The organism is Halolactibacillus miurensis, from assembly GCF_900116255.1.
GTDB classification, from domain to species: domain Bacteria; phylum Bacillota; class Bacilli; order Bacillales; family Amphibacillaceae; genus Halolactibacillus; species Halolactibacillus miurensis.
In genome coordinates this window covers 1-56,272 of record NZ_FPAI01000020.1, presented here as the reverse complement: position 1 = coordinate 56,272, position 56,272 = coordinate 1, and the positions used below count along the sequence as shown (strand labels likewise).

Below are 56,272 nucleotides of genomic sequence, written 5' to 3'. Positions count from 1 at the left end.
AGACGACACTTATTCATATTTTTGAATAAATGTGTCGTCTTTTTTGATTCTAATTAAACTTACATTAAGAAAATCGTAAGATTTTCAGTGGCCTCGCATTTAACTGAACATCTCTGTTGTCTATTTTTTGGACTTTATTTTTTAATTAAAATACTTCCAAGCTTGATTTGTCGCTTCTTCTACAATGGTGTTAAATGCCTCTGGAGTAAGATTCGGGTCCTCTTGGTTATGTTCTTCTGAATACATGGCTTGTTTTACATCCGTTAACATCTCTTTTACCCGCCTAACATACGCTACTTCCCCGTAATCTTCTACACTTGTATAAGAGGCTATCGCAGCAAAATCACCATTTGGAAAGTTTGTATCATCAACAGCAAATTCAACAAAATCTAATAGTGTCGTCATATTATTTAAACTGACTTCTAAATTAATGAATAGGCGTTCAATATACTCATCATCCGCCGTATCATTTTCTATAATGAGTGAAGTGATATGTAGACTCTTATCTACTTCCACATAGAAACGATTTAATAAACTTCGAAATGCTTGTGTCTCTTGTTGTTTCTCTTGATACAACAACACACTTGTCCCGATCAGACACATAACCAACACAACAATAACCCAAATAACACCCTTATTCTTCATCTGTTTTCGCATAAGCCTCTCCTTTTTTATCAGTATGTACAGTGTTAATACAGATTCTCTATCTCTACCCTAACATATTTACAAAAAAGTATAAGGTCATTGTTATATTTCCGATAACTATCCAGCTAAGGCATCACTTCATATGTCTTTAAGGACATTTAATCGTCCACAACCCATGACAGGAGTAACGATAGTTCTCAACGACTCCCTAAAAAACCCCCTTAAAGTGTATAAATCTTTCACTCTAAGGGGGTTACTTCTTCTAAGATATGACTGTGCTTCTTTCCTTTTTAAATCAAATTATCTCATTTGTTGACGCAAGTATCCATCAATAAATGGATCGATATCTCCATCCATCACACCTTGGACATTACCAACTTCAATGTTCGTCCGGTGATCTTTAATCATCGTGTACGGCTGGAAGATATAAGACCTGATTTGACTACCCCAACCGATTTCTTTTTGTTCTCCGCGAAGGGCATCGACTTCTGCTTGTTGCTTTTCAATTTCTAATTGATAGAGCTTAGCCTTTAACATTTTCATCGCTTGTTCACGATTTTTAATTTGCGACCGCTCTGATTGACACGTCACAATTGAATTTGTCGGTAAGTGCGTAATTCGGACCGCTGAATCCGTCGTATTGACGTGCTGCCCACCAGCACCTGAGGCACGGTACGTATCAATTTTTAAATCTTCAGTCTTAATATCAATATCGACATCATCTGATAGTTCAGGCATCACATCACAAGATACAAACGACGTGTGACGTCTGTTTTGTGAATCAAAGGGTGAGATTCTCACCAAACGGTGGACACCTTTCTCTGCTTTTAAATAACCGTACGCATTGTGTCCTTTAATCAGTAAGGTCACACTTTTAATGCCAGCCTCATCACCCGGTAAATAATCAAGCGTCTCGACTTTGAAGCCTTTTTTCTCGGCCCAACGGGTGTACATCCTAAGAAGCATACTGCCCCAGTCTTGTGATTCTGTTCCACCAGCACCCGGATGCAGTTCTAATATCGCATTATTTTTATCATATGGCTCACTTAACAACATCAGTAATTCAAAGGCATTTAAGTCCTCTTGTAGCTGAGCTAACTCTTCCTCGAGCTCACTCTGCAGATCTTCATCCGCCTCTTCTTTTACGAGTTCATAGCTAACGTCTAAGTTTTCTAACGTTTCTACGTGCGCATCAAAGCGATTGACAACATCTTTATAACTATTCACTTCATCGATCACTTTTTGCGCATTTTTTTGATCATCCCAAAAATCAGGTGCCGTCATTTCATGTTCTAACTCTGCAATTTTGGTCCGCTTTTCATCTAAGTCAAAGAGACCCCCTAAAATCCGCTAAGCGGTTTGTCATCTTTTCTAACTCTTGTTTAATTTCTACTAGTTCCATTACCTTTCACCTCATCTATTCTTTACAATCGAATGGACATCCCCTTAGTACAAGGATGTCCATTCCTTTTATTTACCATGACAATGTTTGTATTTCTTTCCGCTACCGCATGGACATGGGTCATTACGACCGATGCTATCAGATTTCACGAATGGTTGTTTTTTCTTCTGTTTTTTCCCGTCATCACCTGAGACAGCTGTGGCATTTTTCGCCACTTCTTGACGTTGTAAGTTCTCACGTACTTGTGCCTTCATCACATAGCGTGACACGTCTTCATTGATAGACTGAACCATGGCTTCAAACATATTAAAACCTTCCATCCGGTATTCATTCAGTGGATTGTTTTGTGCATAAGCACGTAAGTGAATCCCTTGACGAAGTTGATCCATTTGGTCAATGTGGTCCATCCATTTCGTATCGACAACACGTAAGAGAATAACTTTCTCAAACTCACGCATCCGTTCTTCACCCATGTCTTGTTCCTTCACCTCATACTTCTCTTTTACTTTATCCATAATCAGTGAGACAAGTGCTTCTGGGGACTTATCTGATAGATCCTGACGGGTGAGATACTCTGACTCCACTAGATTCGCATGAATATATTCGGTTAGTCCGTCAAGTTCCCATTTCGCATTATCTTCATCTTGGGTATGGAGTTCTACTTGATTTTGGACAACTGTGTCAATCATATTCAACACAATCTCTTTTAAGTTTTCTGAATCAATGACATCATAGCGTTGTTGATAAATAATTTCACGTTGTTCACGTAACACATCGTCATAACTTAAGACATTCTTACGCGCATCAAAGTTATTACCTTCCACGCGTTTTTGTGCCGATTCAACGGCTTTTGAGACCATTTTACTTTCAATTGGTTGGGCATCGTCCATCTTAAAACGATCCATCACAGCTTTCATATTATCAGAACCAAAACGACGCATTAAATCGTCTTCCATCGATAAATAAAACTGGGTCACACCTGGGTCACCTTGACGTCCAGAACGACCACGCAACTGATTATCAATCCGACGTGATTCGTGACGTTCGGTACCAATAACCGCTAAACCTCCAAGGTCTTTCACACCTTCACCAAGTTTGATATCAGTCCCACGTCCCGCCATGTTTGTCGCAATGGTGACGGCTTTTTGTTGTCCGGCATTTTCAATGATTTCAGCTTCTCGGTAGTGATTTTTCGCATTTAACACGTTATGTGGCACCCCGCGTTTTTTAAGTAACGCTGAAATCACTTCTGATGTTTCAACCGCAACTGTACCGACAAGGACTGGCTGTCCTTCTTCATGACGCGCTTTAATGTCGTCAATCACTGCCTTGAATTTCCCATCCATTGTTTTAAAGATAAGGTCTGGACGGTCATCACGAATGATTGGTTTGTTTGTCGGAATAGCCACAACATCCATATTATAAATGTTACGGAACTCTTCCTCTTCTGTTTTTGCGGTACCCGTCATCCCTGATAATTTATTATACATTCTAAAGAAGTTTTGGAACGTGATAGAAGCTAGCGTCATCGATTCATTCTGAATCTGCAAGCCTTCTTTTGCCTCAATCGCTTGGTGTAAACCATCACTGTAGCGACGTCCTTTCATGAGACGTCCTGTAAATTGGTCAACAATCACAACTTGTCCTTCTTCAATCACATAATCCGTATCACGATGCATCGACGCATGTGCTTTAAGTGCTTGATTAATATGATGCGTTAAAGTGACATGTTTTAAATCAAATAAGTTATCAATATTAAAGAAGCTTTCTGCCTTTGTGATTCCTTCTTCTGTTAACTGAACACCTTTTGTTTTTTCATCATAGCTAAAGTCGTGTTCCCTCTTTAACCCTCTGACAAAGCTATTCGCTTGTTGATAAAGTGACGCTGACTTACGGGCGCTTCCAGAAATGATTAATGGCGTTCTCGCCTCATCAATTAAAATGGAATCGACCTCATCAATAATCGCAAAGTTTAATGGTCGTTGAACCATCTGTTCTTTATAAAGCACCATATTATCACGTAAATAGTCAAAACCAAATTCATTATTTGTACCATACGTAATATCCGCTTCATAAGCTTTTCGTTTTTCTTCTTTTGATAGCCCACTCACATTTAAGCCAACGGATAAGCCAAGGAATTCAAACAACTGCCCCATCTCTTTCGCATCACGATCAGCTAAGTATTCGTTTACGGTAATGATATGGACACCATCACCAGAAAGCGCGTTTAAATACGCCGGTAATGTTGAAGCCAGGGTTTTACCCTCACCTGTTTTCATTTCGGCAATATTACCGCCATGGAGGACAATCGCTCCCATTAACTGTACGGGGAATGGACGCATATTTAACACACGTTTCGAAGCTTCTCTTACAACCGCATAAGCTTCAACCATAACGTCGTCTAACGTTTCACCGTTTTCCACACGTTGTTTTAATTCCATTGTTTTATTTTTAAAATCACTATCTGATAAACTTTCAAAGTCTTTCTCTAACGCCTCAATTTGTTCCACTGTTGGTCGCAGTTCTTTTAATTGGCGTTCATTACCATCAAAAATCTTTTTTAGTATTCCACGCATAAATGTACGCTCCTCTAATAGATACTGACGCATTGTTTCGTAAACGTCTACATTTTATAATAACACTTGGGGTTTTTAATGACAAGAAACAACCTTATGAAACGATGAAAACACGATATATCCGAAGATACATCGTGTTGTCATTTTAGTTCGTTAACATACTTTCTCTGTCTTTATAAATAACTGTCCCCGTTTTACCTTCCACAGCTTCTTTTGCGCGTTCGAGCGATGAAATAATCGCTTTTCTTTCTTTTTTAGATTCGACAAATTTAATCGCCGCTTCTACCTTAGGTAGCATGCTTCCTTTAGGGAATTGACCTTGTTCAATATATTCTTTTGCTTCTTTCACTGACATCGAATCAAGAGCCGTCTGGTTTGGCTTACCAAAGTTGATCGCCACTTGATCAACACCTGTTAGGATAAAGAAGAAATCAACATCTAGAACTTCCGCTAAACATTCACTTGCTAAGTCTTTATCAATAACAGCTTCAACACCGGTGAGCTTATGTTTCCCCTCTTGAATAACAGGAATACCGCCACCACCTGCGCCGATCACAATATGACCGTTATCAATGAGATCTTTCATGATGTCTTTTTCAACGATATCAATGGGCGCAGGAGATGGAATCACTTTACGATAGCCACGACCAGAATCCTCGATGTAAGTGTCACCTGTTTCCTTCATCAATTGGTCCGCTTCTTCTTTTGAATAAAAAGGCCCAATCGGTTTGGTTGGTGATGTAAAGGCTGGATCATTTTTATCAACGAGTACTTGGCTCACAATGGAGGCAACAGAACGTTCAATGCCTCGTGTTGCTAGTTCTTCTCGGAGGGCGTTTTGTAAGTGGTATCCAATATACCCTTGACTCATCGCGCCCGATTCGGCGAACGGCATTAATTTATCTAACCCTTTTTCTTCAGCGTATTTACCAAAAGCTAAGTGAATCGCACCGACTTGAGGACCATTTCCATGTGAGAGAATCACCTGATGTCCTTGTTCAATCATATCGACGATGGGTTTGGCTGCTTGATGTGTCAGTTTTCGTTGTTCTTCTGGATTTTCCCCTAAAGCATTACCGCCAAGCGCAATTAAAATTTTGCTCATGATGCTCCCTCCTCGTATGTTTCTTTAAATCGTAGTAAGGCTTGTTCAAAACAAGCTTTTGGTGGATGCACAATACCTGCACCTACTTGACCAACACCGGCTTCTTTATGAGCCATACCTGTATTGATGACTGGTAAGATGTTTGTTTCAATCACTTTTCTAATATCAATACCATACGCACCACCTCTAAAGTTAAGCGTTGGAATGGAATAATTGGTGTTCTCACCAACGGTGATTTCATACATTTGTTCACTATACGCAATGGCATCTTCAACGTCACCACCAACAAATTGAACAATCGCTGGTGAACCACCCATCGCAAAACCGCCGATACCCATCGTTTCAGTGATGGTACTGTCGCCTAAATCTGGTGCCGCATCGTCTTCTGTGTAACCAGGGAAGAAGAGTCCTTTCACGAAGTTCGCTGGTGCCGTGAACCATTCTTTTTCTCCTAATCCACTTACCCGAATACCAAACTCTACACCATTACGTGCCATTGTCGTAACGACAGTCGAGTAAGGGATACCATGTGCCGCATCCAAGGCTGATTTACTTGCTGGCATCGACAAGTTCAAGAAATAATGTTCATTATTTTTAATGAATCCAACGACATCACGTAACTCAGCTTGAGTAAGGTCAGTCTGTAAGAAATAATCAATGATCTCACGATAGAAGAGACTTGTTGACGCTTTATTACGGTTGTGACACTCATCACCCATGTGCAACGCTTGTGAAGTAATTGATTTTAAATCAATACCATCTGATAAAGCGATGGCTTTTTTAAGCGCCGGTGCGAACGTTGTTTCAATCCACTTTAAGCGGTCAAGTACTTCTTTAGAGTTTGCTCCAAATCTGAGCACTTTACCTAAACCTTCGTTCACCGTACAATAAGCGCGGTTACCATGGGTACGGTTTTCAATGACGTGAACAGGCATTGATGGCGAAATAATACCCGCCATTGGACCAACGGCTTGATGTTCATTCGCTGGACCAAACTCAATCTCACCACGTTCGATGAGCGCTGTTGCTTCGGACTCATCTTTAGCTAATCCTTCATACATCAGCGCACCGATAATAGCACCTTTTACAGGTCCACACATCTTATCCCAAGTAATAGGCGGTCCAGAATGAAGAATCTTTTTCTCATGCATACCTGGAATGACATTTTTCGCTTGATCAATATCAATTAAGAACGGATGTGCATCTTTGATTCGCTTAATCGCTTCTTCGTTTGCTGCTTGTACTAAATCGCTATCGATGAACTGATCAAGCGCCTCAATCAATTGAATGTTTCCACCTGCTGGAGGTCGCCAATCATATTGAACAGCTTCCGTTTGTTGTAAATCTAAATCTTTTTTAAATGTCGATGTTCCAATGTTAATTACTTTTAATGGTTGTGAAAATAATCCTTGAATGTTACCCATTTATTTAACCTCCTTCTTCGTAATCATCGCCGCTAATTGACTCATTTCTTCGTTTGAAGATGCCACATACACACCGAGTGCGCTTAAGCGATCGACTTGATTGTCGTAACCTTGCTTATCATTCTTTGTCGCACACATGTAACTAATAACCGTGACGTGACGGCCTTCTTGCTTTAATTCAGTTAATGTTTCTTTTAATACGTCAATCGATTCACCCACTGGGTCTTCATGCGCGCCGTAACCTAGTTCAAAATCAAGGAGTAAGACAGCTGTCTCTTTATTTAATAATTCTTCTCTTATCCGTTCATTTCTTAATGACGGTTCAATCATTGGGTGTGGTTTACCCTTCGTGAAATCATCATCACCCATATCAAGTAGTGTATGACCCGCGCTCACATGAATATCTTCCAGTTTTTCTTCTGGTTTTTTCGCGACGTTACTTTTCACTTCTAAGCCTTCACTTCGAAGAATTGAGAGTGCTTCTGAAGTCAGTGTCCCGCCACAGAATAATCCGCGGATATATTGTTGAGATGAGCTAAGTTGAGCTTGCTCATTTTCTGTGAATAATGTTAAGGCATTACTCATTTCCTTATCGATCGTGACAGATGAATCAAGAGCTAATACAGCTTGTCTTGCCGTCTCAATTAACGTACTTGCAAACGCTGCACCTGAAGCTTCAACGGCATCCTTGTCACCATCTAAAAATCCAACAATAACCGGTTTGTTTACTTTTTTAACTTCAGCTAATATTTTATCTTGTACTTCTTTTGCTGGTGGTTTTGATATGAGGGCAATGACTTTCGTTTGTTCATCTTCATTTAAAGCACGCAAGCCCTCAAGCATCATAATCCCACCGATATCTTTGTGTAAGTCACGTCCACCTGTTCCAATCGCTTGACTCACGCCGTAACCAAGACGGTCAATTTGTACAGCTACTTCTTGTAATCCTGTACCAGAAGCCGCGACTAAACCAATGCTTCCTTCGCGAACGTTATTCGCAAAACATAAACCCGTTTGATTCAACATCGCTGTTCCACAGTCTGGCCCCATCACAAGTAAACCTTTGTCTCGACCGAGTTCTTTTAATGCGCGTTCATCTTCAATCGTGACATTATCACTAAACATCATGACATGAAGACCTTTATTTAAAGCTAATCGTGCCTCTCTGGCAGCATATTCACCCGGCACAGAAATAATCGCTAAATTGGCATCTGGTAAATGATCAAGTGCCTGAGACAGTGTTTCAGCTGTTTTTTCTTGACCGGATTTTTTACCCGCTTTTTTCTTATTCAATGCGTCATCAATAAATTGAATCGTATCCGTTAAAGCCTCTTCACTCTCTGCCTTAACAGCAATAATTAAATCATTCTCCGTTGCTTCTTTTGCTTCATCAGTTAACAACCCAATATTATCTAATAACTCTATATTCATTGCCGTTGCCATTGAGACAACCGCTTCGTTTACGCCTTCTTTACTTAAAACTTTTCCAGATAACGACATAAGCGTTACTGAATCATGATAAGCATTCTTCTCTATGATCACTTTCGATACCATCACTAATTCCTCCTTGAATATATTTTCTATGAATGTGCTCCAACCCAACAAGAACACCGACAAGCATGTCTGTCCCTGAGGTTGAACCAATGTGTAAAAATGTTTCTAAATCTTTTAACGTCATGTCAGGGCCTTTTTCAATCACTGTTTTTAATGCCTCGTTTGTCTGACCGTAAATCATTTGCTTTAACATGTGATAACTCACCGACGTTGTTCGTTCTTTGATGTACTGAAGTAAGTCATCTTTGTATTCTAAAACGAGTCGCCACTCGGAGGTATGATAGTAGTGAAAGACACTAAACAACCCAAGTAAAAAGTCGTCTCCTGACGGGGTAAGACCAATACCTAAACCAACAAATTGTTTCATCACTTCAAGAGTTGGCCACTGTTTAAACATCATTAACCGGTCTTTCAACGCATCTTGATGTAGTGATAAAGTATCGGATGGCTGATTGTTTATAGCTACTTGATAACTACCTAATATACCTTGATCGTGACCTTTTCGAATTAAAAACTTTTTCAATTGTTTGATCATTTGTTCTGTGACCTGGACACTGTCTGGATAACGAATAAAGCGACCGCTCCATAGTTCAGCGTGGTGAAAATCAATCACGACATCTTCAATCATCAACGTATTATAACCGATTAAATAGACATTTCCACTCGGATTGATGTGTTTAACGCATGCGTTAAACACATCATCCTCAGAGATTTTTATCATATCGGGCGTTTGCACAACCTGTGACTTCGCTATTGTGACTAAACGGTCGGCTTGTATTAATTGAATATTAATCACTTGTTGATACACACCAACAACTTGACCAATCACTTGGCCCATATTCTGTCCGAGCAAATAACGCTTAAGTCCCCAATCTATTTGTTTTCCGGTTAATTTCACAAAGCACCCCTTCTCTCAGTCATTGTGTTATTATTCGTGTTTTTCATCTGGATGTTTATAGTAATTTAAGAACAGTAAACCAGCGGCCATTGCAACATAACCTAGAGCGGCTTCACTACCCGTACCGAAACCAAAAGCACCTGCGTGAATAAATCCAAAGAATGATAAGACAGCTGTAATTAAACTATATATTGCGGCCACTTTGAATTTCTTTTCAATCAAGAAAATAACAATAGTAATCAACATCATGGAAACTAAGATATCTGAAGCACCGAGTGTTGACCAACCTTCATAATAAACACCATTATCTCTTAATACATCAAAACCAATCTCACTCGCGCTTAAACCGGCAGCTGTTAAGGTGTTATTAACTTGTAAGATCACGTAACTTGCAATGAAAGGCATTAAACCTAAAATCATGGCTGGTACGTGTTTAGGATCAGCTGTTGTATAAGCTTGTGTACCGATAGTCATGGCGATATACACTAAAATAGGTAAGAGAGCAACCAGTGGAATGATGGACATCACAAGTGGCATCAATCCTACAAATGCCATTAACATAATACCGACACCTGTTGCCATTGAGTAACCTACACGTGCACCGGCTTTCTTCCAACCAGGGTGCCCGATGTAAATAATCGTTGGATAAGGACTACCTAAAAACGAACCTAAAATAGATAATAAACCTGGTACAAGCAGTGACTGAGTGGTTGGGTATTTATCCCCTTCAACTTCTGCACTTTCAATATTATCTAAACTCTCTAAGAAGTCATAAATTGCCAGCGGAATAGCTGCTGCAAGGAATGGTGAAAGGTAAGCAAATCCTTCAATCAAGTTACCAATCGCGATTGATGGGAAGGCAATTCTAAAACCGCTTGCTGCTTCTTGTACAGCAGATAACTCCATGTAACCTGTTGCCCAAGCCAGTACCATCCCAATAATAATGGCTAGTAAACCAGCTGGAATATTACCAGGAAGTTTTTTATGGGCAATCCAACCACCAAGTACGATCACTAATGTGAGCAATCCAATGTAAGGTGTTGAGAAAATCTCTCCCATTGGGTTCATTGCAATAAACGTTAAGGCAATACCAGCAAGTGAACCAAGTAACGCAGAACGTGGGATATATTTTTGAATGAACGGTCCAACAAAGGCACCGAGTGTCATGATAATCCCTTGTACTAAGTTCCAAGCAATCCCTGTTGACCAAGCAATCACCCAATCATTTGTTGCCGCATAGACCGGTAAAATAACACCAAAGGCGACAATGAAATAATGGGGAACACTAAGACCATACGGCATCGCCGTCATATCTTCTTTTCCAGTCTCAAGCGATTTTCTTCTTGCTTGAATCGCAAAGATAATACCACCAAGACCAATCGCTACAGCTGTACCTGGTACGATTTTTCCGTAAAGGATATCACTTGGCATATTAATCGCCGCTAGTAAACCAATCGCCGCTAAAAAGTTTGTTAATACGTTACTAAATAAACCGAAAAATCCGTTTGTATCGCCTTTGACAAACCAAGGCGTTCCTTTTGTTTGTTTACTCATTTTTCTCCACTCCTATCCTAATACGCGTAAGACATTTTCAGTTGGTGCTGTCCAACCAAAAATACCACCTTGTTGATTGATCATACGAATAGAATCTTCATGATCTTTTGGATCAAAAGCGGCACACGCATCTTCTAACATTAAACACTCAAAGCCACGGTCATTTGCTTCACGAATCGTTGTTTGAACACAAACATGTGTTGTGACACCTGCGACAATAAGTGATTCAATCCCTTTATTCTTTAAAATACTATCTAAATCTGTTTGATAAAAGGCACCCTTACCTGGTTTGTCTAGCACGACTTCGCCTGACTTCGGTTGTAATTCATCCACAATATCATGACCATATTCGCCACGGACAAGGATGCGTCCCATTGGACCAACTTCACCAATGTTACCGCCACGTCGTTGTTTACTTGGTGGAACATCTGATAAATCTGGACGATGACCTTCGCGAGTATGAATGATAAACATGTCTTTTTCGCGCGCTTTTTCTAACATTTTTTGTACGGTAGGAATAATCACATTTGTTTTTGATACGTCGTTACCCAATTGCTCACCAAATCCACCTGGATAAAGGAAATCACGCTGCATATCAATGATTACGAGTGCTGTCTTGTCTGGATCAAAAGTAAATTCATACGGTTTTGCTTCTACTGCTAATTTGTTTGTCATAATAAAACCCTCCATTAAATATATTGTGTCATTTTTAGTGAGAACAGATGACTATCGTTTGTTCATTAATGCTTTTTTTCGTTGTTATTTAGTTATTTAAATTGCTAATGGATGACTTTTCGCTTCTAACTCCCATCACCAATAACAAGGCAGCAACAGCTAAATAACTGAGAAACATAGGGAAACCTACATGGATCCCAACTGTGTCATAGTGGATGACTCCGAAATAGGACAACACACCTGATAGAACGCTTACAACACTTGCCTTTTTAAACTGTTGGTCAATAATAAAGACGAGAATGGTTGACCAGACCATGCCAATAATAATGGCGCCACTTCCTAAAGTGACTAAGCCACTATAATGAAGTCCTGTTTGTTCAATGACTTCATAACCAATTTCTTCAGCACTTGTCCCAATACTTGCGAGTGTATCCCCAATTAAGTTTTTAGCCCAATCCGCTAACCACGGGATCAGTGCTAAAATAATCGCAGGGGCATATTTTCTATCCACTTGTTGAAAAGCTTGCGCACCGATAATTAAACCGATGTAAATAAGAATAGGTAAGATGGCTTCTAATGGGATAATAGTAAGTAATAATGAGATAAGTCCTAACCATGAAATAACTAAAATAGTGATACCAGTAGCAAGGGTGTAACCAATTCTTGCCCCAGCTTCTTTCCAACCCGGATGTCCAATGAACACCGCTGTTGGGAAAGGACTACCAAACAAACTTGCTAATATACTCGTGGACCCATCAGCAATCATCGTCGTCATTGTGTCATAACGGTCACCTGCTACCTCTGCACTTTCAATATTATCGATGGTTTCAAACATATTATAGATACCTAAAGGAATGGCAGCGACAATAAATGGTGCCGCTTCATTAAATCCACTAATAATACGACTGATTGAAAAAGTAGGTAAACCAATATCAATGGTGTTTAGCGCTTCAATAAAAGATGAAACATCCATGACACCTGTCATCCAACCGATAGCCGTTCCAATGACAATCGCCACAAGACCGACAGGCACATGTTTTGGAAAGGACACTTTACCAAACCATCCTAGTAGAATAATAGTGAATGAAACGAGACCAATGTATGGTAAATCAAAAGATTGCATGGCGGGCGACATCGCAATAAACGTAATGGAAGCACCGGCAAGTGAACCAAGCATCGCTGCACGAGGGACAGCTGCTTTAATTTTCGGACCAATTAATGATCCTACCAGTTCAATCGCTCCTTCAATAAATCCCCAACTCAATCCAGCAAACCAAGCAATATAAGGATCATTTGTTGTGCGGTAGACAGGACCCATAATCAGGAACACGATCAGGAACATATGAGGGACACTCGTACCTGATGGTAAAGCCGTCACCGTATTACGTTGTTCTTTTTTGGCTAAGCGATAAGCCATCACACTATAGATGACACTGCTCGCAAAAATAGATAACCCAACAGCTGGTAAGATTGCTCCAAAAATCATGGATGTTGGAAAACCGACACCGATCAGCAAACCTGCCATGACAAGCATATTCGTTAAGTTATTCGTAAATAAACCAAAAAAGCCATCGATGTCTGAGCGTTGCCATAACTTAACTTTTAACTCAGACATGTTCTTCCCCCCTTCTGTTATGTAGCACGAATTCGTCTTACAAATTGATTATAGCAACCACGTTTCAATAAAACATTGTAGAAAAACGCTAAATGTAATCGCTTTATTTCGTCACTCTTTGATAGTTTTATTCGTAAAACTCTTGGAATGGATTAAAATAAGCCATAAATAAACAACGTTCATTCTTATAAAAAATGAACGTTGTTTATCTGCAACTCTTATTAAATATTCCTGCCTACACTGCAGCTCTTGTCATCCAGTAATGAGAGAATATGGTACCACTATCTACCTTCCGCTTAACATCACCCAGGATAAAGTCGAAGAAGTCTTCACCTGTAAAACGATACAAAAACCATTAAAAACGTCTGATTATAGATGTAAATAACGATACATTTGACAAGCGACAGCCACTTCAATCATCTTATCCCCATCATTTAAATCTACCCCTAAGTCCTTTAACTTCTGGATTCGGTAGCGTAATGAATTATAATGAATAAACATCTCATCTGATGTTTTTTGTACGTTACCATTATTTTTAATTAAGGCAGACAACGTATGCATTAAATCCATATCCTTTTTATTATCATATTGAATGATATCACCAATATACTCTTCAATAAATGCTTGCATCTTCTCTTCATCTTTCATTAATGGGAATAATTTAAATAAGCCCAGTGATTGATAAAACTTGATATAGGGCGCTTTATTTTGATGTTTATAAATATCATGAACAAGACGTGCATGTTGATAACCCGACTTAATGTCTTGCAGTCGCTCGATCGGTTCAGAAATACTCACTGAAAAAGCCCCTAGAGGGGTTAAGTTTTTTACAATTAACTCCGCCAGCGTTCTTAGTTTTTCCTGTAACCGCGTCTCAAAAGCTAAACTAATAAACACAACCAGCTCCTCTTCAAAATAAGCAACCTTGCCATTCGACAAAGGAATATCAAACACATGACTGACCGCTTGTTCGATTTTTTCAGAGTCCAATACTTTCGTATACGACGAGATTCTCTTTTCCGTGTTCTGTTCCATTGAACGAATGACTAAAATAACATTAGGAAAATGCAAGTGCCATTTAAACACTTTAGCCTTATCAATAATCTCTGATTGAGATTGATAACGGGCATTTAAAATATCACGTAAGAAACTGTCTAGATAATTACGTTCTTTTTGTTGAATCGCGGCCTTTGTTTGCATCAAGTAGGCAAGCAGAATAATGGCTTGTTCCACAATAATGCTTAACGTCTCTTGGCTACTCGTCTCATTCTTTAACACCATTAAGTAACCAAACAGTTTTTTACCTGCCATAATCGGTTCAAATAACACATCATCTTTTGTATATGTTTGATTTAAACATTCCACGATGACCTGCTGTCTCATATCTTCTTCATTCATTAAATAATAAAGACCTTTTTCACTCATGACTACTGACTCAAGCTCTATACTTGTGGCTTCGATTTGTAAGTGTGCGTCTAAAATAATAATCGGAGCTTCTGAGAGTTCGGATAACGCCTCAACAAACTGTGTCATATCGGAACCTTCTAATAAAAAGTGATGCAGACGGCTAGCGATCGTTTCGCGAAACTCTAATAAGGTTGTCTTTTTATCTAGTAGTTCAGTGAGAATATAATTCGTTAAGGTCGATAAATTAGCATCACTCGGTAAGATGAGAATCGGGAATTGATGTTTTTCTGCTTGTTCAATCATATAATCAGGCACTTCGGGTAAATAGCGCCCTAGCTTAATGGCCACGCCAGCCAGGTTTTGTTCACTCAACCGCACAATAAATTCATGCAACGCGTCTTCATCATCATAAATCGGAAATAATGTCGTAAAAAGCAATCCTTGCTCATCCACATAAGGATATATATCAGGCACTTCCATAACATTGACGCTTTTAATTTCATGAGACAAGCCCCCGCGTCCTGCGATGACCGTCACATCTTTAAATGGTGTCATCTCTAATAGTCGTTCAATTGATAACATATTTATCATCCTTTGCCTAATTTTTATTAAATTATTGTCTAGTTTTGACCTTGTTTTGCGAATAGACCTTCTGTAACATAAACACCCGAATACACAAGGAGGTTATTATTTATGGAAAAACATGTCCATGTCTTTCATCATCCACTTATTCAACATAAGCTCGGCATTATTCGTGAAGAAAGTACAGGTCCTAAAGAATTTAGAGAACTTGTTAATGAAATAGCTAAATTGATGGCTTACGAAATTACCCTTGATTTACCATTAACGGATGTCACCGTTCAAACGCCTGTCGCAAAGACAACTGTCAAGCGATTGAGCGGTAAAAAATTAGGTATTGTGCCTATTATGCGCGCCGGCTTAGGCATGGTTGATGGGATTTTATCATTAATTCCTGTCGCAAAAGTAGGACATATTGGTCTTTACCGTGACCCAGAGACATTAGAAGCCATCGAGTACTATGCCAAGCTTCCAGAAGATGCTGGCGAACGAGAACTGATTGTAGTAGATCCTATGCTAGCAACAGGTGGCTCTGCTTCTGCAGCCTTAACCGCTATTAAAAAACGCGGAGCTAAAAACATTAAATTCCTCTGTTTAATTTCTGTTAAAGAAGGCATCGATCGCATTCATCAAGACCATCCTGACGTTCCGATTTATACCGGTGCGATTGACCCAGGTCTAAATGAAAAGAGCTATATCGATCCTGGCTTTGGCGATGCAGGCGATCGACTATTCGGTACGAAGTAATTTTGTGATTCATTCAAATGTCCAACCATTATAACGCTTCCACAAAGAAATAACCAGAGAAAAAACACCTGTATACCATCAGTAAAATTGATGTTTTACAGGTGTTTTTCCTATATGATCCTTATTTTAGTAATTGTTCGATTTTCTTAACATGTCTTGCCGTCGCTGGGATAAAGACGTACAGCTGATCACTCTTCTCTAACGATTGAAGTTCTGATAACGTACTGGCCCGGATGCCATACCAATCATTTTCTAGTATCAGTTGGTCTTGTTGATCTATCTGAATAGTTGTCGTATCAATCATATCGTCAATCGGCGCTAACACCTCTTCTAACATCATTAATTCCGCCATCGTTTGATCAATCACAAATAAATCAATTTGTCCGACCGCAAGACTAGTAGATAATCTTTCAATAGATTGCATCCCATTTTCCGGAATCTTACCATTTTCATGATAAATATGATCCACATACACATCAAATGTTTCATGGGAAAAAGCTTCCTCTATCTCTTCAATTCCTGCTAGAGAAGTACGGCTTAATATCGTGACCACGACAGGTTCTTCGTCCTTACTCATGAAGCCATCAACCATTAACCAGATAAATAGTAAAAAACAAAGACTGCCGATGATGATGCCTTTATAATATTCCCACACATAATCTACTTTTTCTTTTGTCGTCATCCCTTGAAATGCTTCTTTAAGCTTCACCTGCATCCCCTCCGCACAAACAGATGTAACCAGGCCGCTTGGCCTGGTACTCATCTATATATTCTTCCTTTTACTTTTCATCATTGACGACTTCGACGTGATAATTTACTTCTTGGTCTACATGAGTCTCAATCTTATCTTTGTGACTAACCGTAAAAGTGGCACCTAAGTGACCCTCTGTTGTGTAAACAGGTAAGACAACGTCTGTTCCTTTATCTAAATGATAGACTTTTAGCGTTAAGTCTTCAAGATAATCATAAACAGGTTTTACATCATAGTGTCCGATTGGTAACACCGTATTTTCTCTCACGAATAGTGGGAGACTCATAAAGTCGTAAGTCTCTTTCACCCACGTGCCACCGTCCTTTACTTCACCTGATAACAGGTGCGTCCATTTACCTTTTGGTAAGTAGTAAGACGCTTGTCCCACTTTATTAAAGATTGGCGCCACTAGGATACTCTCACCTAACATATATTGTCGATCAAGTGTATCACAAATCGGATCTTCTGGAAATTCAACATGCATTGAACGCATAACCGGAATACCTGTTTGACTATTTTCAACCGCTAAGCGATACAGATAAGGCATTAGTGTGTTTTTAAGCTTGGTAAACTCGCGAGCGACATCCACTGCCTCGTCATCAAAGTTCCAAGGCACACGATAAGAAGCACTGCCATGGAACCGGCTATGACTCGATAATAACCCAAATTGCGTCCATCGTTTAAATACATCTGGCGAGGCAGTACTTTCAAATCCACCAATGTCATGACTCCAATAACCAAAGCCAGATGTAGTAAGTGATAAGCCACCTCTGAGACTTTCAGCCATTGCTTCATACGTTGAATCACAGTCTCCACCCCAGTGAACCGGGAATTGTTGACCTCCCGCAGTTGCTGACCGGGCAAAGACAACAGCATCCTGTTCACCTTTTGTTTCTTTTAATAAATCAAAAACGACTTGATTATATAGATAACTATAGTAATTATGCATCTTCATCGGATCTGAGCCATCAAAGTAGACGACATCCGTTGGAATTCGCTCACCAAAATCGGTCTTGAATGAGTCAACCCCCATATCCACTAACTGTCGTAAATGGTCTTGATACCATTTCACCGCCTTTGGATTGGTAAAGTCCACAATCCCCATGCCCGCTTGCCAGCGGTCCCATTGCCACGTATCACCGTTTGACTTTTTAATCAAGTATCCTTGTTCATGTGCTTCTTTAAATAAGGGAGATTTTTGAGCAATATACGGATTAATCCAGACACAAATTTCTAAGCCTTTATCTTTTAAACGCTTCAGCATCGCTTCAGGGTCAGGGAAGTTTTTCTTATCCCAAATAAAGTTCGTCCATTCAAAGCCTTCCATCCAGAAACAATCAAAATGGAAAACACTTAAAGGGATCCCTCGCTCGGCCATCCCATCAACGAAGTGGGTGACCGTCTCTTCATTATAATCAGTCGTAAATGATGTCGATAACCATAAACCAAACGACCATGCTGGTGGTAAAGCAGGACGGCCTGTTAGTGCGGTGTAACGATTAATCACTTGTTTAGGGGTTGGGCCATAAATAAAGTAATAATCTAATTTCTCACCTGGAACACTCCACTGTGTGCGTGAGACGAGCTCTGATCCCAATTCAAAACTTACTTTTTCAGGATGATTCACAAACACACCATAGCCTTTATTGGATAAGAAGAAGGGGATGTTTTTATAAGATTGCTCAGAACTTGTCCCACCATCTTCATTCCAGATATCAACTGACTGACCATTCTTAACAAACGGTGTGAAGCGTTCACCTAATCCATATAAATACTCACCAACACCTAAAGTCAATTGGCCACGCATATATGTGTGATCATCTGGACCAGTAATCCATGCGAGTGATTTTTGATCTGCTTCAGCAATCTTTCCAACGGCATCAGCAAAAATCATCCGAAAATCTTCCTTATCAATCGATAAGTTCAACTCACCAGAAGACAACGTAATGGTTTTTTCTTGGTCATCAATCTCTATTTTTTTTAATTCTTCATGAAGATGAAAGTTTGGATATTTCGGTTTTTCCCCTTGATAATGCCACGTTTCTACATGAATCACATTTTCCATCGGTGACGATAAGGTAATAGTTAACAGTGGACCATCGAGTGTGTCTCCACGATGATTAATATATTTACACGGTGCATACAATGTCACCGCTTCTTCTTCTACTTTTGTATCATATACGATCCTTGGAAAATGTATCTCATAACCTTCTTTTACTAACCAGTTTCCATCAGTAAATTTCATTTTTTGTTCTCTCCTTCACTTGATGCTTAATTCCCTTTGCCTTTTTTTGCGAAAGGTATGTATGTCAATGATTCTTCAATATAATGCGCTCCATATGTATAGAATAAGATGAGCCTAATCCGATTGGGACTAGGCCATCTTAAATTATTTGTTCATTTTATATACGCTTAGAAGCTAATCCAAAAACGACTTAATTCGTTCCCCATAACTCACGGACACTTTGAGTCAATTCTGTCATTTCTTGATTTAACTGTTCAACACCCGCATCTTCTAATTCTTGTAGCATATTATCCCAAAGGCCATCAAATTCAGCTGGGTCAGCTAATATGGCTTCGGTAATCCGTTGTTCTGTAATATCATCCGCACGTTGTTGGATGATTTGTAAATCAGAACCTGACGGAATAGAGAAGTTTGCGGCGGCACCGTGATTAGAAATCTCTAATTCATCTTGAGCTGGGAACCAGTCAATCCACAATTCCATACCATACGCGGCTAACGCGTCTTTTTCTGGTGCGAGTTGGCCTTCAATGACCTGTTCTTTATTGTCACGAGTAATGGATTGGCCATTTGAATCTACTGCCGCAGTTCCCCATTGTGGGAATGGATAGATATAATAGCCAACACCTGATTCTTTAGAGTAATTAGCATCTGTTTCAAGTTTTTCTCGAACCTCATCAAACATGACGCGTTCGCCGTCAACAACTTCATAGTGTTCACCTTCAACACCCCAGTTGACAAGGATTTGTGCTTCTTCTGATGCCATCCAATCTAAGAAATCAAAAGCTTCCTCTTGATGTTCTGAAGTCGAAGAAATCGCAATACCCCATCCACCAGCAAAACCATAATCTTTTAATGCTTGATGTGTTTTTGATTCATCTAATACAACTGGAAGTGGTGCGAAAGTACGGTTTTCCATGCCATCTTGAATAAGGGCACTACGCGCATCACCAATATTCCAATCTTGGTCAGCCACTGACAGCACGCGACCGGTAGATAATTTTGAAATATACGTCTCTTGTGTTTGGGTAAATGATTCTGGGTCAAGTAATCCTTTAGCATTCATACCATTTAACCATTTGAAATACGTTCTAAATTCATCTAACACGAACTTATATGTTGCTTCCCCTGTATCATTATCAATGACCCATTGGCCATCATCTGGGAATCCACCCGCAAATCCAGCTGGATTTCCGACAGTAATTAACCAGCGCCAATCAGATCCTTGAAGTGATAAAGGTATCGTTGACTGACCATTAATTTCTGGATACATGTCATGGTATTCCGAAAGTGCTGCTTCAAAGTCTTCTAATGTATCAATTTCAGGATAGCCTAATTCACGTAATACTTCTAATTGAATTTGGAATGTTCCTGATGTTTCTAATGGTTGATTTTCAACACCGTACGTTCCTACTTGATAAATACTTGGGTCATCAACGGAGTTACGTAAACGGTCAATTTGATCACCATAAAGGGCTTTTAAATTGTCACCACGCTCTTCAATCATGTCATCTAACTTAATAACACCACCAGCATCGATTAACTTACCTAAATCACCTTTAGCAAAGATTAAGTCAGGATATTCTCCACCGGCAATCATTAAAGGAATGGCTTCATCATTACCACCAACCGGATAATCCATCTCTAAATAGACACCTGTTGCCTCAGTGATTTTTTTAGCCACTGGATCGTCAAATGTCTTTTCAGCGCCATCTGAACTGAAAAATGTCAAGGTGACCGGTTCATCTGAACCATTATCTTCGGAACTATTATCGGTATTATCGTTATCACTACCGCCATCTGATGAGTCATCACCACAGGCAGCAAGTGTTAACAATCCTACCAACATCAACATAAATAAAACGGATAAATGCTTTTTCATTTCTTTAACCCTCCATTTGTTTAAATATTTATATTAATTTTCATTAATACCAACATCATTCACACATTTTAATAACGATTAAGATTTAACTGCCCCTAAAGTCAAACCGGTAACGAAGTATCGTTGTAAAAATGGATATACCATCAAAATTGGAACAGTGGCAATAATCGTAATCGCCATTTGAATTGATTGGGGATTCGTTCTACCTGCAACGTATTCAGCATTACCTGAGGTAATATCGCCACCTGACATTTGGGTGTTGTCAAGTATTTTCATTAATTCAAATTGCAGTGTTGTAAGATTCTCATTTGCTCGAGCATACAAATACGTATCAAACCAGTTGTTCCATTGACCAACGGCTAAAAATAACGACACGGTCGCGATGACCGGTAACGATAAAGGAATAATAATCTTCCAAAAAATCGTAAAGTCATGAGCCCCGTCCATTTTTGCCGATTCTGTTAACGCTATTGGAATCCCGTCCATAAAGGACCTGATGACGATGACGTTAAAGGCATTGAGTAACATCGGTAAAATATACACTAAGAAATTGTTCATTAAACCGAGTTCTCTTATCAGTAAGAATTCAGGAATTAATCCACCACTAACAAACATCGTAATGACTAAGATAAAACTAACCGGACCATTAAAAACAAAATCGCGTCGACTCAATGTGTAGGCAAGCATCGTACTTGCAAGTATGCCGGTTGCCGTACCGACAACCGTACGTAAAACAGACATACCAAATGCTCCTAGCAACCGATCATTACCATTAAAAATATATTCATAATTCGCCCACGTGAATTGTCGCGGGAAAATGTGCAAGCCACCTCGAGCTGTATCAGTCGCATCATTAAATGAAATAGCTAAGATATTAAGAAACGGATATAGCGTCACGACAACGACAACCAGCATAAAAATAAGCAATACCATGTCGAATGCGGTAAATTTTTTCTTTTTCATTTTTGCTCCTCCTCACATGTATACGGTCTCATTAGAAGACACGTCCTTCACCGATTTTCTTGGCAAATCCGTTCGCAATTAAGATTAAAATCACACTAACAACAGATTTGAAAATACCAATCGCTGTACCGAAGGAGTAGCGGAACATACCGATACCATAATTTAATGCATACAAATCGATCACAATAGCTTTATCCATCACGATATTATTCCCCAGTAGCATCTGTTTCTCAAAGCCAATATTGATCAAGTTTCCAATACTTAAAATAAGTAAGACAATGATAACAGAACGAATACTTGGTAACGTGATATGCCACATCTGACGCAAGCGAGAAGCCCCGTCCACTTTGGCTGCTTCATAAAGTTGTGGATCAATACCCGCCATAGCCGCAAAGTAAATAATCGCATTCCAACCGGTCGATTTCCACACTTCAGCTGAAGTGACAATGCCCCAGAACATCCCCGGTTTAGCCATGAAATTTATCGGATCATCTAAAATTCCAATTGAGGTTAGTAAACCATTGATTGGTCCTTCAATCGATAACATCGTCGTGACAATATTAGCAACGATGACCCATGACACAAAGTGAGGTAAATAGGAAATCGTTTGTGTTAATTTCTTGAATTTCAAGAAACGCATTTCATTTAATAATAAAGCAAAGGTAATCGCAGCTAGTGTGGTAAAAACCAGTCCTAACACACCCATCCCGATCGTATTTTCTAATGCCCTGAAGAATGTCGGTTCATTGAATAAATCTCTAAAATGTTTAAGCCCTACCCACTCATTTCCGAAAAATCCGTTTTGTGGTTTATAGTCTTGAAAGGCCATTAGCCAACCAACAACTGGAATATAACGAAAAATTATTAACCAAAGAACAAAAGGTAATGACATCGCAATCAACATTTTCTGCGACATCATTCGTTTAAAAAATGATTGTCTGTTTGATGCGACCGTTAATTTTCTTGCGTTTTTTGAAGCTGTCCCTCCTACGGTAACCGTTGTCGTATGTTTACTCATTTTTCTCTCTCCCTTACATTTAAGGTCTCGATAACTCCCTACGAATTAACTACTTATAGTGTATTAGAAATCGCTTACAACGAAAACCTAATGAATAAGTGTTAAAATCCAGTCAAAAATAGTGATGACTTCAAACGGCCTAACAAACAAGAGATAAAAACAAGTAAAAACGAGAGTACGTCGTCTCTCGTTTTCATTCATTGACTATTATTTAACTCTTCATCATGTGAACACTTATCAAGTGTAGCGCCTCATTTCTACCATTATTCATTCGAATGTATGACGCTAACCATAGCGTTGACTACTTCGTTCACTTGACTCTTTTCAATAATAAAATCATTGACACCGTCGACAAATGCCGCATAGTGTGTGGCATCATATTCACTAAAAACGACCACGACTTCTTTTATACCGTCTTCGGTATTGATTTTATATGTTAAACTTATGTCTCTTGTTGGCATCACCTCAACATTGCTTCGCTCTGTCCCTTGTAAGCCGGCAAGTGCGGTGTATTGTTTTCTAACCATGCTTGCGTCTAATGCCGCATCATTTGCGGTAAAGACGGTCGTTTTATCATCACCTTTACCTTCTGTTTCGACATGTAAGGCGTGCACGCTATCTTTTGTTGTGATCATTAATTCATCTAATGTGTCGAGTGCGATGACTTTAATGAAGCCATCATGAAACGCTTCTGACGGGGTACTAAAGACACGAACCACCTCATTTGCTAAGGTAAAGACTTGATCATCATTCTTAAACGTAGCATAATACGTGTTTTGCGAGGCTGGCTTACCGATTATCATCACCTTTTCACTGTCAGCAGATGTAAAAGCGATCGTGAAAGCACTCTCTGTTAAACCCGTTATCTCATCCGCTTTGTCTACCATGACAAGTTCTTCAAACGATAAGCTACTTAACGTTTGAACGAAAGTTTCCGTGACAGAATAAGAGGTGAATTGCGGATAATTGAAAGGCTGCTTGAGGAACCATCCTGTAATGTTTGCGAGTGACTCCGCTTCTGTAAAAGGATTTTCTCTCGTCAACTCAATCACTTCTGTTTCATTGTCAATGGTGACAGTGTCAATGGTTGATAATTCACTTAACAACGATCGATCTAAAAATGCTTCCGCATAGAACGGGAACTGCTCCACAAGGTCTCGATTCACTAAATAAATATCGCCTGTTTGATCATCGCTAACATAATAAGCGGTCTGTGCCATATTTAGTTCACCAATCGCTAACTTTTTCTCTTTTTCATCTTGTTTGATTTTCAAAGTAATCAGTGGAAAATCTAATCCGACATCTTTACGGTTAACGTTGGCTCGTTCACCTTCCCATAAACTTAAACGTTGGAGACTTTCCGTTACAATTGCTTGATCTGTCTCTTCCGCACGTCCAGCCACCGTCCAACTTCCCTCTGTTTTTTCTAGCACAAAACCTTGCTCTGTAAGAAAATTAATCGCGGTTATAGTCGTTGGTTCTTTAATAAAGCTATAGCTTTCCGTTTCTTCTGGCGTTTTTTCTGCCGGTTGATCTTGAATCGCTAAGTCTTTTTCTTTAGTCAGTTGAATAAAGAAGAGTATTGCAATAGCAATGATGATGACTACGATAAGTATAAGTCCTTTCTTTTTCATGCTTTATTTCTCCTTTCCCTGATCCTTTTGAAAACTATCTTGTAAGATTATAAACGGCTGTTTTAAATTATACATCATAAAGAAGGCAATGAAGCTCATTAAAAACAAACTTAAAATACCTGGCATGTAGTAAAAGATAATCCCAAAAGATATCAATGTTGTCGCATTAAGAACGGTCACTTTAAAAAATCGAAACACCGCATAAGTAGAGACAACAAACAAACTTTTCAGCCCTGATTCAAATCGAGTTAAAATAGGAAAACCATACATCGCTATCACGATCACACCAACCATTAAGATGAGAAAGACCATCGATAAAAATGGCGCAAACAGATTAGCATAATAGAGATCGACAATTAAAATAAGTAACAGTGTTGATATAATCAGCCAGTAACTCATAGCCGTTTTAAAATTCACCCTAAAGTAGTGCCAAAAGGTTTTTGTTGGGGCGATAATTTTATCTTCAATCAACTTATCCATTGTTTTCAATAACCCCGCAAAAGCTGGACCGAATAGTAAAAGCGACACATAATATAAGAAAATATTTTTTATAGTAAATTCTGAAAAATAATAGACGAAGATAAATGGACTAATAAGCACCATAAAATAGACATTGGTGATAAAGAAACAATAGACATAGTTTGCTATCTGATAAATAAGCCGGTCCATGATATTTTGATTCATGATGTCAATCCCTTTCTAAAGATAACTGATATTCTTTCGGACTTTTGCCAACATGCTTTTTAAACTTTTTATAAAAATAATCCATATTGTTAAAGCCGACAGCTTCTGATACTTGATAGATTTTAATGGTTCGATTTGTTAGGAGTTGTTTAGCTTTTTCTATACGGAATCGTTCCAAATAGACATGAAAGTAGTCTCCTGTATATTTTTTAAATTTCTTACCGAGGTAAGAACTATTGTAACTAAACATTTCAGCCAGCACTTTTAAACTCAAATCCTTGGCGTAATAGTGATGGACATACGCGACCACTTTCTCCATATCATCATCAGCATTAAATTGAAAGCCGGTCATCTGGTTAGACATCGCCCATATTTCTTCTATCAACTCATCTAACAAATCAAATAAATGATCCGCATCGACGATAATTTCATACCATTCATTTTTTGATGTCATGGTTACTTCAGGATACTGTTCTTTAACTTTATCAGTGAGGTGTAAAACAAACTCAAACATCCGCTGTTCTACACGATCTTTCGTCACGCTGTTTGTTTGAAAGTAGTGAATAAAATCTTCTTTGACACTTGAAAGAATCACTTTATCTTTAAATTCTAACGCATGAATAACCCGTTGAATAAAGGCGTGTATATTCAGTGGTTGCTCTTGTTCATGATTACTTTTAAGAACGTGCTTGGTCGTGTATACAACTTGTGATGGAAGGACATAAATGACTTGCTCTGCGTCTTGAATCGTTTGAACTTCGGAAGACAGTTTGTGGATATCATCAACCGGTTCAGATAAAATCGCGTAAGCCTGTTCATCAATTAGTTTTTTAATTAAGACGACCGCTTGTTTAAAATCATCTTTCGTATCGTCTGTGGCACTTGGAAAAACTAAGTAACTGAGATAATCCTTAAATATCACAAAAGACTTCGTAATTTTATGTTCTTCAAATAAAGTTTTCAAGCGCCGCCGACTTAATGCTTTACGAAAGAAAATAGCGCCGATTAAAAATGGTCCTGGTATCGTCTTTAATTCACTATGACCTAACCAATCATTCGTTCGGCCATCAATAACGGCTCGCCACGCTTCATGAATGGATTGTTCTTTGAATTGAGAAATTTGTGAATGGATTTGTTCCTCTTGTTTAATATTTTCTTTCATCTCTAACAAACAGTCGACTAATTCATCTTCATCAATGGGCTTGAGTAGATACGCATCGACACCTAACTTAATTGATTCTTTGGCATAATCAAAATTCGAATAACCTGATAAAATGATAAATCGACCGTCATATCCTGCTGCTTTTGCTTCCGTTACTAATTCAAGCCCGGTCATTCCAGGCATCTTAATATCGACAAAGACGACATCTGGGCGGTGTTTAATAATGGCCTTTAGGCCTTCTCTCGCATGGCCATAATCCCCTTCAACTGAAAAACCAAGAGCTTCCCAGTCAATCACATGACGCATGCCCTCTCGAATAATCGGTTCGTCGTCGATAAACATGACTTTATACATCTTAACTACCTCCCCAAACCTTACGTTAATCTCTTTTTGGCAACCGTAACGTCATTGTTGTGCCTACGTTTTTAGTGCTCTCAATCGTCAATCCATAATCTTGACCATAATACAGCATCATCCGTTGATGAACATTTCGAATCCCAATTCGTCGACCATTTAAATGGTCTGTCACGGTTAAGCCCTGCCTTACCTCTAATAGCCGTTTCGTTGTCATTCCCACACCGTTATCAGTGACAGCGATGATGATATCGTCTTCTTGTTCTCTAACTGTAAGTGTCAGATGTCCACGTTGTTCTTTTGGTTCAAGTCCATGAACGATCGCATTTTCTACAATGGGTTGGATCAACAATGGGAATACTTTATAATCATCTAACCCCGGGTCGACTGCTATCGTGTAACTAAAATGATCGCCAAAGCGCATCGCTTGAATCTCTAAATAATTTTCTATTAAATTCAGTTCATCCTTCAGCGCTACAGGACGATCGGTTCTTTCCAATGCTTGACGCATCATTTTACTTAACTTTTTGATTAACGTGGCGACATCTGGATCTTTATTTACGAGGGCTTTCATCCGAATCATCTCTAATGTGTTATATAAGAAATGCGGGTTAATCTGACTAGACAACATCTTAAACTCAGATTCTTTCTGTTGACGGTACCAACGTTCTTCTTTTATTTTATGGATATACACTTCATCAATGAGTTTTTGTAGACTTTGCGATGTCTCATAAAGCTCATCATACGCCTCGCCTATTTCATCTGTTCCGACCATCTTTGGTTCAATGTTAAATTGACCACGAGCGACACGTCCCATTGCACTTTTCAATGTGTTAATTCTCGTGTTAAATGTCCGAATGAACACTCTAAAGCCAATCAAGGAGACAATAAGTACACCGATAATAATCAGATAACCTTGCAAGAAAATTTGATTTGGTTGGGCCATTAACATCTCTAACGGGATGATTGAAGCCAGTTGTAAATCGTTTTGGAGTGACTTTTCAGGCTTTAGACGGCGAACATTTATCTTTACATCTTCTCCTTCATACATATCATCAAATAACAACGTTTGATCTAATTCTTCGTCAGTGAAACCGGACAGAAACGTTGGTTTCATAAATTGTTTTTCTGAATCACTCGCATACACAATCGTATCATTATCTAAAATGATATACGTGTCATGAATCTCGCTATTAATCATCCGTCTTAATTTATCCATTGACACATAGATATTGACCACGCCTAAGTATTGATTTTCTGTCCCATACACGGCTCGGGTTAAGGTAAGATATCGCTCTTTTGTCCAGTGTTCTTCTTTAATGAGCCAACTGATCCGTCCTTGTTTTTCTTTGGCTTCTTGATACCAATCGGTTTGTTCAATTGCCTCATCAACGGAAATAAAGTATGAGTTTGAAATCATGGAACGTTCCATAAAGAATTGAATATTCTCAATCTCCTCGTAAAATTCTAAAAAATTATCAAAAACCGGATAGTTTGCATAGGCTTGATATACTTCAAAGTTAGAATCGTACGTCTCTGTTAAAAGCGATTCAATCCCTTTATCCAAATAAACAAGATCTGATGCTTGTGTCACACGATTGATCGCATTTTCGAGTTGTAATTCTACTTTTTCTAAGTTTGCCTCTGCTTCAAAAATGGCATTGTTCACAACAACGTCTCTGACACTAATATTTAAATAAAGGCCAACTAAAATAAGAGGGAAAGCTGTGGCAATTAAATAACCCCCCATGAGTTTTTTACTGATTTTCAGATTGAGTAACAGCTCTTTTAGCCTTCTCATCCGTTGACCTCCTTTCCTTTACAACTCAATTTCGATAATGACTGGTTGGTCTTTGTTTAATTCAGCAACATAACCATTAGCTAAATGGTTATGTATCTTTGCCTTTGGATATAGCGGTAATTTAAATTGTACCGCTTGTCTCACTCGACTTACAAGCGATAATTTGACGCGTTTTTCTATTAAATCCCACTTTAAGTTTAACACTTCCATCATATCTGGTAGCTGTAAGCCTTGGATTTCACCCGCTTCAATATCTGTCGGTAAGGCTTGTAATAGATAGAGCGTGTGATGATGATAATCAGCCAACATTTCATGAATCACTTGCGGGAAAGCACCATTTCCATCAACATTAAATACTTCCCGGTTGTTATAGTGACTCATCATTAATGACGGATAAAAACAATCATGATTAATTAACATCATAAAAATATCCTTAATCATATCTGGCAAATGAAATTGCGTTGCTAGAAGCGCGCTATGCATTCTTCCATGTGTCGATGTCGTATCACCCTCATCACTATCTAACCAGGCTTCTCTTCTTTTATCAAAGGCTATTCGCGCGGCTTTAAAAAGTTCGGGTGCCGTTTCTTCGGTAAACTCACGGCTTTGAAAAATGGGATAAAGATGAGAAAAATGACGATGATTATAGTTTTCTTCCTTTTCATTTGGTAACCATTCTTTTAAAGCACCCGCTTCATTGATCCGATAAGCTGGTAGTTTTTCTTTCATATGTGTGAGAGTTTCTATTTTTTTCTCATCGACATCTAACACGTGATAACTCGCAATTAAATTCGTCAATACTTCTTTTAATACCGCAATATCTTGCGTGGCATTATCCGCACAACCATTTTCAGCAGAGTAAGACGGACTAAAGCGATAGGTGCCGTCTGGGTCCTCTATGAGAAAATCTTGGAAAAATAAGACGACTTCTTCTAAATACGGAACACATCTATGTTTAAGAAACTGGGTATCCTGTGTATACCGGTAGTATTGATAATACCAGTGACCTAACCAACCAGCACCTGCGGTATAAAATAAGAGTGGCCAGTCTTTATTCCAATGAATGTGATGACCATGTGAACTCGCGTGGATGGATGAAAAAATCCCGCGACAACCATAGTATCTTCGAGCATTTTCTCTAAAGTCCGGTAGTAACGAATCAATTAAGTCAAAGAACCCAAACAAACCTTCTTCAAAGTGTCCCGATAATGCTTGAGCAATCGATAGTTGGACATTCGTATCAAACGTATAATCACCACTCCATGCCGGTGAAAATGTTCCGCTCCAAATCCCTTGAAGATTGGGTGTCACTTGACCAGAAGAAGCGATATACATATAGCGACTGGCATCATATATTTTTTCAAGCAGCGTAAGGGGTAATGTTTGTTTATTTTGCGCATCAACCATTAAAGCCGTGAAACTGTCATCTATTTTCTTATCTTTCTTCAATGTTAATTGTACGCGGTCAAATAACTCTTGATGGATGGCACGATGTCGACTCAATAACCAGTGGTAATCGGTAATCTTTTCACATAATGGCGGTGACATTAGTGTTGGTTCAATTCTAAATAGAAACACGATTTCTTTCGTATCGGAGATACGCATATGGTTACCCTTTGTTGCAACTTTTCCACCGTGTGTCTCGAACTGTCCATTCACTGTATAACCACCCTCTTTAAAGGTGTAGTTATAGTGCCATTTAAACTGATTATTTTGGAAGAAGAAGGCACCAGAGAGTTCTTCTTTGTCATAGATTGTTGGTATCATCGTCACATCAAGCAAACCATCTAAATTTCTTACTCTATATACGATAAGATCGTCTCGACGTGAAACAAAGGATTGGGTGACGATTCTTTCTTCTCGATGTTCATAGGTTACGGTTGCTTCACCTGTTTGATAATTTAACTGACGTCGATAGGCCTTTGGTTCTTCCTCGTGATGAAAATCAAAGGAACATTCAAAACTTGGCACGTAAGGGTTTGACATCGTTAACCCTTGATACCCTCGTCTGAGTGCCTCTTTTTCGTAACGTTCAATCGCTTGGTCATAGCCAAATAATTGAATATCCAAACGCAGCTGTCCAAATAAATCAGACAAGTCAGGTACCGGTTGTTGGTTTTTCGTTGGTAAAAACAGTTGACCATGATTGCCAATGACGGTATCTCTTTCCGGGTCACCAAACACAATCATCCCCATCTTACCATTACCTAAGACAAGGCCTTCCTCCCAGTTGTTGGCTGGTTGGTCATGCCAAATACCTTTCGTTGGTTTTTCTATAAAAGTCATAAACGTCTTCCTCCTTCTTCAATTTTCCATTTTATGAGTGTCACTGGTAGATCAGTAGTCATCGTTAAGGTCGCATCGACTATATCCATTGATCCTTGATAGTACAGGATTGTATAGCCTTCTAATCGTTGACTGTCTATAAGTGTTAGAGAATGGCTATTAAGTTGAACATCAAGCTGATGCTCTACATGATTGTGTATCGTTAAGGCTAACGTATCTTTAGGTCCCATTGACACACCACCATAATGAAAGGCACCTGAAGAATCAACCTTCACGACGGTCTGTTCTAACTCGTCACGGTCTAAATGTAACAGATCGCCACTAGCTAATTGGTAGTCATCAAACGTTTCTGCGAAGTACACGTGATTTTTTTGTCTTTCAGCTAACTTTTGACCTGGCAACGTCAATGGGCTCGAGCGGTAAAAAATATCTCTCGAAGAAAATCCCAATGCGACTTGAATCGTATCTGAAATAAGTCGCATCTCTCGACAACGTGGATCAAATTGATGAAAGGCTTCTTCATTTATTTCAAATGAGACAACACGCTGCTCAAATGGTTCAAGCATGATTTTCTCAAAACCAATGAGCTGTTTTTTCGGTCGTTGTTGTTGTGATTTTATTGTACGGGCATAAACTTGGCACACATCCGTCACCGCCAAATCATGAGGATTGCTGAAAGTCACATCAATCTCTAGACCACTTGTTAACAGGCCAGCTGCTTTCACTTTCACATCTTCAACTGTCAATGAGTGATAAGTTAAACCGTGACCAAACGGGTATAAGACGGCATCTTGAAAATATAAATACGTTCGATTATTTCTAATTATGTCATAATTCGTAAGAGATGGTAAGTCTGTTTCGGATTGATACCACGTCATAGATAATTTTCCTGTAGGAGAAACATCCCCTGCGATCACCTTAGCTATGCTCTCACCGAGTACTTCTGAGCCATGTGCAGAATAAAGAATCGCTTGTGGTCGGTGATTTTTAAAAGTAAACGCATAGGGATAACTGGCGATAATCATTAAAATGACCTGTTTATTTTGCCTTAAAACAGCTTCTATTAATTGTTGTTGGTGCTCAGGTAAAGCGAGTGTCCGCCGGTCTTCTGTTTCTCGACCATTAATCATCGGATGATTCCCTACACAAAGCACCACCGTTTCTACTTCTCGGGCCATTTGCTCGACTTCTTTTACACCTGAAATGACAATTTCAAGGTGACAACTCCCTAGATTATCACTTGATTCAATTAGGTGATGTTGTGCGACGTCGAGTGGTTTGTGATGACGTGAAGTTAATACCCTTGAGCCATTCTTTTCGTTTATAACGAGCTTCTCATTCACAAACCAACTAAAAACTTCATCGGCCGTTAGCTCAAAACGTTGAGCCTCGGTGTTAAGGGTTAAGTATTTCTTCATGACTGGTTCATATAATACATGAACATCTTCCCCGAAATTTTCATCAATAAATCTTGTGGCGTCACTTTTATCAACAATGGTCACTTTTCTACTATCTATAAATTTTATATAACCGGTCCCAGACGCTATCACGACTGTATCAAACCCATCAGCCATGTGTACTTGACTTTCTTTAAAGCGGGAGTTTATCCCGTCTAGCGGTGTGACTGGTGAGTCAATCACACCGGTATACCAATCTCTCATCACCTGATTAGCCATTGGGCCGGCGACAAGGAGAGAGGCCGGTTGTTTTCTAAGGGGTAAATAGTCTTGATTTTCTAATAATACGATTGATTCATCCGTGACTTGGCGTAATAATGAACGATGTTTTTCACGCGCTTCCTTAACCGATACGTAAGAATTATAAGGATCAATCTGATTGAGTTGACCAAGCAGCATTCTAATACGTAGCGTGCGACGGACAGCTGAAGATATATCAAATCGATTAATTAAACCTTCCGCTAAGGCTTCTCTTGCGGCCGTTTCAACTAGAGTTTTATCATCTACAAAACAGTCAATGCCCTTTTTCAGACTATCAGCAAGGGCTTCCTTGTACGTGTCATAATAGTGATAGTCTGTCACATTAAGCGTTAATGCCCCACCATCGCTGACAATATAGCCGTCCATTTGATATTGTTGTCTTACTATTTGGTTAATATCAGCGTGTTGCATTGCGGGTATACCGTTGATACCATTATAAGCTGTCATCATGGACGTTGCTTTAGCCCTTGTGAAAGCGGCTTTAAATGGTTGTAGATAATATTCATATTTATTTCGTAAATCAACACTGTTTGACGTTGACTCTCTTTTTTCTTCGTTATTATTTGCATAGAAGTGTTTCGGCGCGGCGGCCATTTGAAGACAAGCGGGATCTTCTCCCTGCATGCCTTCGATGATCGCCACTCCTAATGTTGCCGTTAGTAATGGATCTTCGCCGTATCCTTCTTCCGTTCTTCCCCAACGCGGATCGCGCTCTAAGTCAATCGTTGGTGTCCAAAGCGTTAATCCGGTTGATTTATTTTTAACGTGATAAAAACTACGTGCTTCGATTCCTATCGCATTTCCAACGCGTTTAATGAGCGCTGGATGCCATGTTTGGGACAATCCAATGGGTTGGGGGAAAACAGTAAAAGCTAAGCCCTCACGGTCAACAATGCCATGAGCCGCCTCACCACCAATGTGATATTCAGGGATATTCAAGCGTGTAATGGGACTTTGATGAGTGGAGAGTAGTGAAATTAATTCTTCACATGTCAAAGACGCCATCAAATCATCAAGTCTTTTTTCAATCACTAATGAGCGATTGTTCAAAGTTTCAGGCATAAGAATGCCTCCTTTATCATGATTTGACAACGGTTACATTTTAGGAGGAATATAAAGTTATTCGTAGGTTAATTGTAGGTACTTCAAATTATACCAACCATCTTTTTGTTTGTCTATATGTTGGACAAAGTTAATGCACCAAATAACCTTATATGGTACAGTTAAGAAAGAATAAATTTTTCAAAATAGAGAGTGAGTGTCTAATATGAGTCGAACGTGGAATCAATATATTGTCAAACAAGAAAATAAAGCGTTAGTATTAAAAACGATCATTGAACATACGCCTATTTCACGCGCAAAGGTAGCTCAAGTAACAGGCTTAAATAAGGGGACGGTCTCATCCTTAGTAAGTGAATTAATTGATGAGCATTTTGTCATGGAGTCAGGTCCTGGTGAATCAAGTGGTGGACGGCGTCCAGTCATGTTGTTATTTAATCAGGCAGCTGGATATACAATCGCCTTAGATTTGGGTGTCGGTTATATCGATGCTGCACTTACCGATTTGAATGGTGAGATTATGGTAAAAAAACATGCTAAAATGCATGAACGTCAATTTGATACAGTGTTTGAGCACATTGTATCAACCATTCATACACTGATGAAAGAAATGAAAAAAAGTCCGTACGGACTTGTCGGTATTGGCATGGGTGTACCAGGCGTCGTTAATCATGAGGGCGAGATCCTTTTAGCACCGAATTTAAATTGGAAAAATATTCAGTTAAAACAAGCATTGAATGATGTTTTTGATGTTCCCGTCATTGTTGAGAACGAAGCAAATGCAGCCGCTTACGGTGAGATGCGCTTCGGCTTTAAAACACCACCAAAACATATGCTGTATTTAAGTGTAGGGATGGGGATTGGTATGGGTATGGTGCTTGATCAAAAACTTTATACCGGTTTGAACGGTTTCGCCGGTGAAATGGGGCACATTACTATTGTTAAAGACGGGATAAATTGTCGTTGTGGCAATGCTGGTTGTTTTGAGCGCTACGCCTCAGAACAAGCTCTATTAGAACAAGCGATTAAGCGAGGACTTGTCACCGGAAATGAAGAAGCCTCTGTGGATTTACTGATTCAAAAAGCTACTGAGAATAATGAAGCCGTTATTGCTTTATTTAAAGAGATAGGTGAGTATATCGCGATTGGTATTACGACGATGATTAATTTATTTAATCCTGAACAAATCTTAATTGGTAATCAATTGAGCAAGCTCCAACCATGGATTAAAGAAGATATTCAAGCATACGTCTATTCTCATGCGATTGGGTTTCATTCTAAAAAAGTGACCGTTGACTTTACTTCACCGAATCACTTATCAACAATTAAAGGCATGGCTTCTTTTACCATTGAAAACTTCTTGCTTTCTATCAAACAAACGGAAGAGTAATGATAGGTGGCATATTCTTTGTCAATACCATTTGACAAAGAATCAATATAAGAATCAAAAAAGAGACAGTCAACAATAGACCGTCTCTTTCGTTTATATACGTTTTAATTTAACTGTTTTAATTTGGTTCAATTAAGCCGTAGCGACCATCGTGACGACGATACACAACGTTTGTGTCTCCTGATTCAGCGTTAGTGAATACGTAGAAACTGTGTCCTAACATATCCATTTGTAAAACAGCTTCTTCAGAATCCATTGGTTTAAGATCAAATCGCTTCGTACGAACGATTTCAACGCCTTCTTCATCATCATACTCTTCAAGTTCACTTGCTAACAAATCTTTTTCCATCTCAGCAAAGATATGTTTAGGTGCACCTTTAGCACGCGTTTTTCTGTTGATTTTAGTTTTGTATTTACGGATTTGACGCTCTAACTTATCTACAACTAAATCAATCGCCGCATATAAGTCGGTGTTCTTTTCCTCTGCTCTTAGTAACAGGTTTGGCATTGGAATGGTAACCTCAATCTCTTGTTCGTCATTATAGACACTTAAATTGACATTCACATCTGATGTTGGAGGTGTTTCGAAATAGCGTTCTAATTTACTAATCTTTTTCTCGATGTAAGTTTTTATTGCGCCAGTCACCTCAATATTTTCTCCTCGAATGTTGTATTTCATGTAAGTGTCCTCCTTTCTATATCTATACTTCATAAATACCCCTGTCCAAAATTTTATAAACATGAAATGTAAAAGTTTTTTAAAGTTTTTAAAATACTTTCAGAAACCCTTATATCTCTTCACTTTCATGACATTACATTTTTATCCATAATTAACCGAATAAAAAAACCTTGTCCAATTTATAACTAGACAAGGCTTAAATTATCAAATATTTCCAACTATTTTTTCTTATCCCAATAGGTACCATCAACCGTAGCCACATTTTGATAAGGGTTTAAATATTGTTGATTAGATGTTTTTTGTTTCTTAGCTTGACGCATGTCATTTTTAATCGACTGAAACACATGATTTAGCACCTCTTGCATCTCTTTATCATGATTTAAAATGCGTAATAGCTGCTGTTTTTCTTTATCTAAATAAGGACTTGATAATTGATCTATAAGTAACTGACGCTCATCTAAATGCTTATTTACAAGGTGAATTAAATCTTCTTTATTCTTCTTCTTGGACTGCTCTTCTAACTTTTCTTTAAACGTCTTAGTGAATTGTTCAAGTTCATCTAATCTCGACATTATGCTTTTGCACCTTGTGAGTACTGCATCGTTTTAGCTTGTTTCATAACTTCTTTCCAAGTATTTCTGAACTCTTCCACTAAAGCATAAGCCTCCATTAATATCTCAGGATCATTTTTAATATTCGCATCAATTAAACGACGATTAATAAACTCGTATAGTGGTAAGATATCTTTTGCGATTGGCGCATTATGATCAAGTGTAATAATCAACTCGCTAATAATATCTTGTGCCCGTTGAATATAGTTGTTTTTCGCAGGAATATCTTTTTCTTCCATCGCTTTTTTCGCCTGCTTCATAAACTTTAAACACCCGTTATATAACATGAGCGTTAATTCTTGTGGTGTTGCGGTATTTACCGCGTTTGTTTTGTAGGCTTGATGTTGCTGCATCATATAATTATGACATCCTCTCTATTTAAAACCTTTAACTTACTGTTGTCCACCCGACATTTGTGAGTACAAGAAGTTTGATTGCTCATTCATTTTTTGAATGGCTTTTTCCATCGCGGTAAACTGACTCCAGTAACGATCTTCTACTTGAACAAGACGACGATTGAAGTTATCAATTCGTGTGTTCATATTTTGTAACTCACGACCAAGGGCATATTGTTGAATCTGGCTCGTCGAGCGACCAGCTTTATCATTGATTCGATTCGCTGTTTGGTCAATCGCATCATTTAACTTATTAAAGATTCCACGATCAGCTCCATCACTACTATTTGTAAAGAGTTGATCGACTGACGTTGGATCATCTCTTAGGGCCGCTCGTAATTTATCTTCATCAATCTCTAATTTACCACCGTCCATATAATTACGGGTTGTGCTAATACCAATAGATGATAAGTGTTTAAAGCTACCTTCAGAGTCAACAGACCCTGTCCACGCTTGGCGCATACTTGATAACCCATCCATTAAAATCCGATCACTTTTTAGTAAACCACTACGTGCTTTTTCTTCCCATAACTCAATCTCACGCTCACTCATTGATTCCATTTCTTCAGCAGTCAGTGGGTCGTAATCTTTGTAACGTTCTTCACGTGTCTTACTAGTGATTTCATCCACTAAAGAATTATATTGATCAACAAACTTAACAATATTATCAAACGCCGTATCTGTATCATCACTAATATTCACATAAGCTGGCGTATCATTAGTGACATTGTTAAAGGTAAAGGTAATGCCATTCAATGTCGTTTGGTTCGTTTTAGATGTTAATTCAACACCGTTGTATTTGAAGGTGGCGTCGGTGCCTCCTTGTTCACCAGCGTATGCCGGATCAGTATTACTGGATCGCATATCAAATAATTGTGCCATAAATGAAGTATCTTCAAACTGTATTTCGGCACCTTCTTGATGATTCCCGGCCTCTACACTCTCTAAAATTATCTTATCTTGGCCCACATCATAAAATGCACGTACACCGTTGTCATCATTCGTGATTTTTGTTAATAGACTTTCGAGTGTCGTGTCATCTGTTACTTTGTATTCGAAATTTTCTTCTTGCTTAGCGGTTTTAAAACTAATGACTGGATCTTCACCATTTTCGATAAAAGCTGCTAGAGCTGAATTACCAAATTCCCCATCGGCGATTTGTGATTTAATCGTCGCAAAAGCATCAATCTCTTTACCTTCAGCTGATAAAGTATTTTGACTGACATTAATTGCTGATGTCGCGAGTTCTGTTACTTCCATTTTATAGCTACCATTAGATGCACTCGATGCTGCCGTTGCCGTTACCGCATTATTTGATGTTGATGTTTGTTTTGACATTAACGAACTAGATAAACGCATCTTTAATAATGCATCATCTAATTCTTTAAGTTTTACGTTAAAATCCCGATAAGAATCTCGTGTCCACTCAAGACGTGTTTTATCTGCTTCTACACGGTTAAGTGGTATCCGCTCTGCACTCATTAAATCTTTGACCATTTGGTCTATATCCATACCTGATGCGAATCCTGAAATACGCATAAAATCACCTTCTCTTATATTTTTTCATCGACAAGAAAACCCATAAACTCTGCCATTTGCGCGTACATATCAAGCATTTTTTCTGGTGGAATTTCTCGTACAAGTTCTTTTGTTTCTCTATCAACTAATTTGACGTAATAGCGATCTAATTTATCATGTAATTCAAACTGAATCGTTGTGTTTGAAGGTTCTAAGAACTTATTCATACCTTCAACCATGCTTTCCATTTCAGCTCTTTCTAAAGGTTTCTGTTCTTTATGTTTTGTCTGTTTAGCTGTCTCTTGATGTGTACTTGTCTCAATCACAAATGATTGTTCAACATGACGTGTTTGATGATTTTCGTTAGGTTGAACAGTATGTGGATGATTCGATTGTAATCGACTGACTTCCATTGATATGTCAACTCCTTTTTATTAGCTGTCATACATATGTATGCAGATTTTTCTATACATCCTTAACTCATTTAACTACACGAACGCTTCTCTACCATTATATCGACAATCGTTTGGAAATCTTAAATAACTCATAATAACAAAATGATACGAAAAGAAAAGATGAGAGCATAGCCCTCATCCGTTTGTCTTACTTATCTTCAATTAGGTGATGGTCTTTCATGCGAAAGACCCGGTCACAGTAGGTGAGTAAACTTTCATCGTGTGTCACCATAATCGCTGCTTTACTTTTTGCTTTTACTTCTTGTTTAATAAGTGAAACAATTTCATGACTACGGGATTCATCAAGACTCGCTGTTGGTTCATCCGCAAGGATGAGAGCCGGATCATTCATAAAGGCTCTTGCGACGGCTACCCGCTGTTTTTCTCCACCAGATAATTGATGGGGATAATGTTTGCGCCTTTTTTCTAACCCTACATCCGTAAGGAGTGCTTTTGCGCGCGCTTTTCGTTGTTTTTTATCCATTTTATTTAACTTTGCGACTAAGTCTAATTGATCTTCAGCATGAAGATATGGTAATAGTTCCGCTGTCTGAAAGATAAATCCGATATCATTCAGTCTGACATCACTTCTTTGGCCTTCATCTAAGTTTTTAACGGTTTTACCGTTTATCAATACATCCCCATCATCCGTTGTAAGGAGTGCCCCAATAATCGAAAGGAGTGTACTTTTACCAGAACCTGAAGGACCGACAATCGCTACAAATTCACCTTTCTTAATGGAGAAATCAATATTTTGTAATACATCGATATACGTCTCACCATCTTTAAAGCGTTTATTAATCTGTTTAACTTCTAATGGTAATGTCATTATTCAGCTCCTCCCATCGCTTGTTGCGGATCAACTTTTACAATCCGACGGCTAGATAATAGTGCTCCCAATATTGAAACTAAAAACATTGATAAGCTGTATAAAGAAATAGTCGTGATATTAAAATCAAACGGCATGCCTTCTGGTAGTATAAACGTTACCCCATACGTAAATAACACAGCTAATGCTAAACTAAACAGAGACAGAATAACAACTTGCATCAACGTTGAACCAATCAGGAACTGATTCTTTGCTCCAATCGCTTTTAAGATACCAAACTGTTTTAACTTCTGAATAGTAATGATGTAGAAAAAAGCGGCTAAAACAAAGACAGATATGACAATCAGGAAGAAAATCATCATATTTAATGACATCTGTTCTGAAGAGTGTCCAGGCACCGCATCAATAACCTCTGTCTTATCTACCCAGACACCTTCTGATAATACGTTGTCAATCGAAGCTTTAAGAGCATCGTTATCTTCAAATATAACGACAGTATTGGCCACCCGATTAGGGCTGATTTCTTCCGCGTAAAATGCCGCTTCTGAAACATAGACAACAGGTGTATGACGATACGTCTGATCTTCCGTAAAACCAACAACGGTAAAGGTTAGATCTGTTTCTTCATCATAAAGTGTATCGTTTAATTCCACACCATCTGCTTGCATGGTTTGGTCAACAATGATCGTCAAGTCTTCATCATTCGTTAATGCTTCTCCCTCTATCACCCCTGGGTAAAGTTTTGAGTTTGTATCTACCGGAATCATCGTAGCTCCTAGCTTCTCATCTTCTTTACCATCATGAACGAAACGAACTGGATGTGTAATAAGTGGTTGCCAACCTTCTTCAGTTGGCACCTCTTCCAGTAAGTCTTCAATAAGAAAGCCTGACTGATCTAATTCATTTTCACTGTCTGCACTCACATAAAACTCTGTTCCTTCTGACTCTACTAACATGGCGATGTTTTGGTCAGATAACCCTCTAGCTAATCCACTTACAACTAAAACGAGTGAGGCAATTAAAAATAAGATTAACGCAATTAAACCGTACTTAACTTTAGAAAAGCGCATATCTTTAATGGCTAAATGAAACATGTTGTGTCCCCCTCTAATATTGATATTTGTGCTTTATTGAACAATGATCCAATAAGAGTATTTTAACCTTTCGGTTTAAAAAACGCAATTAATCACTATCGGTTCTCAATCTTAAAAAAATCCCCGCAATAGCAAAAAACAATTATCTACACTATTTAAGATAGATGATTGCTTTTTATCTATAACTGTCTCGATTCTTTTTGACTTCCCTTTTATGTTGATACATTCTCATATCCGCTTCACGTAACATGCGGTCTACCATAACTTTATTTGCTAAATCGTCTTTTATGTCACTTTCAATACGCACCATACCATATGAGAGTGTGACGATATCTGTTTGTTGCTTGAACGCTTGATTGATTTTTTCTAAGTTGTGACGAATGTCAGTCTCACTTTTATCTAGTGACACAACGACAAACTCATCCCCGCCAAAGCGAAATCCCTTATGACAATGCTCTTTTATCATATCCGCAAAACTTATTAAGAGTGTATCCCCAGCCTTATGTCCAAATTCATCATTGATTCGTTTAAAATCATTGAAATCCACCATAATAAGTGTCACAACTTTCCAGGCTACCTCTTGTACTAACTTTTCAAGGTATTCATAAAAATACTGACGATTATACAGTTTCGTTAACGGATCTGTAATACTCGCTATTTTTAATTCGTTCACTTTAATCTTTAATTCCATTTCTAAGCTAAGTTTTTCTTCAAATAAACGTGTCAATTCTGAATTAGCATCTAACATGTTTTCAACCATCTTACCGTATTGATCAGGGTAAGGGACAAAAATCAACCAATATCCTCGTTCTGTCTTTACATATTTCAAAAAATAAGCGACTGCCTCTTCTTGTTTAGCTAACTTCATATAAATATCAGTCGTCCCTATTGATTTATCTTCCATTAAAATGTTAATTAGTCGCTTTTTCGAATAACTGTCTACGCTTTCAAAGATCGTTGTCTGATTAAGCGTAACTTTAATGTCTTTTCCGAATAAGTGTAAAATCTCACCGTTTGTATTCACAAGAACACCCGTCACACCTACATCACTTATGGCTTCTAAAAAGCCATCTTGCACTCGTTCTACCATTAGCTACACCACCTAATATCCGCATATTTATATTTTGAATGTCTATTTATCAACATTTTTCAAATAAGTTACGATGTCTTCTTTTTCACAAAACTTTTCCCTTCTTCTAACCAACCACTTAAATCTTTAATTGTTTTAAAGTAATAATCATAGAAAACATGCCTAAGTAACGTTTCATCTCGATGAAACGCGTATCCCCCGACGATAATCACTGGACGTGTTAACGGATCTAATCTTTTTAACGTCTCACTTAATTCTACTGCTTTATCAATATGTTCTGACATCGTAACTGAATAAGCAACAACGTCAACACCAAGTGTTTCAATTCGTTCAATAATATCGCTATTAGGCACATTCGGGCCAAAATCGAATGTTTGAATTTGATACACATTAAACAGATTTTTTATCATTTGAATGCCTAAATAATGCGTATTCGATTCAATAGAAAATACAACCGCCTTTTTTCCTTCAAGTGTAAAAGTCTTGATTGACTCTGCACTGATTTGTGTTAAAACGAACTGAGTAATCGCTGTTGCTGCATGCTCTTGTGCAATGGAAATATCATTCGTTTCCCACAAGTCACCAATACTGTACATCGCATCCGCAATGACCGTATACACATCAATTAATGAGTATTGATTATTTAACGCTGCTTTGATGACGTCATAAGCTTCTCGTGTATGGCCATTCAGTAGAGCGTCAGTATAATTTTCTTTTACCGCTTGTATTGTGGGCATTTTCTTCACCTTCTTCTCTAAACACTCTTTCTATTATCTCTTATGTACCTAGGGTTTTTAATCATCATAGTAAAAGTGTCGTATTATTTAAAACTATTCCCTTTTAGCTCATCGATAAAACGATAGCACTATGTAAGTATAGAATATACGAATCACAACTATGACTTCAGTCATGGAAAATGTAATTAAAACAGTAAAACACTCCAGAAGATCAATCTTGCATCATCTGGAGTGTTCTAAAAATCATTTAATCATCTCTACCTGCAAAAATCATGACGAATTTAAGTAATTGTAAAACAGCAATGGCGGCTGAAGCGACATAGGTTAATGCTGCCGCATTAAGCACCTTACCAACCCCTACTTTTTCTTGCGGAGAGACGAAGTTTAATTCCTCTAACTCAACTTTCGCACGGTGAGACGCATCATACTCTACGGGTAACGTCACCAGTTGAAACAACACCGCAGCTGAGAATAAGCCGATACCAACACCAATCAGCGGCTCAAAAGTAAAGAAACCAAGTATCAATAACCATGGTGCCATTCTAGATCCGATATTTGCCGCTGGAAATAGGGCTGAACGAAACTTCAACATACTATAGCTTTCCGCATGCTGGATCGCATGACCAACCTCGTGCGCCGCAATGGATAATGAAGAAACGGAAGCACCGCTATAAACAGGACCAGATAATCTGACTGTTTTTGAGCGGGGATCATAATGGTCTGATAAGTCACCACGATTTGACCGTTCAATTGTCACATCGTATAAGCCGTGCTTATCTAAAATGGCTCGCGCCACTTGAACACCTGTTAATTGAGCCGATGCCTGAACACGGCTATATTTATGAAAGTTTCCTTTTACTTTTGACTGTGCCCACATCGCAATACCAAAAGCGATGAAAATTAAAAAGTCCATTGGATGGAAGAAAAACATTAGTTGTCACGTCCCTTTGTTGTTTTATTGTAAGTTACAATGTCAGCTTTTACGCCTAATTTTTTTAATTGATGCATCAACCGCTCTAACTTTGATGGTTGTAATGTAAAGCCTCTTATCAAGTGAGTCTGTTGAATTGTATCGTCACACATTCCTCATTCATCCTCTCTTTGTTTCTAAAGATAGTATACCGATTGAATGTGAACTGAATATGAACTCATTAATATTTTTTTAATCTCACAAAAAAAGTTGTGCCTTGATTTTGATCACTCACGACTTGGACATCACCGCCATGTAAGTGAATGATTTTTTTGACAATGGCTAGACCAAGTCCACTACCCGCATTTTTTTCTGTTCTGGCATCATCAACTTTGTAAAAGCGATCAAAAATATAGGGTAGCTTATCTTTTGGAATGCCGCATCCGGTATCATGGATGCGAATCACGCGACGATCATGTTCTAAATAATAGTTAATATCGATTGAGCCACCAGGATCAGTAAACTTAATCGCATTCGTTATTAAATTAATCCAGACTAACTCCATAAGATCTTCATCTAATTCCAAACTCAACGGTTCTAAATCAACATGGACCGATAAATCTTTTTCTTGCCATAACGGAGCTGTCGTAAGGACAATGGACCGAATCTGTTCATCCAGTCGATACGTTTGTTTGTTTAACGTAAAATGGTCATCATCCAGACGTTGGAGTTTTAACAAATGTGTCGACAAACGTGAGAGACGATCCGCTTCTTGATAAATAATCGCTAAATATTTCGCCTCATCCTCCGGATCAATCACGCCATCTTGAATTGCCTTTGTATAGCCTTTAATCGAGGTGAGTGGTGACTGGATTTCATGAGATACGTTGGAAACAAACACTTTTCTTGATTCATCTGTTGATTTAAGTGTCTGAATCATGTCGTCAAACGAATGCATCAATTGACCAATTTCATCTTCTCTTTCTGTCTTTAAGTCAACATCAAAGTTTCCACGTGTCACTTCTTTTGCAGCGACGGTTAACTTTTTAATACTATTCACAAAGTAGCGTGAGGCAAATAAGATAAAGACACTTCCGATAACTAATACAAACAACAGCGTTCGAATCATCACTTGGCGCCGATTCGCTAAATCATCAGATAAATCAATATCAACCTTCAACACTTCTTTCGCTTCACGATCAAACATTAAATACATCGCTTGCGTTAAATTTTTGGTGTCCTTTATTAAGTAATTATCGTTTTCTTGTTGAGTGAGCAATTGATTCATTTCTCGTTCGGTTAATTCATTTGATAAATCAGTTATTTTTAGCAAGGTGGCATCTATTCCTAAGTCTGTTAAAATCGGCATGATTTTTTCTTTTTCCTCATCACCGGCTAATTTATAGACATGAATAATACCTTGCCTCACTTCAATTAATTCTTCATAGTATTCATCAGCGTCTCCAGCAATTCTTGTTGTAATATAGTATGACAGAATTAAACTACCTAATACACCGATAAGAAAAGTTAAGACGAACTTCCAATAGAGATGTTCTCTCATGGTGCTTCAACCTTTAATTGATAACCAAGCCCTCTAACTGTCACAATCTCAAATGCATGAAGGTTATGCATTTTCTCTCTTAAGCGTTTAATATGAACATCCACGGTTCGTTCATCACCTTCATAATCATATCCCCAGACTTTATCAAGTAATTGTTGTCGCGTTAAAATTCGTCCTTTCTCTTCTGCCAAAGTAAAAAGCAACGCCATTTCTTTTTTCTTTAGCTGAATAACAGCCTGTTCTGTCGTGACGGTCAATTGTTCTAAATCTAGCGTCGTCTTGTTAATCTCTAGCTTTTTATCATGCAGGACATGATGTCTTTTGAGTAAAGCTTTCACCCGTAAGACAAGTTCAATTGGGTCAAACGGTTTCACTAAATAATCATCTGTCCCCGCTTCAAAACCTATCACTTTATCATCTGACTCACCTTTGGCCGTCACTAATAAAATAGGTAGGTCACTGAATATACGTATTGATTCAACGAGTTCTATTCCATTCACTCGAGGCATCATCACATCAATGACCGCAAGGTCAATCCGATTCTTTTCAAGTTGGTCGAGTGCCTCTTCACCATCACACGCTTCAACCACAACAAAATTTTCTTTTTCTAAATATAATCGAATCAATTGTCTAATATGACGATCATCATCGGCCACAAGAATCGTTATCATGCTAAAAATTCCTTCCTTCACTTTCAAAATCGTATCATTGACTTGTTTGTATACTTTTTTAGTGTTGCACATAACCTAGTATAGCGGATACTCTTTCAACCTGTCACTTAAAAACAATCACTCATCTTTCATCGCAAAAATGAATGAATGTCATACAAAGAAAGTATGACTGAGACACTAAACATCCGCACTTGTTTGTGCTACACTAATAACGACTAAAAATTAAGGGGGCATTTCTTTTGGGAACTGACTTGGCACCGAAGGGAAAATCTTGTCGAATAGTAACAACAAAAGTATTGGAAGATGATATTGCGATTGCTTGTCTTGATCATGATAAAGGCTTTATCTATTTTAATCTTTCTGAGATTGACAACCAACCTCAAAACATTAAAAACTATGTCACGCCGCTGATTGACCAAATCAAAGCCGGTGACTTTGAAACACCACTTGTCGATATGAATGATGAAGAAGTTTGTTGCTAGGAAACGTAACTTTCATATAAACAGATAAAAGCATGCGCCTGTAAATGGCACATGCTTTTATCTGTTTATTTTAATGCAAATACATAGCATTTAAACAGCTTTATTAAACGCTTTTTAATGCTTCTTTGATTGGTGTCTTTCCACCAATCACTTGAAACTCTCGTCCGATTAAATGATCGTTTTGAACCGTTTCAACAAGAATGGTCGCGATGTCTTCTCTCGGTACTTCACCGGCATCTACTGTTTCTTTTATATGAACTTCTCCGGTTCCTTGATCATTTGTCAGTCGACCTGGATGAACAATTGTATAATCTAATCCACTTCTTCGTAGCCAATCATCCGCAAAGTGTTTTGCTACCACGTAAGGTTTGAATCCTTCAGGTGCTGACTGAATCGCGTCACGTGTCGTGTCAAAGGAGCTGACCATCACGTAACGCTTGACCCCTGCTTGTTTTGCGGCTTCGATTGTCTTAACTGCCCCGTCTAAATCAATGGTCATCGTTTTATCTGCTCCGGTATTAGGACCAGAACCCGCCGCAAAAATGACCGCATCAATATCTTGATAGACGCGTTTAATACTTGGAATATCGTCTTCTAAATCAACACAAACGGCATCAATACCTCGTTGTAATAATGCTTTTTGTTGGTCTTCTTTTCTCACCATCGCTCTGACAGAGACACCTGGTGCGTCGTGTAAGTGATCAACAACGTGCTGACCAACTTGTCCGTTTGCTCCTACTACTAATACTTTCATCGAATCATCCTTTCTAAAAATATTACATTTTTTTAAATAGTTATAATAGTTTAAGGTGCATTTTTTACTGATAGATAAAAAATTATAAAATATCTTTAATGGAAGAAATATGCCCTTTAGCGATACCGAATTTTTCACCTAATAATAAATGTTGCTTTAAATTTCTTTGGAGTGATGTGTCTTCAGGTAAAGATTCTTTGTTCCCTTTATAACCTGGATATATCCAATCCATATACCAAGTTTCGTCATAACGAATGTCATCAACAGTGAAAAGGTTCTGAAAGAAGACGAGATTACTCTCTTTATTAATTAAATTAGCGATTTCCGGCATTAACATCCACGTATTACAGGTGAGGGGAGTGTTCTTCCACTCAGGGAAATAGTCTTGCTGGAATTCTATGAATTCACGTAATGACGTGATGATAGCGTTAGGATTTAGATTAGCGTCAGAAGGTATATGGATAGCGATTTCTTTTTCTTCACCTTCAATAAACTCATATTCTAAAGAACCTATGCGGAATTCTTTAAGTGCTATTTGTCTTGGAAACCACCACGCCCAAATGAACTTATAAGTATTAAAAGTCTCATAATGTTCATGAAGAAAGCGAGTACAAAACTTCATCGTAGCTATAAATATATCTAGTGGAATGAATCGGTTGATATATTCATAATATGAATAGGCCCTTACGATATACAATAATTCCCACAGAACACCAATGCCATCGTTATCATTTACAAGTAACTTTTCGAGGTCAGAAATCCCCTCATCCCATGTCTTCGGATTTAGAATCTTATTTCTAATCGACAGAGGAATGGTTATATCTCTTCTCTCTTTATAATCTAGCAACAAATTTGCTACCTCATTAGGTAACTCCATAAGTTGATATAACTCATACTCTGTCATTTCTCTCATGTATAATGATTTTAAAAGTCATAATCATACTTCCTTTCTTTTGATATGTAATCGCCATTCATATGCACAAGTATTTTGTTTTTTAAATACAAGACCAGTACATTTTATAAAACTAAAACTTACCATTCTATTTAAAAAAGAAGTAAATTTACACGTCTCAGAGTCATATTATAATTTTATCTTTCTCCCTAAAGTCATCCCCTAATATGTACTATTACCTTTATCGAAAGGATTAAAACATCCTTACCCGAAGCGTTTACGATACCCACACTTACGGCATAGCTCTTCAACGGCTTCGCGCCTTGAGAAACCATCAATAATATTTGTGCTACGCTCATTTGTGATAATGTCCCCAAATGACGTGTCATCTACATTACCTAAGTTAATCACGCCTTCTCCATCTAAACAACAAGGAATCACGGTCCCGTCTGTTAAAATACCGACTTGATTACGTAAACCGTGACAAAAACCAACCCCATCATCTTCCTCTTCGTCAAGTGATGGCCAAGTAAATTGATAGTCTTGATTTAAATAAACCCCTTCTGCGAGTTTAACCCCCTGTGTCGGCGATAACCGGTCAATTAAAGGCTCAGTCACGTTAAATGTCTCTTCAAGGCGACGGAGAATATTGGCGTTAGACTGGCGGATTGCCTCTGTTTCTTCATCTTTTTTTAAGTTCCAAAGCCGAAACGAGACAATGGTCTCACTTGTTTCTTTTAACGTTTTCACAAACGTTAAAATATCCTCTAAATACTTGTCACCATCAATCTTAAATGGTTGACCTTCAAAGCTATGGAGGGAAAAGTTAAGCTGTCTGAGTGCCGGCTGATCAAACAAATGTTGTTGTTTCTTTTTAATCAATGTGCCATTAGTCGTTATATTGACTTTAAAACCGAACTGATGACTGAGTTGTAATAACTCATGTAGTTTGGAATGTAGTAAGGGTTCACCTTTCACATGGAAATTCAAATAGTCCGTGTAGGGTCTTATTTCTTCTAATCGTTGTTTAAATATATCTGGGGTAATAAACGCTTTTGGACGTAATGTTTCAGGACAAAACGTACACGCTAAATTACACACACTGGTAATTTCTAAGTAAAACTTTTTAAACCGTGGCAATGACATCATCCTATTCTTTTATATGTTCGTTATTATCTGTTTTATAATACCTGTCTATCTAACATGTTGGTTCCTATCCATTATAAGCGATTTAGCTTAATGGTACACGTTCATTTTGTGAACAATTGGGCTCTAATCTGTTGATAGACTCTACCATTCATGATGAGTTTCTAGTAGAATGAAACTTATCAACGATAAAGGGGGATGCCGCTTATTTAGGGCGAATAACACAATGACTTATAAAATGATTGTATTAGATTTAGATGACACCTTACTAAGAGATGACCACACGATTTCACCACGAACAAAAGAGATGCTATTTAAATCGCAAGATGCTGGCGTTAAAGTCGTGCTTGCGTCTGGACGACCGACTTATGCGATGCGTGCGTTAGGTGATGAGTTACGTCTGGCTGATTACGGTAGTTACTTATTATCATTTAACGGGGGACGGATCACAAACTGTCAAACGAATGAAGATACCTTCTCTAGTACGTTAACTTTAGACGATGTACGTTTCTTAAAAGACTTAAGTGACAAAGAACACGTCTTTATTCATACGTATGTTGGTGACAACATTATTACGGACAAAAATAATAAATATACAACAATCGAAGCTGACATTACGGGTCTACCGATCACGGAAGTCGATGATTTTGTAAAATCTGTACCAGAACCTCCGGTAAAAGTATTGATGGTGGAAGACCCAGAAATATTAAAACCGTTAGAAAAGAAATTGCAGCAAGAACTATCTGAGCGTTTCAGTGTGCTTCGTTCAAAACCTTATTTCTTAGAATTCACAGAAAAAGGTGTCACAAAAGGCACAACGCTTGATCACTTAATTAAACAATTAGGGATCAAGCGGGAAGAAGTGATTGCGATTGGGGATAGTTATAACGACCAATCCATGATTGAATTTGCCGGTCTTGGTGTGGCGATGGGGAATGCACCTGACGACATTAAAGCGATCAGTGACTACGTGACGACTTCCAATATGGAAGACGGTGTTGCTCACGTTGTCGAAAAGTTCATTTTTGATGAAGATTAAAAATTCCCATAACCTTTAAAAATATACTAAAGTGCCACTTAACTCTTAAATCGTTCAATGAGTTAAGTGGCACTTTTTTATTCCAGGTTTATTCATTTTGATTTCGATTGGTCTGAAATTTTAAGTAATGGTGGTACGACCGTCATCACAATAAATGCCGCAACAATCGCCTCTCCAATACCATTGGACAAAAAGACAGTAAAGACAGCGACAATGACCCCACTGACAGATGAGACATCAATCGCTTGTGCATACGCATCATAAAAGACAACCGCAATCGCGCCCATGACTAGAAAGGTGTGAATAATCGTTGTGACAAGTCCTGTTAAAAATAGGCTTGTTTTTTCTTTTATTTTCTTTAGTGTAATGAGCCTATTAAAGCCTTTCACAAAGAAGTACGGAAGGATGCCAATAATGACCCGTGGCAAAATCGCCACCACGAGCGCCATGAAACTCCCCCGATCGGTTCCTAGCACCGGAATAGCTGGTGAGAAGGCAAATGATAGAAGTGTCGGTGCCAGCGTGTTATTAATGACACTTGTTGTCCCGAATGCTAGACCTAAAAATGCGCCAATCTTAGGTCCAAGGATAATAGAACCAATGATGACCGGAATATGGATCAAGGTCGCTTTAATCACACCTAAATGAATAAAACCAATCGGTGTAAAGGCAAAAAGTAAAATAATAGATAGAAAAATAGCGGTTAATGTAAATTGTTTAATGTTCATGTTGTTCACCTCTTTATAAAAACTCGTTGTCCCTTTAGATTTGACAGTTGTCTTGACTAGAGACGTCCTTTACTTATTTTAATGGAATTTGAAAATTAATCAACTCTTTATTGAAACAAAATCTTCATATTTGATCATTCCGAACTTTTCCTTTTTCTTATCTTATATTCCATGTATGTTTTTTTAAAATTAGCTCACATTAAACAGCAGAAAGGAGGCGTTATGATGACACAATTAACAACGCTAGAGGTTGAACATTTACGACACTTGATAGGTGGGCACGGAATGATTGTAAAAAAATTGAACAGTTATGCGGAAAGTTGCAGTGATCCCACACTAAAAACGTTATTAGAAAATGATGCAAATGCCGCAAGTCAAGCACAGCAAACACTACTCTCATTTTTAGGATAGGAGGAAAAAAACATGTTGCAAGATAAAGAAATCGTCAATGATTATTTATCAGGGATTAATGCCAGTCTTACTGGTTATGCGACTGTCATCACAGAAACAAATCACCCTGACTTAAGACAAACCATTATTGAGTTAAGAAATCAAGATGAGGTAAGACAGCGTCATCTGTATGAGTATGCGTTAGAACATCAATTTTATACCCCTGCAGCTCCAGCACCAGGTGATATTATCCAATCAACGAAAAGCGAACTAACATCACAAGGTTGATTCGAATGAATAAATGCCTCAGAAGAGTAAAAAACTCTTCCTGAGGCGTTTAAATATATATTATTTAGTTTTTCTAAAAATCTATACCTTCTTTCTTTTTAAAATTAAATGGCTGAAGAATGCTATGTCTTGATACTCTCTAACCTCTGAAACTTTCAACTCCATCTCAATCATTTTTCTTTGCCATTCTAAATCCTTTTGTATCTCTTGATTTTGTTGTAAATCCCAAAAAGTTCTAAGTCCCATCTTTTTATCAATCTTTAAATGATTACACCATTTTTCTATATCTGTATCGTCATAGTAATGAATTAGATCCGCACTTTCTGTCTTTCCATTCTCACCTTTTAAAAGCTTTTCTGCATGCTCAAAATCATTTAGTAAAACTACCATTTGCATTACTCTTCCAGGTACATTATGCTTTATGATTGATATAAAACCATCACTTTTTAATAACCTTGAAAATTCCTTAATGATATCTTTTCTTTCACGAGCATATTCAAAGACATTATGACAAATAATAACGTCGAAGAATTGATTTTCAAATTGTTTTAGACTTTTAATATCACCACAAATTTGAGTATAGGCGTTATCACAATACCTATTATTAATAGTTTCTTCACATGGCTCAATAGCTACAACATCATTATGTATTGCTAAATGATTGGCAGTAATGCCAAGCCCACTTCCGAAGTCTAATATTTTTTTCCCTTTTATATCACCTAACTGTACCCATGTGATTTTTTTGCTAACCGTTCCCAAGGTTGTAACTCAAATAAATCCACACTTTCACCTATCCTTCATTTTATTTTAATTGTTTAATATTTAGTTGACATGATGATGTTATCATATTAGCTTCATAGTCCAATATGTCTAAATCACAACATCACCATGAACCCTTAATTTTCGCTATCTATTAACATTTATCTATTAATTTTTCAAAAAAATTAATAGGCAAGATGTCTGTTCTAATTAATATAAGCCATTTAGAAATAATGTGTCGTCTTCAAAAATATCTAGAAAACTAATCTGTCCATCACCCGTCACATGGGCCCGGCCTGTTACTTTGCCTTGTTGGTCATCACCGTCATCTACATGAACGGTAAAATGATAATCACCTTCTGCTTCTTGTTTTTCAATCGTGATATTACTGATGTTTAAGTCAATGTCATTATAATAGGCAAAGACTGGATAGGAGAGTAAATATCTTACTATATATTCATCATAATAGCTATCGGTTAGAAGCATGCGATAATGCCCATCTAAATATTGATTAAGCGGTGTATCATTTGTTAAATCAATGTTTCCATTATCATTAATCATAATGTGACTATCAGGTGATTCTAACGCTTGAATCAGCGCCTCCTCAGCTGTTGAAAACTGGATAGTGAGTAATTCTCTTAAAGCTCTTTCACGGCCATCCGCTTTATCTACATCTAATAATCTCAGCATAATATAGCCACCTAGTATTATAAAAATGGCAATGATTGAAAGTAATACGGTCTGTGACGTCGTTCTCTTGGTTGATTGATTTTCTTGTGAGTCTTTGTTTAAAACTGTCATCACTAAGTCTCCTCTCTCAAATTAATACTTGAAACGGTCACTGAGTTATTACGACAATTTTTCTATCGCTGTTAGTCGCTCTTTTGCCTGTCGATCTCCTTTTAGTGCAGCGAGGCGATACCAATACTTAGCCTTTTTTAAATTGACTGGTGTCCCAATCCCATTTTCATAACAATGTCCTAAATTATATTCACCATATGAATCACCACGATCGGCCGCCATTTGATACCAGGCAAGTGCATCCGTACTCTTACCCAACTCAATTGCTTCATGGCCTAATCTATTCGCCGCAAAGTCATCACCGTGACGCGCCGATTCAATAAACCATGCTCTTGATACAACAGGATCTATCGCTGTACCGACGCCATTCTCATACATATAACCTAGTGTATACATCGCTTCTGGTACGCTTTTATCAGCGGCTTGTTTAAAAATCATAAGCGCCTTTTCTTCATCTTTCTCTACGTACTCACCCCGTAAGTACATATCAGCATAATTATTTAAGGCATCACCATGTCCTAATTCAGCCGCTCTCTTATAGTTAAGAAATGTTTGTTCAAGATCATGTTGCACAACTTGACCGACAAAATACTCATTTCCTAGCCAGTAATAAGCATCAGCATTGCCAAGCTCAGCTGCATGTTTAAACCAGTCAAATGCCCATTGATCACGGTCAATCGATTTATAAAAATGAGCGAGGGCTACTTGTGCATCCGCATGACCATTTACTGCTTGTTGGTACAAGGCTATCGCCTCTTCTTCTTGATTATCACTTAAAAAAAGATCGACTGATCCATTTGTTGGGTTTAACATTTCTAAAAGGACGATAGTCAAATCACGAACAAGTATCTCGGTATATTGTTTTTCAAATGTCTCAACGCTCATCAATTGTGTATACAAAACATAAATATCATACGCCAGCTCTTCTCGGGAAGTCAAACAGGTTGTTAAAATAGCTTGCATATCTTTAATAAAATGATCGCTTACAGTTAAAGATTCAAGTAGCTCTGCCGCCTTTGTGTAACCCTTTTTTAGTAGTGTTTGTTGTAAGTCCATAAATAACACCTTTCTTATCGAAATGTAATTAAAGTATCGCATAATTCATGAGTAAATAGAAGTGAATTTAACGACATGCTCTATTACTTGTTTAATTAAATCCACAATATTCATATTTCAAATGCGCAAAATATTATCATATGCATATGATAATTTAGAAACGTTAATGAAATGATGAAAGGATTGAGAACATGTCTTATTTCCCTTATACGTACGGACAGTCTTATCACCCCCCCTATAACGCTTATGCAGGCACACATTCATATGAAAGAACATCTGTTTATCCGAGGTATCCATATCCCGTAACAGACAACACTGGTCATTATAATAGCTATTTAATTGATGGTTATAGAAATATGAGATTAACGGATTATGGACCAAATCCATTCGTGATAGATATCAATCAAGCGACCAGACAAAATCAAACATTTCGGACCACTTTATGGACTGGTGAGCACCTTCAAGTAACGTTGATGAGTATCGGTGTTGGTGAGGATATTGGTTTAGAAATGCATCCAAATGTTGATCAGTTTTTACGAGTGGAACAAGGATTTGGAGTAGTTGAGATGGGTAGCAGTAAAAATACGATGGACTTTAGGAGAACGATTCAAGACGATTCTGCCATTATTATACCTGCCGGCACTTGGCATAATATTATCAATATAGGTAATAGTCCTCTAAGATTATATTCAATTTATGCGCCACCTAATCACCCATTTAATACGGTTCACCCAACAAAGCAAGATGCAATGGAGAAAGAGCACCATCACAGCCACCACAATGGTACAATATTCGGCAAAACACCCGATGAATGGATCATGCACACGCAGTTTTTAGTAGAAGAAGGATTAGAGGATTATAAAAAAGGTGTAAACATGACCCACATACTTCAAGAATTTATCCTAATGGGCGTTCTTGTTGGAAAAGGATTTTCTCCTGAAAAAGCTTATGAAATGGTGGAAGAATGGGAGCGAACAGGGGAATCGAAACTGCTTCAACAAAGTAAACAAATGTAGTTAGAGCTCCGAGAAATGATTAAGTTTAAAACTTATAGTAGCTTCTTATGCCAGTCATTCATACTAATTAGCTAACCCCATGAATGATTACCTTAGTTACGTAAATTATTTTAATTAAATCCTATCATCACACAAATATCTGATTTTACAAATAGAATAACTTTAATTCCATTATGATAACAATATTTTATCAATATCTTCTCTAATCACTATAAAAAAGAAATATAGTTCATTCTCTGTATAATACTTACAAATTAATGAGGTATATGCTAAACTATGAATATCAAATACAAAGACATGATTGTTAATTTAACGAATGTAGTGATGATAGAAAATCATACGACATTAGCAAGAAGTAGTCTAGATTAAGTAATAATACCGTTAACCTCTCTCATTTTGAGAGGTTAACTAAAGTACACGATAATTATGTAAATTACAATCAAACACAAAGGAGTAGAAAATGACAAAGAAACAAGTTAGAGATCTTAAAAGCATACTGACATTTATATTTATTACTATTGGTTTTTTTCTTTATGAACCGTTAAAAGACACTATTGATCCGGCTATTTATATCTTCGGAGGGTTATTGCTTGCGGTATTTCTAGGGCATGGTATCGGTTCACTTATTCCTGTAAAGAAATCAAAGCGTAAAACAAAAAAAAAAGCCACAACCTCTAAGACGGTGAGTAAAAAATCAACAAAGAACACTCCTAAAAAGAATCACAATCAATTAAGAGCTAAAAAAGAAATATTAACTCTTCCGTTTGAGAAGCTAACATGGCGTGAATTTGAAAGACTCTGCTATTACTACTTTGAAGCTAAAGGTCAAAAACCTGAAGAAACAAAAGAAGGAGCTGACGGTGGTATTGATTTAATAATATGGAGCGAGAAAGATCAAGCGAGAGAAGCAGTCCAAATTAAAAAGTATACTAAACAGCAAGTAGACGTTAAAATCATTAGAGAATTGAATACAGCAAAGAAAAATCACAACTGTATACTTGCACGACTTATTACAACATCAGACATCACAACTGCAGCAATGCGTGAAGCCGGAGACAATAGAATTACTACAAACGATAAATATTGGGTAGAGAACAAGTTACTAACATGGCGTGATCAAGAAGCGAAACGTTTAAAGCATATAAAATAACGGTTCTTTGTCAAATCGTGTTGGTGAGAAGTTTTAACCAATAATTTCAATCTTATATTTCACATGTTTCGGCTCTTTTTATGCAGCTGAAACATG

50 protein-coding genes are annotated in these 56,272 nt (G+C 38.0%); 8 read left to right on the top strand and 42 right to left on the bottom strand.

Annotation, left to right across the window (positions count from 1 at the left end):
• Positions 1-141: 141 nt before the first annotated feature.
• The 11 genes from BM390_RS11515 to BM390_RS11465 all read right to left on the bottom strand — a co-directional run bounded on the left by BM390_RS11515 (position 142) and on the right by BM390_RS11465 (position 15,437).
• Positions 142-657, bottom strand: coding sequence for a hypothetical protein (locus tag BM390_RS11515; protein WP_062322393.1), 516 nt, complete (start codon positions 655-657; stop codon positions 142-144).
• 288 nt (positions 658-945) lie between these two features.
• A protein-coding gene (gene prfB, locus BM390_RS11510) for a peptide chain release factor 2 (protein ID WP_143103176.1) occupies positions 946-2,047 on the bottom strand; the annotation gives its coding sequence in 2 pieces (ribosomal slippage) (positions 946-1,974 and positions 1,976-2,047; 1,101 coding nt in all).
• A gap of 68 nt (positions 2,048-2,115) precedes the next feature.
• The gene (secA, locus tag BM390_RS11505; protein WP_089854887.1) at positions 2,116-4,623 is read right to left on the bottom strand and encodes a preprotein translocase subunit SecA; all 2,508 of its coding nucleotides are present in this window, start codon (positions 4,621-4,623) and stop codon (positions 2,116-2,118) included.
• A 145-nt stretch (positions 4,624-4,768) separates the two neighbouring features.
• Positions 4,769-5,728, bottom strand: coding sequence for a carbamate kinase (gene arcC / locus BM390_RS11500; RefSeq protein WP_062322398.1), 960 nt, complete (start codon positions 5,726-5,728; stop codon positions 4,769-4,771).
• The gene (locus BM390_RS11495; protein ID WP_062322400.1) at positions 5,725-7,152 is read right to left on the bottom strand and encodes a YlbE family protein; all 1,428 of its coding nucleotides are present in this window, start codon (positions 7,150-7,152) and stop codon (positions 5,725-5,727) included. Before BM390_RS11495 ends, arcC begins: the two co-directional genes overlap by 4 nt.
• Positions 7,153-8,706, bottom strand: a complete 1,554-nt coding sequence (gene fdrA / locus BM390_RS11490) for an acyl-CoA synthetase FdrA (protein WP_062322401.1) — start codon at positions 8,704-8,706, stop codon at positions 7,153-7,155. It abuts the gene before it with no gap.
• On the bottom strand, positions 8,666-9,604 hold the full coding sequence (locus BM390_RS11485; protein WP_062322402.1) for an oxamate carbamoyltransferase subunit AllH family protein: 939 nt from the start codon (positions 9,602-9,604) through the stop codon (positions 8,666-8,668). Before BM390_RS11485 ends, fdrA begins: the two co-directional genes overlap by 41 nt.
• A gap of 30 nt (positions 9,605-9,634) precedes the next feature.
• A complete protein-coding gene (locus BM390_RS11480) occupies positions 9,635-11,158 on the bottom strand; it encodes a SulP family inorganic anion transporter (protein WP_062322403.1) in 1,524 nt (507 codons plus the stop codon).
• A gap of 12 nt (positions 11,159-11,170) precedes the next feature.
• Positions 11,171-11,833, bottom strand: a complete 663-nt coding sequence (locus BM390_RS11475) for a cysteine hydrolase family protein (RefSeq protein ID WP_062322404.1) — start codon at positions 11,831-11,833, stop codon at positions 11,171-11,173.
• Between the two features lie 88 nt (positions 11,834-11,921).
• Positions 11,922-13,448 carry a SulP family inorganic anion transporter gene (locus BM390_RS11470; RefSeq protein WP_062322405.1) on the bottom strand — a complete coding sequence of 509 codons (1,527 nt, stop codon included), beginning with the start codon at positions 13,446-13,448 and terminating at the stop codon, positions 11,922-11,924.
• Positions 13,449-13,817: 369 nt separating this feature from the next.
• Positions 13,818-15,437, bottom strand: a complete 1,620-nt coding sequence (locus BM390_RS11465; protein ID WP_177220718.1) for a PucR family transcriptional regulator — start codon at positions 15,435-15,437, stop codon at positions 13,818-13,820.
• Between the two features lie 111 nt (positions 15,438-15,548).
• On the opposite strand from BM390_RS11465, the gene upp reads away from it, so the two are divergent.
• Entirely contained in the window at positions 15,549-16,181 is a 633-nt protein-coding gene (upp, locus tag BM390_RS11460) for a uracil phosphoribosyltransferase (protein WP_062322408.1), read from the top strand.
• Between the two features lie 121 nt (positions 16,182-16,302).
• Here upp and BM390_RS11455 read toward each other — a convergent pair whose 3' ends face one another.
• The 11 genes from BM390_RS11455 to BM390_RS11405 all read right to left on the bottom strand — a co-directional run bounded on the left by BM390_RS11455 (position 16,303) and on the right by BM390_RS11405 (position 33,738).
• Positions 16,303-16,944, bottom strand: coding sequence for a hypothetical protein (locus tag BM390_RS11455; RefSeq protein ID WP_143103175.1), 642 nt, complete (start codon positions 16,942-16,944; stop codon positions 16,303-16,305).
• A gap of 16 nt (positions 16,945-16,960) precedes the next feature.
• Entirely contained in the window at positions 16,961-19,177 is a 2,217-nt protein-coding gene (gene yicI, locus BM390_RS11450; protein ID WP_062322412.1) for an alpha-xylosidase, read from the bottom strand.
• 190 nt (positions 19,178-19,367) lie between these two features.
• Positions 19,368-21,056: an ABC transporter substrate-binding protein gene (locus tag BM390_RS11445; protein ID WP_062322414.1), complete on the bottom strand. Its 1,689-nt coding sequence runs from the start codon at positions 21,054-21,056 to the stop codon at positions 19,368-19,370.
• Between the two features lie 78 nt (positions 21,057-21,134).
• Entirely contained in the window at positions 21,135-22,019 is an 885-nt protein-coding gene (locus BM390_RS11440) for a carbohydrate ABC transporter permease (protein WP_062322416.1), read from the bottom strand.
• Between the two features lie 31 nt (positions 22,020-22,050).
• Positions 22,051-23,037 carry an ABC transporter permease gene (locus BM390_RS11435; protein ID WP_062322418.1) on the bottom strand — a complete coding sequence of 329 codons (987 nt, stop codon included), beginning with the start codon at positions 23,035-23,037 and terminating at the stop codon, positions 22,051-22,053.
• Positions 23,038-23,300: 263 nt separating this feature from the next.
• A complete protein-coding gene (locus tag BM390_RS11430) occupies positions 23,301-24,671 on the bottom strand; it encodes a DUF4340 domain-containing protein (RefSeq protein WP_062322421.1) in 1,371 nt (456 codons plus the stop codon).
• A 3-nt stretch (positions 24,672-24,674) separates the two neighbouring features.
• A complete protein-coding gene (locus tag BM390_RS11425) occupies positions 24,675-25,355 on the bottom strand; it encodes a DUF624 domain-containing protein (protein ID WP_089854878.1) in 681 nt (226 codons plus the stop codon).
• A 4-nt stretch (positions 25,356-25,359) separates the two neighbouring features.
• Positions 25,360-26,871 carry a response regulator transcription factor gene (locus BM390_RS11420; protein WP_062322423.1) on the bottom strand — a complete coding sequence of 504 codons (1,512 nt, stop codon included), beginning with the start codon at positions 26,869-26,871 and terminating at the stop codon, positions 25,360-25,362.
• 25 nt (positions 26,872-26,896) lie between these two features.
• A complete protein-coding gene (locus tag BM390_RS11415; RefSeq protein ID WP_062322425.1) occupies positions 26,897-28,672 on the bottom strand; it encodes a cache domain-containing sensor histidine kinase in 1,776 nt (591 codons plus the stop codon).
• Between the two features lie 18 nt (positions 28,673-28,690).
• A complete protein-coding gene (locus tag BM390_RS11410) occupies positions 28,691-30,958 on the bottom strand; it encodes a glycosyl hydrolase family 95 catalytic domain-containing protein (RefSeq protein WP_062322427.1) in 2,268 nt (755 codons plus the stop codon).
• Positions 30,955-33,738, bottom strand: a complete 2,784-nt coding sequence (locus tag BM390_RS11405) for a beta-glucosidase (RefSeq protein ID WP_062322429.1) — start codon at positions 33,736-33,738, stop codon at positions 30,955-30,957. Before BM390_RS11405 ends, BM390_RS11410 begins: the two co-directional genes overlap by 4 nt.
• Positions 33,739-33,943: 205 nt before the next feature.
• Between BM390_RS11405 and BM390_RS11400 the strand changes: the two genes are divergently transcribed.
• Positions 33,944-35,125, top strand: coding sequence for an ROK family protein (locus tag BM390_RS11400; RefSeq protein ID WP_089854875.1), 1,182 nt, complete (start codon positions 33,944-33,946; stop codon positions 35,123-35,125).
• 118 nt (positions 35,126-35,243) lie between these two features.
• On the opposite strand, the gene hpf is transcribed toward BM390_RS11400, so the two are convergent.
• From hpf to BM390_RS11340, 13 genes are all read right to left on the bottom strand, one after another.
• Positions 35,244-35,804 (bottom strand): ribosome hibernation-promoting factor, HPF/YfiA family, encoded by a 561-nt coding sequence (gene hpf, locus BM390_RS11395; protein WP_062322431.1) that lies wholly within the window; start codon positions 35,802-35,804, stop codon positions 35,244-35,246.
• Between the two features lie 218 nt (positions 35,805-36,022).
• Positions 36,023-36,376, bottom strand: a complete 354-nt coding sequence (locus BM390_RS11390; protein ID WP_062322433.1) for a flagellar protein FliT — start codon at positions 36,374-36,376, stop codon at positions 36,023-36,025.
• Positions 36,376-36,771 carry a flagellar export chaperone FliS gene (gene fliS, locus BM390_RS11385; RefSeq protein WP_062322435.1) on the bottom strand — a complete coding sequence of 132 codons (396 nt, stop codon included), beginning with the start codon at positions 36,769-36,771 and terminating at the stop codon, positions 36,376-36,378. The genes BM390_RS11390 and fliS overlap by 1 nt, the downstream gene beginning before the upstream one ends.
• Before the next feature lie 36 nt (positions 36,772-36,807).
• Positions 36,808-38,349, bottom strand: coding sequence for a flagellar hook-associated protein 2 (locus tag BM390_RS11380; protein ID WP_062322437.1), 1,542 nt, complete (start codon positions 38,347-38,349; stop codon positions 36,808-36,810).
• 14 nt (positions 38,350-38,363) lie between these two features.
• Complete coding sequence (flaG, locus tag BM390_RS11375; RefSeq protein WP_089854872.1) at positions 38,364-38,741, bottom strand: flagellar protein FlaG; 378 nt, start codon at positions 38,739-38,741, stop codon at positions 38,364-38,366.
• Positions 38,742-38,931: 190 nt separating this feature from the next.
• Positions 38,932-39,612, bottom strand: a complete 681-nt coding sequence (locus BM390_RS11370; RefSeq protein WP_062322441.1) for an ABC transporter ATP-binding protein — start codon at positions 39,610-39,612, stop codon at positions 38,932-38,934.
• Positions 39,612-40,706, bottom strand: coding sequence for an ABC transporter permease (locus BM390_RS11365; protein ID WP_062322443.1), 1,095 nt, complete (start codon positions 40,704-40,706; stop codon positions 39,612-39,614). Before BM390_RS11365 ends, BM390_RS11370 begins: the two co-directional genes overlap by 1 nt.
• Positions 40,707-40,881: 175 nt before the next feature.
• The gene (locus tag BM390_RS11360; protein ID WP_062322445.1) at positions 40,882-41,796 is read right to left on the bottom strand and encodes a GGDEF domain-containing protein; all 915 of its coding nucleotides are present in this window, start codon (positions 41,794-41,796) and stop codon (positions 40,882-40,884) included.
• A 68-nt stretch (positions 41,797-41,864) separates the two neighbouring features.
• Positions 41,865-42,533 (bottom strand): cobalamin B12-binding domain-containing protein, encoded by a 669-nt coding sequence (locus BM390_RS11355; protein WP_062322447.1) that lies wholly within the window; start codon positions 42,531-42,533, stop codon positions 41,865-41,867.
• A 247-nt stretch (positions 42,534-42,780) separates the two neighbouring features.
• Positions 42,781-43,464 (bottom strand): zinc metallopeptidase, encoded by a 684-nt coding sequence (locus BM390_RS11350; RefSeq protein ID WP_062322449.1) that lies wholly within the window; start codon positions 43,462-43,464, stop codon positions 42,781-42,783.
• On the bottom strand, positions 43,464-43,616 hold the full coding sequence (locus tag BM390_RS15525) for a hypothetical protein (RefSeq protein ID WP_156321399.1): 153 nt from the start codon (positions 43,614-43,616) through the stop codon (positions 43,464-43,466). Before BM390_RS15525 ends, BM390_RS11350 begins: the two co-directional genes overlap by 1 nt.
• A gap of 68 nt (positions 43,617-43,684) precedes the next feature.
• Positions 43,685-45,004, bottom strand: coding sequence for a sensor histidine kinase (locus BM390_RS11345; RefSeq protein ID WP_089854869.1), 1,320 nt, complete (start codon positions 45,002-45,004; stop codon positions 43,685-43,687).
• Positions 45,001-45,675 carry a response regulator transcription factor gene (locus BM390_RS11340; protein WP_062322453.1) on the bottom strand — a complete coding sequence of 225 codons (675 nt, stop codon included), beginning with the start codon at positions 45,673-45,675 and terminating at the stop codon, positions 45,001-45,003. The genes BM390_RS11345 and BM390_RS11340 overlap by 4 nt, the downstream gene beginning before the upstream one ends.
• Positions 45,676-45,914: 239 nt before the next feature.
• Between BM390_RS11340 and BM390_RS11335 the strand changes: the two genes are divergently transcribed.
• Positions 45,915-46,157, top strand: a complete 243-nt coding sequence (locus BM390_RS11335) for a hypothetical protein (protein WP_062322455.1) — start codon at positions 45,915-45,917, stop codon at positions 46,155-46,157.
• Positions 46,158-46,260: 103 nt separating this feature from the next.
• Here BM390_RS11335 and BM390_RS11330 read toward each other — a convergent pair whose 3' ends face one another.
• From BM390_RS11330 to BM390_RS11320, 3 genes are all read right to left on the bottom strand, one after another.
• A complete protein-coding gene (locus BM390_RS11330; protein ID WP_062322457.1) occupies positions 46,261-46,911 on the bottom strand; it encodes an SDR family oxidoreductase in 651 nt (216 codons plus the stop codon).
• Between the two features lie 82 nt (positions 46,912-46,993).
• Positions 46,994-47,815 carry an acyltransferase domain-containing protein gene (locus BM390_RS11325; protein WP_256212436.1) on the bottom strand — a complete coding sequence of 274 codons (822 nt, stop codon included), beginning with the start codon at positions 47,813-47,815 and terminating at the stop codon, positions 46,994-46,996.
• A gap of 252 nt (positions 47,816-48,067) precedes the next feature.
• Entirely contained in the window at positions 48,068-48,943 is an 876-nt protein-coding gene (locus BM390_RS11320) for a radical SAM/SPASM domain-containing protein (RefSeq protein ID WP_062322461.1), read from the bottom strand.
• Between the two features lie 232 nt (positions 48,944-49,175).
• Between BM390_RS11320 and BM390_RS11315 the strand changes: the two genes are divergently transcribed.
• Entirely contained in the window at positions 49,176-49,988 is an 813-nt protein-coding gene (locus tag BM390_RS11315; RefSeq protein WP_062322463.1) for a Cof-type HAD-IIB family hydrolase, read from the top strand.
• A 92-nt stretch (positions 49,989-50,080) separates the two neighbouring features.
• Here the strand turns inward: BM390_RS11315 and BM390_RS11310 are convergent, their stop codons facing one another.
• A complete protein-coding gene (locus tag BM390_RS11310; RefSeq protein ID WP_089854866.1) occupies positions 50,081-50,716 on the bottom strand; it encodes an ECF transporter S component in 636 nt (211 codons plus the stop codon).
• A 225-nt stretch (positions 50,717-50,941) separates the two neighbouring features.
• On the opposite strand from BM390_RS11310, the gene BM390_RS11305 reads away from it, so the two are divergent.
• Together BM390_RS11305 and BM390_RS11300 are read left to right on the top strand one after the other, a co-directional pair.
• Positions 50,942-51,127 (top strand): hypothetical protein, encoded by a 186-nt coding sequence (locus tag BM390_RS11305; RefSeq protein ID WP_062322466.1) that lies wholly within the window; start codon positions 50,942-50,944, stop codon positions 51,125-51,127.
• A gap of 12 nt (positions 51,128-51,139) precedes the next feature.
• On the top strand, positions 51,140-51,394 hold the full coding sequence (locus BM390_RS11300; protein WP_089854863.1) for a spore coat protein: 255 nt from the start codon (positions 51,140-51,142) through the stop codon (positions 51,392-51,394).
• An 81-nt stretch (positions 51,395-51,475) separates the two neighbouring features.
• Here BM390_RS11300 and BM390_RS11295 read toward each other — a convergent pair whose 3' ends face one another.
• The 3 genes from BM390_RS11295 to BM390_RS11285 all read right to left on the bottom strand — a co-directional run bounded on the left by BM390_RS11295 (position 51,476) and on the right by BM390_RS11285 (position 54,010).
• Positions 51,476-52,153, bottom strand: a complete 678-nt coding sequence (locus BM390_RS11295) for a class I SAM-dependent methyltransferase (protein ID WP_143103174.1) — start codon at positions 52,151-52,153, stop codon at positions 51,476-51,478.
• A gap of 210 nt (positions 52,154-52,363) precedes the next feature.
• Positions 52,364-52,954 (bottom strand): hypothetical protein, encoded by a 591-nt coding sequence (locus BM390_RS11290; RefSeq protein WP_062322467.1) that lies wholly within the window; start codon positions 52,952-52,954, stop codon positions 52,364-52,366.
• A gap of 48 nt (positions 52,955-53,002) precedes the next feature.
• A complete protein-coding gene (locus BM390_RS11285) occupies positions 53,003-54,010 on the bottom strand; it encodes a tetratricopeptide repeat protein (protein ID WP_062322469.1) in 1,008 nt (335 codons plus the stop codon).
• Positions 54,011-54,201: 191 nt separating this feature from the next.
• Here BM390_RS11285 and BM390_RS11280 point away from each other — a divergent pair, with 191 nt between their 5' ends.
• Together BM390_RS11280 and BM390_RS11275 are read left to right on the top strand one after the other, a co-directional pair.
• Positions 54,202-55,026, top strand: a complete 825-nt coding sequence (locus tag BM390_RS11280) for a cupin domain-containing protein (protein ID WP_089854860.1) — start codon at positions 54,202-54,204, stop codon at positions 55,024-55,026.
• 460 nt (positions 55,027-55,486) lie between these two features.
• Positions 55,487-56,176 (top strand): restriction endonuclease, encoded by a 690-nt coding sequence (locus BM390_RS11275; protein WP_062322473.1) that lies wholly within the window; start codon positions 55,487-55,489, stop codon positions 56,174-56,176.
• Positions 56,177-56,272: the final 96 nt, after the last annotated feature.

Excerpts from the sequence above, each read along its gene's own strand:
- BM390_RS11515 (WP_062322393.1), bottom strand. The coding sequence starts at position 657 with ATGCGAAAACAGATGAAGAATAAGGGTGTTATTTGGGTTATTGTTGTG.
- secA (WP_089854887.1), bottom strand. The coding sequence starts at position 4,623 with ATGCGTGGAATACTAAAAAAGATTTTTGATGGTAATGAACGCCAATTA.
- arcC (WP_062322398.1), bottom strand. The coding sequence starts at position 5,728 with ATGAGCAAAATTTTAATTGCGCTTGGCGGTAATGCTTTAGGGGAAAAT.
- BM390_RS11495 (WP_062322400.1), bottom strand. The coding sequence starts at position 7,152 with ATGGGTAACATTCAAGGATTATTTTCACAACCATTAAAAGTAATTAAC.
- fdrA (WP_062322401.1), bottom strand. The coding sequence starts at position 8,706 with ATGGTATCGAAAGTGATCATAGAGAAGAATGCTTATCATGATTCAGTA.
- BM390_RS11480 (WP_062322403.1), bottom strand. The coding sequence starts at position 11,158 with ATGAGTAAACAAACAAAAGGAACGCCTTGGTTTGTCAAAGGCGATACA.
- BM390_RS11475 (WP_062322404.1), bottom strand. The coding sequence starts at position 11,833 with ATGACAAACAAATTAGCAGTAGAAGCAAAACCGTATGAATTTACTTTT.
- BM390_RS11470 (WP_062322405.1), bottom strand. The coding sequence starts at position 13,448 with ATGTCTGAGTTAAAAGTTAAGTTATGGCAACGCTCAGACATCGATGGC.
- BM390_RS11465 (WP_177220718.1), bottom strand. The coding sequence starts at position 15,437 with ATGTTATCAATTGAACGACTATTAGAGATGACACCATTTAAAGATGTG.
- upp (WP_062322408.1), top strand. The coding sequence starts at position 15,549 with ATGGAAAAACATGTCCATGTCTTTCATCATCCACTTATTCAACATAAG.
- BM390_RS11455 (WP_143103175.1), bottom strand. The coding sequence starts at position 16,944 with ATGAGTACCAGGCCAAGCGGCCTGGTTACATCTGTTTGTGCGGAGGGG.
- yicI (WP_062322412.1), bottom strand. The coding sequence starts at position 19,177 with ATGAAATTTACTGATGGAAACTGGTTAGTAAAAGAAGGTTATGAGATA.
- BM390_RS11445 (WP_062322414.1), bottom strand. The coding sequence starts at position 21,056 with ATGAAAAAGCATTTATCCGTTTTATTTATGTTGATGTTGGTAGGATTG.
- BM390_RS11440 (WP_062322416.1), bottom strand. The coding sequence starts at position 22,019 with ATGAAAAAGAAAAAATTTACCGCATTCGACATGGTATTGCTTATTTTT.
- BM390_RS11435 (WP_062322418.1), bottom strand. The coding sequence starts at position 23,037 with ATGAGTAAACATACGACAACGGTTACCGTAGGAGGGACAGCTTCAAAA.
- BM390_RS11430 (WP_062322421.1), bottom strand. The coding sequence starts at position 24,671 with ATGAAAAAGAAAGGACTTATACTTATCGTAGTCATCATCATTGCTATT.
- BM390_RS11425 (WP_089854878.1), bottom strand. The coding sequence starts at position 25,355 with ATGAATCAAAATATCATGGACCGGCTTATTTATCAGATAGCAAACTAT.
- BM390_RS11420 (WP_062322423.1), bottom strand. The coding sequence starts at position 26,871 with ATGTATAAAGTCATGTTTATCGACGACGAACCGATTATTCGAGAGGGC.
- BM390_RS11415 (WP_062322425.1), bottom strand. The coding sequence starts at position 28,672 with ATGAGAAGGCTAAAAGAGCTGTTACTCAATCTGAAAATCAGTAAAAAA.
- BM390_RS11410 (WP_062322427.1), bottom strand. The coding sequence starts at position 30,958 with ATGACTTTTATAGAAAAACCAACGAAAGGTATTTGGCATGACCAACCA.
- BM390_RS11405 (WP_062322429.1), bottom strand. The coding sequence starts at position 33,738 with ATGCCTGAAACTTTGAACAATCGCTCATTAGTGATTGAAAAAAGACTT.
- BM390_RS11400 (WP_089854875.1), top strand. The coding sequence starts at position 33,944 with ATGAGTCGAACGTGGAATCAATATATTGTCAAACAAGAAAATAAAGCG.
- hpf (WP_062322431.1), bottom strand. The coding sequence starts at position 35,804 with ATGAAATACAACATTCGAGGAGAAAATATTGAGGTGACTGGCGCAATA.
- BM390_RS11390 (WP_062322433.1), bottom strand. The coding sequence starts at position 36,376 with ATGTCGAGATTAGATGAACTTGAACAATTCACTAAGACGTTTAAAGAA.
- fliS (WP_062322435.1), bottom strand. The coding sequence starts at position 36,771 with ATGATGCAGCAACATCAAGCCTACAAAACAAACGCGGTAAATACCGCA.
- BM390_RS11380 (WP_062322437.1), bottom strand. The coding sequence starts at position 38,349 with ATGCGTATTTCAGGATTCGCATCAGGTATGGATATAGACCAAATGGTC.
- flaG (WP_089854872.1), bottom strand. The coding sequence starts at position 38,741 with ATGGAAGTCAGTCGATTACAATCGAATCATCCACATACTGTTCAACCT.
- BM390_RS11370 (WP_062322441.1), bottom strand. The coding sequence starts at position 39,612 with ATGACATTACCATTAGAAGTTAAACAGATTAATAAACGCTTTAAAGAT.
- BM390_RS11365 (WP_062322443.1), bottom strand. The coding sequence starts at position 40,706 with ATGTTTCATTTAGCCATTAAAGATATGCGCTTTTCTAAAGTTAAGTAC.
- BM390_RS11360 (WP_062322445.1), bottom strand. The coding sequence starts at position 41,796 with ATGGTAGAACGAGTGCAAGATGGCTTTTTAGAAGCCATAAGTGATGTA.
- BM390_RS11355 (WP_062322447.1), bottom strand. The coding sequence starts at position 42,533 with ATGCCCACAATACAAGCGGTAAAAGAAAATTATACTGACGCTCTACTG.
- BM390_RS11350 (WP_062322449.1), bottom strand. The coding sequence starts at position 43,464 with ATGTTTTTCTTCCATCCAATGGACTTTTTAATTTTCATCGCTTTTGGT.
- BM390_RS15525 (WP_156321399.1), bottom strand. The coding sequence starts at position 43,616 with ATGTGTGACGATACAATTCAACAGACTCACTTGATAAGAGGCTTTACA.
- BM390_RS11345 (WP_089854869.1), bottom strand. The coding sequence starts at position 45,004 with ATGAGAGAACATCTCTATTGGAAGTTCGTCTTAACTTTTCTTATCGGT.
- BM390_RS11340 (WP_062322453.1), bottom strand. The coding sequence starts at position 45,675 with ATGATAACGATTCTTGTGGCCGATGATGATCGTCATATTAGACAATTG.
- BM390_RS11330 (WP_062322457.1), bottom strand. The coding sequence starts at position 46,911 with ATGAAAGTATTAGTAGTAGGAGCAAACGGACAAGTTGGTCAGCACGTT.
- BM390_RS11325 (WP_256212436.1), bottom strand. The coding sequence starts at position 47,815 with ATGACAGAGTATGAGTTATATCAACTTATGGAGTTACCTAATGAGGTA.
- BM390_RS11315 (WP_062322463.1), top strand. The coding sequence starts at position 49,176 with ATGACTTATAAAATGATTGTATTAGATTTAGATGACACCTTACTAAGA.
- BM390_RS11310 (WP_089854866.1), bottom strand. The coding sequence starts at position 50,716 with ATGAACATTAAACAATTTACATTAACCGCTATTTTTCTATCTATTATT.
- BM390_RS11305 (WP_062322466.1), top strand. The coding sequence starts at position 50,942 with ATGACACAATTAACAACGCTAGAGGTTGAACATTTACGACACTTGATA.
- BM390_RS11300 (WP_089854863.1), top strand. The coding sequence starts at position 51,140 with ATGTTGCAAGATAAAGAAATCGTCAATGATTATTTATCAGGGATTAAT.
- BM390_RS11290 (WP_062322467.1), bottom strand. The coding sequence starts at position 52,954 with ATGACAGTTTTAAACAAAGACTCACAAGAAAATCAATCAACCAAGAGA.
- BM390_RS11285 (WP_062322469.1), bottom strand. The coding sequence starts at position 54,010 with ATGGACTTACAACAAACACTACTAAAAAAGGGTTACACAAAGGCGGCA.
- BM390_RS11280 (WP_089854860.1), top strand. The coding sequence starts at position 54,202 with ATGTCTTATTTCCCTTATACGTACGGACAGTCTTATCACCCCCCCTAT.
- BM390_RS11275 (WP_062322473.1), top strand. The coding sequence starts at position 55,487 with ATGACAAAGAAACAAGTTAGAGATCTTAAAAGCATACTGACATTTATA.